This is a genomic window from Solirubrum puertoriconensis, assembly GCF_001483135.1.
Taxonomy (GTDB): Bacteria; Bacteroidota; Bacteroidia; order Cytophagales; family Hymenobacteraceae; genus Solirubrum; species Solirubrum puertoriconensis.
In genome coordinates, this window is record NZ_LNAL01000005.1 from 115,108 (window position 1) to 172,778 (window position 57,671).

At 55.5% G+C, this 57,671-nt stretch carries 36 protein-coding genes (2 of these 36 only partly in view); 24 read left to right on the top strand and 12 right to left on the bottom strand.

The annotated features are described in order from the left end of the window. The 5 genes from ASU33_RS04335 to ASU33_RS04355 all read left to right on the top strand — a co-directional run. A protein-coding gene (locus tag ASU33_RS04335; RefSeq protein WP_059068581.1) for an aspartate carbamoyltransferase catalytic subunit crosses the window boundary here: on the top strand, positions 1–615 show its 3' portion. 366 nt of this gene lie to the left of the window's left edge; only the last 615 of its 981 coding nucleotides appear in the window; its start codon lies beyond the left edge, outside the window; it ends in the stop codon at positions 613–615. A 122-nt stretch (positions 616–737) separates the two neighbouring features. Beyond that, positions 738–2,060 carry a dihydroorotase gene (locus ASU33_RS04340; protein ID WP_059068585.1) on the top strand — a complete coding sequence of 441 codons (1,323 nt, stop codon included), beginning with the start codon at positions 738–740 and terminating at the stop codon, positions 2,058–2,060. A gap of 112 nt (positions 2,061–2,172) precedes the next feature. Then, on the top strand, positions 2,173–2,706 hold the full coding sequence (purE, locus tag ASU33_RS04345; RefSeq protein WP_059068588.1) for a 5-(carboxyamino)imidazole ribonucleotide mutase: 534 nt from the start codon (positions 2,173–2,175) through the stop codon (positions 2,704–2,706). A 23-nt stretch (positions 2,707–2,729) separates the two neighbouring features. After that, positions 2,730–3,953, top strand: a complete 1,224-nt coding sequence (locus ASU33_RS04350) for a 5-(carboxyamino)imidazole ribonucleotide synthase (protein ID WP_059068590.1) — start codon at positions 2,730–2,732, stop codon at positions 3,951–3,953. A 511-nt stretch (positions 3,954–4,464) separates the two neighbouring features. Then, positions 4,465–7,350 carry a hypothetical protein gene (locus tag ASU33_RS04355; protein ID WP_149867044.1) on the top strand — a complete coding sequence of 962 codons (2,886 nt, stop codon included), beginning with the start codon at positions 4,465–4,467 and terminating at the stop codon, positions 7,348–7,350. A 182-nt stretch (positions 7,351–7,532) separates the two neighbouring features. Here the strand turns inward: ASU33_RS04355 and ASU33_RS04360 are convergent, their stop codons facing one another. Then, positions 7,533–11,888, bottom strand: a complete 4,356-nt coding sequence (locus ASU33_RS04360) for an Ig-like domain-containing protein (protein ID WP_059068594.1) — start codon at positions 11,886–11,888, stop codon at positions 7,533–7,535. Positions 11,889–12,266: 378 nt separating this feature from the next. Here ASU33_RS04360 and ASU33_RS04365 point away from each other — a divergent pair, with 378 nt between their 5' ends. The 8 genes from ASU33_RS04365 (at position 12,267) to ASU33_RS04410 (ending at position 24,137) form a co-directional block, all read left to right on the top strand. Beyond that, on the top strand, positions 12,267–13,691 hold the full coding sequence (locus ASU33_RS04365) for an amidohydrolase family protein (RefSeq protein WP_059068597.1): 1,425 nt from the start codon (positions 12,267–12,269) through the stop codon (positions 13,689–13,691). A 32-nt stretch (positions 13,692–13,723) separates the two neighbouring features. Then, positions 13,724–14,401 carry a glycoside hydrolase family protein gene (locus ASU33_RS04370; protein ID WP_059068598.1) on the top strand — a complete coding sequence of 226 codons (678 nt, stop codon included), beginning with the start codon at positions 13,724–13,726 and terminating at the stop codon, positions 14,399–14,401. A 247-nt stretch (positions 14,402–14,648) separates the two neighbouring features. Beyond that, positions 14,649–14,975: a TfoX/Sxy family protein gene (locus ASU33_RS04375; protein WP_059068599.1), complete on the top strand. Its 327-nt coding sequence runs from the start codon at positions 14,649–14,651 to the stop codon at positions 14,973–14,975. 640 nt (positions 14,976–15,615) lie between these two features. Next, entirely contained in the window at positions 15,616–16,377 is a 762-nt protein-coding gene (locus ASU33_RS04380; protein WP_078062873.1) for an IS5 family transposase, read from the top strand. Positions 16,378–19,087: 2,710 nt separating this feature from the next. Continuing rightward, the gene (locus ASU33_RS04395) at positions 19,088–20,260 is read left to right on the top strand and encodes a 3'-5' exonuclease (protein WP_059068604.1); all 1,173 of its coding nucleotides are present in this window, start codon (positions 19,088–19,090) and stop codon (positions 20,258–20,260) included. 12 nt (positions 20,261–20,272) lie between these two features. After that, positions 20,273–22,015 carry a hypothetical protein gene (locus ASU33_RS21180; RefSeq protein ID WP_149867045.1) on the top strand — a complete coding sequence of 581 codons (1,743 nt, stop codon included), beginning with the start codon at positions 20,273–20,275 and terminating at the stop codon, positions 22,013–22,015. A gap of 3 nt (positions 22,016–22,018) precedes the next feature. Further along, entirely contained in the window at positions 22,019–23,533 is a 1,515-nt protein-coding gene (locus tag ASU33_RS21185) for a class I SAM-dependent methyltransferase (protein WP_149867046.1), read from the top strand. Continuing rightward, positions 23,523–24,137, top strand: coding sequence for an alpha-ketoglutarate-dependent dioxygenase AlkB (locus ASU33_RS04410; RefSeq protein WP_286130410.1), 615 nt, complete (start codon positions 23,523–23,525; stop codon positions 24,135–24,137). The genes ASU33_RS21185 and ASU33_RS04410 overlap by 11 nt, the downstream gene beginning before the upstream one ends. 832 nt (positions 24,138–24,969) lie before the next feature. On the opposite strand, the gene ASU33_RS21410 is transcribed toward ASU33_RS04410, so the two are convergent. Together ASU33_RS21410 and ASU33_RS21905 are read right to left on the bottom strand one after the other, a co-directional pair. Further along, the gene (locus tag ASU33_RS21410; RefSeq protein WP_160328129.1) at positions 24,970–25,128 is read right to left on the bottom strand and encodes a hypothetical protein; all 159 of its coding nucleotides are present in this window, start codon (positions 25,126–25,128) and stop codon (positions 24,970–24,972) included. Positions 25,129–25,296: 168 nt separating this feature from the next. Next, complete coding sequence (locus ASU33_RS21905) at positions 25,297–25,473, bottom strand: Y-family DNA polymerase (protein ID WP_078062874.1); 177 nt, start codon at positions 25,471–25,473, stop codon at positions 25,297–25,299. A gap of 235 nt (positions 25,474–25,708) precedes the next feature. Between ASU33_RS21905 and ASU33_RS04420 the strand changes: the two genes are divergently transcribed. Genes ASU33_RS04420 through ASU33_RS04430 form a run of 3 tightly spaced genes read left to right on the top strand, consistent with a single transcriptional unit; the run spans position 25,709 to position 30,194 of the window. Beyond that, the gene (locus ASU33_RS04420) at positions 25,709–26,101 is read left to right on the top strand and encodes a (deoxy)nucleoside triphosphate pyrophosphohydrolase (protein ID WP_059068612.1); all 393 of its coding nucleotides are present in this window, start codon (positions 25,709–25,711) and stop codon (positions 26,099–26,101) included. A gap of 11 nt (positions 26,102–26,112) precedes the next feature. Further along, on the top strand, positions 26,113–29,010 hold the full coding sequence (locus ASU33_RS04425) for a DEAD/DEAH box helicase (protein ID WP_059068613.1): 2,898 nt from the start codon (positions 26,113–26,115) through the stop codon (positions 29,008–29,010). A gap of 11 nt (positions 29,011–29,021) precedes the next feature. Next, positions 29,022–30,194: a DUF8808 domain-containing protein gene (locus ASU33_RS04430; protein ID WP_059068615.1), complete on the top strand. Its 1,173-nt coding sequence runs from the start codon at positions 29,022–29,024 to the stop codon at positions 30,192–30,194. A gap of 325 nt (positions 30,195–30,519) precedes the next feature. Here the strand turns inward: ASU33_RS04430 and ASU33_RS04435 are convergent, their stop codons facing one another. Together ASU33_RS04435 and ASU33_RS04440 are read right to left on the bottom strand one after the other, a co-directional pair. Next, a complete protein-coding gene (locus tag ASU33_RS04435; protein WP_059068617.1) occupies positions 30,520–32,427 on the bottom strand; it encodes a DUF2075 domain-containing protein in 1,908 nt (635 codons plus the stop codon). A 2-nt stretch (positions 32,428–32,429) separates the two neighbouring features. Continuing rightward, complete coding sequence (locus tag ASU33_RS04440) at positions 32,430–32,762, bottom strand: nucleotide pyrophosphohydrolase (RefSeq protein ID WP_059068619.1); 333 nt, start codon at positions 32,760–32,762, stop codon at positions 32,430–32,432. A gap of 368 nt (positions 32,763–33,130) precedes the next feature. Between ASU33_RS04440 and ASU33_RS21910 the strand changes: the two genes are divergently transcribed. Next, on the top strand, positions 33,131–33,661 hold the full coding sequence (locus ASU33_RS21910; RefSeq protein ID WP_078062875.1) for an SH3 domain-containing protein: 531 nt from the start codon (positions 33,131–33,133) through the stop codon (positions 33,659–33,661). Positions 33,662–33,703: 42 nt separating this feature from the next. On the opposite strand, the gene ASU33_RS04445 is transcribed toward ASU33_RS21910, so the two are convergent. Both ASU33_RS04445 and ASU33_RS04450 read right to left on the bottom strand, forming a co-directional pair. Further along, complete coding sequence (locus ASU33_RS04445; RefSeq protein WP_059068621.1) at positions 33,704–34,858, bottom strand: PDDEXK-like family protein; 1,155 nt, start codon at positions 34,856–34,858, stop codon at positions 33,704–33,706. 5 nt (positions 34,859–34,863) lie between these two features. After that, positions 34,864–35,790: a toxin-antitoxin system YwqK family antitoxin gene (locus tag ASU33_RS04450; RefSeq protein ID WP_059068623.1), complete on the bottom strand. Its 927-nt coding sequence runs from the start codon at positions 35,788–35,790 to the stop codon at positions 34,864–34,866. An 834-nt stretch (positions 35,791–36,624) separates the two neighbouring features. Here ASU33_RS04450 and ASU33_RS04455 point away from each other — a divergent pair. From ASU33_RS04455 to ASU33_RS04465, 3 genes are read left to right on the top strand one after another with little or no spacing between them, the layout of a single operon-like run. Continuing rightward, positions 36,625–39,420, top strand: coding sequence for a leucine-rich repeat domain-containing protein (locus tag ASU33_RS04455; RefSeq protein ID WP_059068624.1), 2,796 nt, complete (start codon positions 36,625–36,627; stop codon positions 39,418–39,420). Then, positions 39,417–40,652 (top strand): coiled-coil domain-containing protein, encoded by a 1,236-nt coding sequence (locus ASU33_RS04460; protein WP_059068626.1) that lies wholly within the window; start codon positions 39,417–39,419, stop codon positions 40,650–40,652. Before ASU33_RS04455 ends, ASU33_RS04460 begins: the two co-directional genes overlap by 4 nt. Then, complete coding sequence (locus tag ASU33_RS04465) at positions 40,645–41,475, top strand: hypothetical protein (protein ID WP_059068628.1); 831 nt, start codon at positions 40,645–40,647, stop codon at positions 41,473–41,475. The genes ASU33_RS04460 and ASU33_RS04465 overlap by 8 nt, the downstream gene beginning before the upstream one ends. 217 nt (positions 41,476–41,692) lie before the next feature. On the opposite strand, the gene ASU33_RS04470 is transcribed toward ASU33_RS04465, so the two are convergent. Then, the gene (locus ASU33_RS04470; RefSeq protein ID WP_059068631.1) at positions 41,693–42,655 is read right to left on the bottom strand and encodes a tyrosine-type recombinase/integrase; all 963 of its coding nucleotides are present in this window, start codon (positions 42,653–42,655) and stop codon (positions 41,693–41,695) included. Positions 42,656–43,670: 1,015 nt separating this feature from the next. On the opposite strand from ASU33_RS04470, the gene ASU33_RS04475 reads away from it, so the two are divergent. Both ASU33_RS04475 and ASU33_RS04480 read left to right on the top strand, forming a co-directional pair. After that, a complete protein-coding gene (locus ASU33_RS04475) occupies positions 43,671–46,250 on the top strand; it encodes a hypothetical protein (RefSeq protein ID WP_059068633.1) in 2,580 nt (859 codons plus the stop codon). 33 nt (positions 46,251–46,283) lie between these two features. Further along, the gene (locus ASU33_RS04480) at positions 46,284–46,685 is read left to right on the top strand and encodes a hypothetical protein (RefSeq protein ID WP_059068635.1); all 402 of its coding nucleotides are present in this window, start codon (positions 46,284–46,286) and stop codon (positions 46,683–46,685) included. A gap of 195 nt (positions 46,686–46,880) precedes the next feature. Here the strand turns inward: ASU33_RS04480 and ASU33_RS04485 are convergent, their stop codons facing one another. Continuing rightward, a complete protein-coding gene (locus ASU33_RS04485; protein ID WP_059068637.1) occupies positions 46,881–47,954 on the bottom strand; it encodes a 3-oxoacyl-ACP synthase III family protein in 1,074 nt (357 codons plus the stop codon). Positions 47,955–48,227: 273 nt separating this feature from the next. After that, positions 48,228–50,060, bottom strand: coding sequence for a serine hydrolase domain-containing protein (locus tag ASU33_RS04490; RefSeq protein WP_059068639.1), 1,833 nt, complete (start codon positions 50,058–50,060; stop codon positions 48,228–48,230). A 424-nt stretch (positions 50,061–50,484) separates the two neighbouring features. Between ASU33_RS04490 and ASU33_RS04495 the strand changes: the two genes are divergently transcribed. Together ASU33_RS04495 and ASU33_RS04500 are read left to right on the top strand one after the other, a co-directional pair. Beyond that, a complete protein-coding gene (locus ASU33_RS04495; RefSeq protein WP_173664826.1) occupies positions 50,485–51,771 on the top strand; it encodes a PQQ-dependent sugar dehydrogenase in 1,287 nt (428 codons plus the stop codon). A gap of 191 nt (positions 51,772–51,962) precedes the next feature. After that, complete coding sequence (locus ASU33_RS04500; RefSeq protein ID WP_059068643.1) at positions 51,963–54,830, top strand: glycoside hydrolase family 2 protein; 2,868 nt, start codon at positions 51,963–51,965, stop codon at positions 54,828–54,830. A 1-nt stretch (position 54,831) separates the two neighbouring features. Here ASU33_RS04500 and ASU33_RS04505 read toward each other — a convergent pair whose 3' ends face one another. Both ASU33_RS04505 and ASU33_RS04510 read right to left on the bottom strand, forming a co-directional pair. Next, positions 54,832–56,037, bottom strand: coding sequence for a glycoside hydrolase family 88/105 protein (locus ASU33_RS04505; protein ID WP_059068644.1), 1,206 nt, complete (start codon positions 56,035–56,037; stop codon positions 54,832–54,834). Between the two features lie 230 nt (positions 56,038–56,267). After that, positions 56,268–57,671, bottom strand: the 3' portion of a protein-coding gene (locus ASU33_RS04510) for a glycoside hydrolase family 28 protein (protein WP_059068646.1). Its footprint extends 258 nt past the window's final position; the window shows 1,404 of its 1,662 coding nt (coding positions 259–1,662); its start codon lies off the right edge, out of view; it ends in the stop codon at positions 56,268–56,270.

Consider the following 57,671-nt stretch of genomic DNA (forward strand, 5'->3'; position numbering starts at 1 on the left):
TCGGTTATCAACGCCGGCGACGGGGCGCACGCCCATCCCACCCAAGCCCTGCTGGATGCTTTCACCATCAAGGAGAAGTTTCCCGACCCCACAGGCAAGAAAGTCCTCATCATCGGGGATATTCTTCATTCCCGGGTGGCCCGCTCCACCAGCACCCTGCTTCAAAAGCTGGGCGTCCAAGTCGCGTACCTCGGACCGGGCTCCTTGGTACCCAAGTATGGGCCGGCATCCATCCGCCGCTTCACGGACTACGATGCGGCCATGGCCTGGGCGCCGGATTTTGTGTACCTGCTCCGCGTGCAGATGGAACGCCAGGACGTGCAGTTTTTCCCCAGCCTGCGTGAATACCACCGCCTCTATGGCATTACCAACACCCGGCTCGAGGAAATACGTCAGCGCGGGCTTTACCTTATGCACCCCGGCCCAGTGAACCGGGGAGTTGAACTGTGCGACGCCGTAATGGACTATGAGCGATGCCTGATCAATAACCAGGTTGAAAACGGCATTGCCGTGCGTATGGCCGTACTCGACTGGCTTACGCCGGGTGGGGAAGCACCAAGACCGGAACCTACTTTCGGGCGTTCCGCTGCCGAGCTTTCGCACTTGATTGTCTAACAGCGAGCTAGCACCCCAATGCCGTGCGCGCCCAAAGCGACGGCGGAATCCATTGTTTATTTACAACTCCAATCGTCCGGAACACCCAATTTTGGTTTCCGGATTGAAATAATCATCAACCCATGTTTCTCCTTCAAAACGCCCGCATCGCCTCCGAACATTCACCCGTGCTGCTCGAGGGCGATGTCCTGATTGCCGAAGGAAAAATTCAGGCCATCGGTACCAACCTAGCCGTTCCCGAGGGGGCCCGGGTTATCGAGGCGCGCGGCCGGATTCTGATGCCGGCCATGTTTGATGCCCACGTTCATTTCCGCGCCCCGGGCTTTGAGAACAAAGAGACTATTACCACCGGCAGCGAAGCAGCCATCAACGGTGGCGTTACCGGCGTGGTGATGATGCCCAACACGCGCCCGGCCATCGACTCGGCGGCGGTAGTGGCGACCGTGCTGGACAGTGCCGCGCGCAAGGCCCGCATTCCGGTGTACACCTCGGGCTGCGTGACCAAGAACCGCGAGGGCAAGGAGCTGGCCGAAATCGACGGCATGCGCCTGCACGGGGTGAAAATGCTGACCGACGACGGCGACACCACCAACGACCCGGCCGTGCTGCTGCGGGCCATGCAGTACGCTACGGAGTTCGGAATGTTTTTCGCCAGCCACTGCGAGGTGCCGGAACTTGCCGGGCCGCGGGCGCTCAACGAGGGCGTGATGAGCTACCGGCTCGGCATCAAAGGCTCGCCGGCCTGCGCCGAGGAAATTATCATCGACCGCGACATCCGCCTGGCGCGGGCCGCGGGCGCGCACATTCACATCCAACACGTGTCGAGCAAGATGGGCATGGAGACCATCCGCTGGTGGAAATCCCGCGGCGACGTGAAAGTGACCGCAGAAGTGGCTCCGCACCACTTGTTGTTCACCGACGAGCACATCGGCGACTACGACACGAACTACAAGATGAACCCGCCGCTGCGCACGCAGCAGGATTGTGACGCGCTGCTCGAAGGGCTCAAGGAAGGCGTATTTGACATCATCGCCACGGACCACGCGCCGCATACGCCGTTTGAAAAAGCCCAGGATTTTATCAGCGCGCCCAATGGCATCACCGGCCTGGAGACGGCGCTGGTTTCGCTCTATCACTACTTCGTGCGGGCCGGGAAATTTGGTTGGGACCTAGTAGTGAAGCGCTACTCGGCGGAACCCCGCCGCCTGATGGGCCTGCCGGTACCCACCATCGAAGTTGGTCAGGCAGCCGATTGCCTTTTGTTTGATACGGAGGCGGAGACGACGTTCACGAAAGAGTTCATGAAGTCCAAGTCCCAGAACACGCCCTTTATCAACCAAACGCTGCAGGGTCGGGTCGACATGGTGATCTTGGGTTCGGAAATCCTGCTGGAGCGCGAAGCGCAAGTGGAGCCGAAGCCGGGATTAGCCGGGATCACCCTATAATTCTAGGCTTCGCTTTAGCAGTATTTAATTTGTTTTCAGGCTAAAGGGTGTCCAACCGGATATCTATTCCCAGGTGACCCCCGGGATACCCAGTCCCCGATTCTACGCATAAATGAGTACCCATATCGCATCCAACCCCTCCAATCCTGATTCTACCTCGGACAAGCCACTAGTGGGCGTGGTCATGGGCTCCAGCAGCGACTGGAACACCATGCAGCACGCCGTGCAGATTCTTACCCGTTTTGGCGTGGCTCATGAAGCGCGTGTGGTATCGGCCCACCGCATGCCCGACGACTTGTTTGCCTACGCCGAACAAGCCGGTCCGCGCGGCCTGCAGGCCATTATCGCCGGCGCGGGTGGGGCTGCCCACCTGCCGGGCATGATGGCTGCCAAAACCACGGTGCCCGTGCTGGGGGTGCCGGTAGCCAGCCGTCATCTGCAAGGGGTGGATTCGTTGCACAGCATTGTGCAGATGCCCAAAGGGGTGCCCGTGGCCACGTTTGCCATCGGCGATGCCGGAGCGGCTAATGCGGCGCTGTTCGCCGTTAGCATGCTGGCCCTGCACGATGCGGACCTGGCGGCCAAGCTACAGGCGTTTCGCGCCGAACAAACCGAGGCCGCTCGCGCTATGGAGCTGCCCGTATGAGCCCAAGTACTGACGTCGCGACGATGAATCCTGTTTTCCCCGGTAGCGTGAACGCCGCCGGACAGATGGCTACCCTAGGAGTGATGGGCGGTGGCCAATTGGGCCGAATGTTTGTGCATGCTGCCCAGCGCCTAGGTTATCTCACCGCCGTGCTGGACCCCGACGCGCAAAGCCCCGCCGGCTTGGTGAGCCACCACCACATTCAGACCGACTATAACGACCCGGCCGGCCTGTCGCAGCTATCCGACCTTTGCCAGGCCATTACCACCGAGTTTGAAAACGTGCCCGCCCAGGCCCTGCAAACGCTGGCGCAAGCCCGGCCTGTGGCACCGGGCGCGGCCGTGGTGGGCATTGCCCAAAACCGCATCGAGGAAAAAGCGCACTTCGCTGCTTGCGCCGACGTGTCAGGAGTTACCTGCGCGCCCTACGCGGTGATTGAAACCCAGGCCCAGCTACAGGCCGTGCAGGACGAGCGGCCTGATTTGCTGCCCGGCATTCTGAAAACTGCCCGCCTGGGTTACGACGGCAAGGGCCAGGTCCGCGTAAAGAACGCCGCGGAGCTGGCGGCCGCCTGGGCAGAGTTGGGCGGCGTTGCCTGCGTACTGGAAAAGATGCTGCCGCTTACGGCTGAGTGTTCGGTGCTGGTGGCGCGCGGCTGGGACGGGCAAGTCGTCAGCTTCGCCCCGCAGCGCAACGTGCACGTCGATGGTATTCTGGCCGTGACCCACGCTTACGAAGGCAATATGCCGACTGCTCTGGCAACTAGGGCCTGCGACGCGGCCGTTGCCATTGCGCATCATCTCGGTTACGTTGGGATGCTGTGCGTAGAGTTCTTTGTGGTGGACGACGGCAGCGAGCATGGCGGCTTGGTAGTCAACGAAATGGCTCCGCGCCCGCACAACAGCGGCCACTACACCCTCAACGCCTGCGACGTGTCGCAGTTTGACCTGCAGGTCCATGCCATGGCGGGCTTGCCTTTACCGCAGCCACGTCAGCATTCTCCGGCTATTATGCTCAACTTGCTAGGCGACGTGTGGTTTGACGCCAACGGCCAGCCGCGGGAACCGGATTGGCAGGCCGTGCTGCGCCTGCCAGGAACGCACCTGCATCTGTACGGCAAGGTGCAGGCACGCACCGGCCGCAAGATGGGCCACCTGACCATCACCGGCCCGGATGTAGCCAGCGTCAAAACTGTAGCGCGCCGCACCGCTGATTTGCTCCATCTGCCCGGGCTGGAAGCCATCTAGTTGATCGTGGCTGAACTTCACCAGGGAAGAGCACAGCCACCGGCACTCTGCCAAGAGCCGCAAAAACTTGCTGGCTGAGTCTATGATCTGCGGCAGCTACGACGTGGACACGCGCATGCTCACCAAGAAGCTGCGCAAATGAAAAGGGCACTTCCTGCTCGACAAACTCATGGCTGAGCAGGAAGTGCCCTTTTACGAATCCAACCAGGACAAGCTGGTGGCGCAGCTGAGCCCCGCCGGCGGGCAGCGCTACGGCCTGAGCAAACCTAAACCGTGCTGGTGGACTGCGGCACCAAGACCAACATCCTGCGTCGCTTTCTTGAGCGTGACGTGGAGCTCATCCGCGTGCCCCGGGATAACGACATCACCCGGCTCGAGTAAGACGGTTTGTTCCGCTCGAACAGCCCTACTTTTACATAGGCTGCGAAGGTTAGGTAGCCGGATAGTGATTTTTATGGTTTTTTTCCCAATAGGCCGCCTGGTACAAACCGGGCTAATTGCTTGGCTATTCTTGGCCGCTGCCGGTACGCAGGCGCAGGCCCCCCGCTGGGACTGGGTACGTCCCTGGCAAACGCCGGGACACGACGGCTTGATCAGGGGCGAAGTGCTTGCCCGGGACCGGGAGGGCAACCTGTATCTGAGCGGGCAGTGCCAGGGAACCGTGGCTCTCGGCGATCACTGGTTAAAAGCCGAAGAGCCACAAGCCTACGTAGCTAAAATAAGCCCCACGGGAAAATGCCGCTGGGCGCGCCTGCTCCCCGGGGGCGATACCGTGCGCAGCCGGGGCGAAAGCTTAGCGGTAGACGCGCAGGGCAATGTCTGGTTTAGCGCGCGAAAGCGGGCCGTTGCACCGCTAGTTTTCGACGGGGAAAGTCAAGCCAGCCTTCAACCAAATTTCCGATCTGCGCCCCGGCCGCGGCACTTGATAGCTCGCCTGGACTCGGCTGGCAACTGGCAATGGCAGCGGGAGCTGCGCTTGCTGCCCGGGCAAGAAAGCCGGGTGGCAGTGGACAAGCAAGGCTACGCCTACGTCAATGGCAGCGTTGAAGCGGAGCGTTCCGGTCTGCTGGCAACCAAGTTGGATGCGGCCGGCAAGCCGCTGTGGCGGCTCGCGCAACAAGCCGGTCGGCAAGAGCGCGTACACGCCCTGGCTGTAACGACAGAGGGTCAGCTTTACTTAGCCGGCAGCCAGCAGCCCGAGCTGAGAGTTGCGGGTAAGCAGACAGCCCGCTTGGACACTGCCCGAAAGGGGATGGTACTCCAGCTGCACCCCGACGGCCGGCGGTCCTGGGTAAGCATTTCGCCCGCCCTTTCCGCTTACCGGTTTCTGCTGCTTGCCTCGGATAATTCCCTTTTCACCCTGGGGCAAAAGGAACACCCCCTGATCCACCGCGGTCAAACCCGGAATTTTGATAGACTGGGTACGCGCGGTAGCCTGCTGGTAGCAGAGAGGCTGACACCGCAAGGAAAGCGTCGTTGGACGGCCCAGGCCCAGGCCCAGGGCAGGTACTTTCCCGGACCCGGCTTGGAAAGCGAATCCAACCTGCTGGTGCTGGGTTGCTCACTGGGCGCCGGCGACGAGCTGCTGCTAACCCTGGCACTTACCGGCCGGGCCGTTTTCGGCGCTGCCCCCCGCCCCCTTGAAGTGAAAACCCGGGGCGAAGATCCGGAACTGACGCGTCCCGTCATCGCCCGCTTAAGCAGTGCAGGCCGCTGGCGGAGCGCGGCGCTGGCGAAGCTGCCAATGCTTCTTGCCAGGGAAGGAACCGGCTCAGCCGCGCTGGCTTCCGTCGGTTCCCTGAATTACCTGCTGCACCTCACGCCAGCTATAACGCAATCCGAGAACACCTTTACCAGCGATGATCCTGAGTTGGGGGTGATGCAGCTGACCCGCCTGGGCGATATCGAAACCGGGCAATACACACCGCTGCTGACGCCTGACCTTGGCGGCAGCTCGCATCCCGGGCTTTCCTTTCATCACCAGGACAGCAGCCTGCTGGTAACCGGTATGTTTGAAGGAGTTTTGCCCCCGCCCGGGCCCGTGCTGCACACTCCCTTGGGCGAAAAGCACCACCTGGTCGGGGTGTTAAGTACCGCCGGAAGCTGGCGCTGGCGCCGCGCCTTACCGAACTTTCCAGCCATTGCAATCCGTAAATCCCTGGCCACGCCCGCTGGTGCCACCCTGCAATTGGGCTACCAGCGCGACGGTGCCATGCAGCTGCTGCAGTTCAGCCCGGAGGGAACCCTGCGCTGGCTGCAAGCTCCTGGGTTTACGGTACCCCGGGAATCGGACTTTGGGTACGATGGCTTCAACGCCGTGCTAGCCTTGGCGGGTAATGGTGAGAGCTGGCTGGCAGGCTCACCGGCAGCTGGTCAAAGCGGCGCGCAGCTGCAGCACCGCGACGAAGCGGGCCGACTGCGCTGGCAGCGGGAACTGGCCCGCGGAAAGCTAACCCACGGGAGGCTAGTTCTGGTGGGCGAGGCGGTGCGGTACTACCTGGGGTATTTTGCCGAGCCGGTCACCTTTTTAACCCGCACTGGATCGGTTGACTTGGCCCCAGCTCAGCTGGGCAGTACGGAAGCCGCGCTGGCGCAGCTAAACGCGGATGGTACCGTGGAATCGGTCCGCTCCTTGGGAGCTTTGTCGCTGATCGACGTGCTGCCCGCCCCCGACGGGGGACTGTGGGTTAGCTGCGCGCTTAGCTCGGACTCCATTCGCCTGCCGACCCTCAAGGGAGATGTCCGCTTCCGCACCGGTGATGGTAAGCCAAACACGCTGCTCGCGCGCCTGCATGCGGATGGCAGCTGGGCATGGGGCAAACGCGTGGGGGAGTTCATCGATGATCCGTTGCTGTCGTCGGAGCCGGGTGGGCGGGTGCTGCTGCACGGGCGAATACTGCCGGAGAGTTACGTAAGCCCAGCGACCGACTCCATGGGCTTCCTGCCCACTCCCCAGGTGGTCCACTTCAGCCGGCTGGGAAGTGGGGGCGAGCTGCTGGAGGAGCTAGCGGCTCCGCGGCTGTGGCCGGACCAGTCGGTGGAAACCGCAGTATCCGGAAAAGACGGGAGCATCTATCTGGCGGGCAGCTTTGGAATCAACCAGCGCAAAGGATCGGCGTTCACCGCCCGCCTGGTGCCCGCAGCTGGGCGCCCCCCAGAGCTGCGGCGCTTAACAAGCGGCCGGGTCCGGGCAGGCAGCTGGCTGCCCCTCGAAGGGCAGCACCTGGGCCGGGTTAGCGAGGTGCAGATTGACGGCCAACCCACCGCATTTGAGGTAATTTCCTCCACCCGCCTGCTGGTTCAGATTCCCGCCCGGGTTTCCGGTAAAAAAGTCCTGCTGCGTTTGCTTTCTCAGGACGGATCGGTGAGTGCTTCGCGCCCCTTACGCATCAGGTAGCCCGGATGGCTTGGCGGTAGGCCCGTAGGCCAAAAGGTCAATGGATATTTACGTGAGCGGCTGACGGCCGAGCGGAGCTGAAAAGCCACCCAAATCGTGCCCGCTTAGCTTTAGAAACCCGCTTAAAACCAGCAAGCCCCAGCGCGAAACGCCGGGGCTTGCTGGTTCAGTGGCTCAGGTGCTTACTCGAGAATGTATCGGTTAACCTGCGCACCGCTACGTACGAGGTATACGCCCGCGGGCCGCCCACCGGAAAATTGAAGCTGAGCAGTGCCGGATTCGTCGGCCGTAGTGGTCAGCACCAGGCGTCCCGTAGCGTCATAGACCTGCACCGGTGCTCCGGGCGCCGCCCCGGTCAGGGTAGCCCGGCTGCGGGCCGGATTCGGCAGTACTTGCAGCTTTGCCCGGGTTGAGGCGCTGAGCCGCACCGCTTGCACCGGAGAATAGGCCGTGCGGCTGTCCTGGTCTACTTGGCGCAGGCGGTAGTACAGCAGACCGGCAATGGGCAGCTGATCATCCACGTAGGCGTATGCGAGCAGGCCGGTGCTGCTGCCCGCGGCGGGCACAGTGCCCACGGAAGCAAAGGAACGACCATCCAGGCTGCGCTCTACGGCAAAAAAAGCGCTGTTTTTTTCCTGAGCCGTGCTCCAGCGCAGGCGCACCGCGCCTGCGGATTCGGCTACCGCTGTGAAGGTGGCAAGCTCCACCGGCAATGGGGTTGCGGCGACAGCCGTGGCGGAATACCCGCCCTGATCGGGGGTTGGCAAGCCGGCGTTCAGGGCGCGCACCCGGTAGTAGTAGGTACGGCCGTTGGTCAGCCCCGACACGGCAGCGCTCGTGGCGCTGGCGCTAAGCGCAAACGGGGAGTTGCTTACCGGCGCGGTAAAGGCCTGGTCGGTGGCCACGTCCAAAAGGTAGCCGGTGACGCGCCCTTCCACCGGGGCCGTCCAGGTGGCGGTAAAGGAATTGGGTTGCCGGTCCGCGGCGGCTCCGCTTTCGGGCACGGCCAGGGCGTAGCTTTCCACCCAGTTGGACGTGGTGTTGCCGCTGCTCAGGGCGAAGTTGCTGAGGGTAACGGCCGTGCCGCTTACCACCTCCCGCATGGAGGTCACGCCGGTATTGCTGCCGGTGCTGGCCGTAGCGGGCACGCCCACGTCGAAGTTGTAGTAGGCTTGCAGGCCGGTTTGCGGCAGGGCCGGCAGCTGGCGGTAGGAAGCCTGGATGTCGGTTAGCGAGCGCACCGTCGACCAGATACGCAGCTCGTCCAGGCGGCCGGCAAAGTACGACACGCCCGTTTGCATGGCCCCGAGCGCGAGCTGGGTTGGGCTGCGGTTAGCCGTGCCCGCGCCGGTGCCGGTAGCTTCCAGGCGACCGTCGATGTACAGCCGAAAGATGCCCGTGGCCGCTTCACGCGTGGCCGCGACGTGGTGCCAGCGGCCGTCGTTGATGGACGTAGTCGAGTGAATGGTTCGGTCCGGGTTGCCCATTCCAAAAGCCAGCTTGCCCGCCATCAGGGCCGTGCCGAAATCATTCTGAACATTGGGCTGCTCCCCGTCCACAATGCCGGTGCCCAAGTACCAGGGGCCCCCCGCGCTGCCCTGGCCGGCCTGGGTAGTATTAACCCAGTACTCCAGGGTAAAGTCTCCGCTGATGGGGCTGGGAATCCGCACCACGTCGTTGGTGCCGTCAAAAGCCAAGGCATTGCCCGGCCCGCTCATCAGCGTAAAGTTCGTAACCGTGGCCGTTCCACCCGCCGTGGTGATGCTCACGCTGCCGCTGGCGGCCGCCGTAGCCGGAACGCGCACCAGCAGGCTGGTGCCGGAGTTGCTCACGATGTGATTCAAGGCACTGGCGCCGTTAATGGTCAGGGCGGTGGGGGAGCCGAGGTTAGTGCCCGTCAAGGTTAGGCTCTGGCCCCGCCCGCCGGGGTTGGGCGCTACGCTCGTGAGGGTTGGTGCCGGCAGCTGGTAGGTAATGGTGAAAGGGGCGGCGGCGCTGTTTCCGTTGCCGGCGGCGTCCACTGCGGCGTTGGCGGCGATGTTTACCGTCACGGCACCGGGAGCCGTGGGCGTAAGGCTAACGCTATAGGTAGCGCCCGCCCCGGATACGGCACCGGGGGTAGCGTTGGTAACGGTTAGGTCGGCCGTTGAAAAGCCTGATACGCTTTCCGAGAACGTGATGAAAACCGGAATGGGCGTGGTGCTGGTCGGGTTGCTTGCAGTCGAGCTCATGCTTACCGTTGGCGCGGTGGTGTCCAGCGTAAACGAATTGGTGTTGCTGTTGGCGCTCTGGCTCGCGCCGCTGCTTTGCGCCCGGGCGTAAACCGCGTGCGGGCCGCTGCTTAGGGGAGCAGACTGCGTTAAACTCCAGGTGCCGGCCACTGTTGCCGTGGTCGTGCCGATGCTTGCCCCGTCCACGTACACGGTGACGGTGCTATTCGCCGCGGCGGAGCCCTGGTACGTGGGGGTGTTGTCGTTGATGCTCGCGTTGTTGGCCGGGCTCGTGACAACCGGCGTCGCCGTGGCCGGCTGGTTGTAGGTGATGCGGAACTGCGCGGCGGCGGTGTTGCCGTTGCCGGCCGCATCCGCCGCCACGTTAGCGGCGATGTTTACTGTGACGTTCCCGTTGGCAGTGGGAACGATGCTCAGGGAGTAGGTGGTCCCCGAGCCCGACAGCGACGCGACTGAACCGTTGCCTACCGTGACGTCAGCAATGCTAAAGCCGGTGACCGCCTCCGAGAAAGTGGCCGTAACCGGAATGGGGGAAGTGCTGGTGGGGTTGGCAGCGGTGGAGCTTAACACCACCGACGGGGCCGTGTCGTCCACGTCGGTTACGGTGATGGTGAACACCTTCTCAAACGTCAACCCCGGCGTGCCGCTGTCGGTGGTGCGCACGCGGATGCTGTAGCTGCTTTTAGCTTCGTAATCAAACGCGGCGGAAGCGCGCAGGCTGCTGCCCGCGATGTTAAAGGCGGCGTTGTCCGTGCTGCCCGCGCCCGTAACCAGGGCGTAGGTGAACGTGTTGCCGGCATCCGGATCGGTTGAGCTTAGGGTGCCCACCACGGTGTTGACGGGCTGGTTTTCGGCCACGGCCGCCGCGCTCAGCGCAATGTTGGTGGGGGGGCTGTTGGGGGGCGGTACAACGCCGGCTTTGGCCACGTACATCATCCCGACCGGGGAAGCGGTGCGGTTAAGGCTGCCAAAGTTGACGGAACCACTAGAATAGGTGCCCGCCACGTAAGCCGAGCCGTTGTCGTCGGCGGCAATGCTCAAGCCTTCCTCGAAGTCGCTTCCCCCGGCTTGCAGGGCCCAGAGCCATTCGCCCTGGTCGTTGAGCTTGGCCACGAAGATATCGTTGCTGCCGGTGTGGCTCAGGCCGTGAGTGCCGAAGGTGGCGCTGCCCGCAATGGCGCCCGTCACGTACACGTTGCCGCTCGCGTCGGCATCAATGTCAAAACCCGTGTCGTCGTTAGTCCCCGTCGAGCCCCCGCGCACGGCCCAGCGCCAAACCCCGGCGCCGCTGGCCTTGGCTACGAATACGTCTCCGGTCGTAGTCGAAGTGTTGTTAATGGCGATACCCGGCCCGCCAAAGGTAACCGTGGCCATGCTGGTACCGGTTACGTACACGTCGCCCGAGGAACTTGCCGCTACGCCCTGGGCCACGTCACTGCCCGGGCCGTCGCCCTTGATGGCCCACAGCCAGTTGCCGTTGTTGTCCAGCTTGGCTAGTAAAATATCGTTGGTGCCGCCGTTGCTGGTCAGCGTTGTGCCGCCGAAGGTGGCGTTACCGGCATTGCGGAAGTTGCCGACCAGATAGATGTTGCCGGCCGCGTCCACGTCCAGTCCACGGCAGTAGTCCTGCCCATCGGCACCCCCGCCCCGCACTGACCAGACCCAGGTGCCGGCGCTGCTGAGCTTGGCCACGAAGATGTCGTTGCCCGTGCTGCCGGCCCGCGTTAAGCCCAGCGTACCCGCGTTGCCGAACGTCAGGTTGCCCTGGAAGTAGCCGCCCACAATCAAATCGTTGTTGGCATCCACGGCCAGGCCGGTGGCAAACTCGGTGCTGGCGCTGCCGGCCTTGGTAGACCACTGCAGCACGCCGCTGGTGTTGTACTTAGCAATAAAGATGTCCGCCGAGCCCGAGCTGGTGTGAGTCGTCGAGCCAATGGTGATGGAGCCCTGGTCGTAGGTGCCCGAAACGTACACGTCACCGTTTGGCGCTACGGCCAGACCGCGGGGAGAGTCGCTGGTGCCCGAAGGGATGGAGACGGCCCACAGCCAGGCGCCGCTGGACGTAAACTTGGAAAGCGTCACGTCGGAAGTGGAACTGCTAAGCGAGGTGGTGCCGAAGGTGTGCGAGCCGTTCATGCCTCCGAGCACGTACACGTTGCCAGCCGCGTCGGTGCGCACGGCTTGTCCCGAGGTCACGGTGGTGTTAACCGTGTTGTTTTTAGTGGGCTGCACGGCCCACTGCCAGGTTTGGGCGTGGGTGGTAAGCGCGAAGAAAAGGAAAAGAACGAGTAGAGGTGTGTGCCTCATAGAAAGGAAGTAAGCAGGCTAGGGTGTAGGGGTAAATCGGGGGATTAAGCCTGATTTACAAGGTGGTGGCGAGTAAGAAATTACCCTGCAAAAGTAGCGGCAATAGTCGAGCTTATCTTTCTGCTTTCATAAAACATCGGGTTATTTATATTTAACTGAACGCTTGGGGATAGCAGCAGCAGTTGACCGCGACGGGAAGAGGTGGTTGACTTGCTTATGAACCTGAATGTGAGCGGCTCACCAGCTCTGTACGCCTGGATTAGAACCCACTACACTAAGCCAACGGCGGGGTTGCGCTAACAACCCGTTTTGCCTACCTTAAGAACTCAGCCATCGTGCCTGGTGCGGTCGCACCGGCAAAGTGCTGCTCGGCCTGCTATGCTTCGTCTGCTCGCTTTCCTTTTGCTGCTGGTTTCCTTCCCGGGCCGGGCCCAGCAGCCCGCCACGGTTATCCAGCAGGTCAACGTTGTGGATGTGCGGTCGGGGCGCATCATGAAGGAGCAGACGGTTGTGCTGCAAGGACGCTACATCACCCGTATCGGGCGCCGCGTAAGCCCGCCTGCGGGCGCGGTGGTGATCGACGGCCGCGGCAAGTACCTGATGCCCGGGCTCTGGGACATGCACTTTCACATGCGCGACAACATTGACCGCGGCTGGGAAATAAACGAAACCGTCTCCCTGCCGCTGATGCTGGCCAACGGCGTGACCGGGGTGCGGTACATGGCCGGCAATGCGGGCTTGCTGGACCTGCGCCGAAAAGTGGAGAGCGGGCAGGTATTGGGGCCGCGCCTGGTGGTGTCTACCCCCATTCTGCAGGGGCGCCCCACCAAGCAAAAGCACCACTACTACCTGAGCAGCCCAGCCCGCGCCCGCCGGGCAATCGACTCCCTGGCCTCTTTGGGCTACGACCTGGCCAAGGTATACACCTGCTGGCCCGACCCGGCGGTGCTGCAAGCCACCGCGCAGGCCTGCCGGCGCAACCGCTTGCCCATGGCGGGCCACGTGCCGGCCACCCTGACCGCGGCGCAGGCCGTTAAGCTGGGTTTCTCCAGCCTGGAGCACCTGCACGGGATACGCGAAGCCTATACCAGCACCGAAGCCGCGCTGGTAGCCTTTAACGCCGACGTGTGCATCACCCGCCGCTCCCTGTTCAAGGCCCTTGATTCCATTACGCACCAGCTCGTCACGCACTACGATGCCAAGGAGGGGGCCCGGTTGGCGCGGCTCATGAAGCGGCGCGGGGCCTACGCCACCCCGACGCAGGTCGTGGTCGACAACGTAGCCCTAAGCGACCAAGCCGACAGCCTGATCCAATTTCACCCGCATTACGCCCGCTATACCCCACCGGAGCTCCAAGCCCAGCTGCGCAAGGAGCAGGCGCCGGTTCTGGAAGCCCGAACGTTGGTGGGGGCAGTGAAAAGCGAAAATGCGTTCGCGGAGAAAGTGATCAGGGAGCTGCACCGGCAAGGCGTGCCCTTGTTGATTGGCACCGATGCCCCGATCGTGGCCTTGGTGCCGGGCTTTGCCGTGCACGATGAGATGGAGCGGCTGGCGCGCATCGGGGTTTCCAGCCGGGCGGTGTTGCAGGCCGCAACCCTGCATCCGGCCCGGCAACTGGGCCGCAGCCGGGAGCTCGGGCAGGTGGCCGTCGGCATGCTGGCTGATTTGCTGCTGCTAAACGCCAACCCGCTCGAAGACGTGAGCCATACCCGCCAGCTCGCCGCGGTTGTGGTCAACGGGCGGGTGCTACAACAAAACGAGTTGAACCGCTTACTTGAGGAAGTGCAGGCGCGGTCCCATTAACTCTCTCCTTTCTGCTGAGCGACTGACCCAGAATGGACAGGGCGCTTAATGTCTATAGTGCGCCCAAAATCAGGATCAGTAAACTTAGAAGCCACGCCGCGCGGGCAGTACCGCTGGGACTAAACGGGGGATTAGCGGCCGAGCTGCTGCTGCACCTGCTCCGGGACGGGGTAGCGGTTCCCGGTCTGGATCAGCACCTGCGGGTAAGCCTGCAACTGCTGTTAGGTGCCCGGCAGCCCGTTGATTTTCAGGCTGGCCTCTTCTCCGTGTTTCCTTACGAGCTGCGCGGATCGGCGGGTGAACCCGCCATTAGCGCCGAGCTAAGCTGGCACCGCGGCGACTTAGGCCTGGCGCTGTTATTTTATGAAGCTGGCGCTGCGCTTGACGACCAGGAGTTGTTCAAAACCGCGGAGCTCGTAGGGGTTAATACTCTGCTGCGCACCTCACCGACGGATACCTTGGTAACAACCGCCGGGTGGCAGCAAGGAGCCGCCGGGCTGGTCAACCTGTACCAGCTGAGTGGCCAGCCCGCTTACCGGGCTGGCTACGACCACTGCCTGCGCCAGACGCAACTATGGCTGCCCGCGGCGTTACAATCGGATCAGCAAGTGACTACCGGGGTCATATCCGATTCAATCCGGCTCGGCCTGGTGCTGATATCAGCCATGACCGGCAAAGAGCTGTCGTGGGAAAGCGCTCTGTTCTACTAATCAACGCTGCCGTTGTTGGGCGTGAAGTAGCCATCAAACGCTCAACAATTGCCGATGTAGCCTCCGTCCGCGTTTTGCTGCACTTTCATGAGGTACTCACCTGTAGGGTTACCTGCTATGCATGCCCCCAGGGGTTGGCCGTCGACGTGCGCGGAGCTCTGCTGCGCGGCGGATTTGCCCTAGCGCGGGGTTCGGCCAAGTGGCAGACGCCGTTAACTTGCGCCGCAATTCTTCCTCCCCGTTTTCGATGGCCTCCACGCCGAGCTTCGTTGATTTTGTTACCGGGCAACTGGCTAGCGCCTTGGAGGTGTCGGCCAAAAAGATGTTCGGCGAATACGGCTTGTACGCCGGCGGCAAGCTGTTTGGCTTGGTGTGCGACAACAAGCTGTTCATTAAGCCTACCAATGCCGGCCGGGCCTTTCTGGGCGAAGTAGTCGAACAAGCGCCCTACGAGGGCGCGAAACCGGCTTTCCTGATCGAAGAAAAACTCGAGGACAGCCGCTGGCTCAGCGAACTGGTGCGGGTATCCTTGGCCGAACTGCCGGCGCCTAAAGCCAAGCCCGCGAAAGGCTGATCGGGGCCCGACCCGCAGCGCCTCGGCGCGTTGCCGCGTGCGAAAAGCAGTCCCACCGCTGGCGGGTATGGGCACCGACAGGCAGGTGCCGGGTTACCGAACCCAGCTGGGCGCTCGTCTTGCCAAAGCAAAAAGGCGCGGGCGGCAAATAAGCCAGCTCGCTCCTGATTGATGGTTCGCAAAGGCCTAGCCAGCCAAAGCATTTGCCTTGAGGGCTCACAACTTAGTACCGATAATACTTACTTATCGGTACTAACCATAAGAACATAAATAGTGACTAGCTTTAAAGCACACATAAATAATTTCGAGTCCTGTCCTCGTTACTTATAACAGAGAAAAGCCTCAGTAAGACAATGACTTACTCTAGCTTTTTCCATTCTGGGGAACGTATGGAGGAACTAAACCCAGCACTTATGAAGGTTTGGCCTCTCTTGCCCTGGGACCATGCATTGGGGTGGCGTTAGTATACCATCATCCCTAATGCCAGCTCAATAAGAGACTTATTAAAATAACCTTTATTTCTCAGCCCATGAGTGCTGCAGATTGCTAGAGTCTTAGAGGCTGTTGGGGAATTGGTATTGAGGCAAAAGAAAACGAGCCAGTAAGTTGCGGCGGGAGTTCCTAGGCTCCCGGTCGCATTATGGTTGACGGCTATCAACCCCTCACTGACTCGCAGTGGCAAGGTATGTCCCGGCTGCTACCGTTGCAACGCAAACGGCGCCTGTGCTTGCGGCGCGTGGTGGACGCGCTACGCTACGTGTGTCGTTCAGGCTGTCAGTGGCGGTGCCTGCCGGCGGCCTTTCCGAAATGGACCGCTGTGTATTACTACTTCCGGCGCTGGCATCAGGACGGCACGCTGCAGCACTTGAACCGGGGCCTGAACGAATTGGACCGCCAAGCGCAGGGGCAGGCGGCCACGCCGGCGGTGCTGTGCCTGGACAGCCAAAGCGTCAAACTCGCCCCGCGTATTGCCGAGCACCGCGGCACCGACGGCGGCAAGTGCGCGGGCGGGCGCAAGCGGCAGCTGCTAGTGGACCGGCAAGGCCGGGTGTGGGCCTGCTGCGCGCACGCGGCCAACCAGCACGACAGCCGCGGCGCCGCGCCACTATTGCTGCAGCGGTGCCAGTGGGGGCCGCGCCTGACCACCGTCGTCACGGACCGCGCCTACCGCGGCCACTTTGCTGAAGGGCTCGTGGCCCGTGGCCTGCGCCACGAGGTGAGCAGCCGCCCGCCATCGACGCGCGGCTTTGTCCCGGTGGGCTGCCGCTGGGTAGTCGAACGTACCTTCGCGTGGCTCAACTTCTTCCGTCGGCTCGTCATGGACTATGAGTATACGCCCGAAAGCCACGCCGCGTGGATCTTGTGGGCCAACGTTACCCTGTGCCTCAATCGGCTACTGTAATTCTTCAAAAGAGGCCCTTAGCTTTACTGACGTAGTCACTTATCGTAAACTAGTATGGCGCTTTGGTGTGTGCATTCTAAGGGAATAAATCTGCGCCTGTGGCGTACGGGCTCCTACAAGTTTCGAGTCGTTGAGGCCAGCAACAGAGAACCCGGGGACCTACTGACGAACTATGATTATATCCTCTTCCCCCGGAAGTACGAAGGAGCCCTGCGGACTACCGGAGCGCAACTACAACTTACGCCTGTGACCGTGACGGATGAAGTACGAAAACTTGTGTGGCACCATTACCTCGAAGCAACCATCAAGCACGATATCACTTCGGAGGAAATCAGTCGTGGCTCTCAAGTAGGTCCTGCCATTTTCCGTTATGGAGACCAGGACCCCAGCGTGTTTGTGTCTGATGCACTGAGAGCCACCCTCCAGCAAGTGCAAGGACAATCCCTACTGTTCAGCGCCGGCTTGTCTTTGTTCGGTGGCTAGGAGATGCGTGCGGGCGTAGTACGGCGAAAAACAAATTCCCCAACAGGCTCTTAGAGCAAGAAGTGCTGCACTACGTATCTTCTTATTTACACAGTAGACTTATTATTGCTTAGAACCTGTTTGGGAATTTAGGAAAGCGAATCAAGCAGAGCGTGACGTTGTCCCAAAGCGTCCAAGCGGCCCAGCTCTCGAGCGTGTACTCGTAGTTCATGACGAGACGGCGGAAGTAGTCGAGCCAGATGAAGCCGCGCTCTACCACCCAGCGGCAGCCCGCCGAAACGAAGCCGTTGGCTGAAGGCGGCCGACTACCGATTTCGTGCCGCAGGCCTCGTTAAAGTGGTCCTTCAGTGAAATGGCCATGTTATGCGTGGAAGGTGGTAATGGTTGTCACGCGCGGGCCCCAGGGTTGACGTTCTAATAGTATGCTTGCTGCCCCACGACTGTGGTGCTGGTTAGCCGCGTGTGAGCGTCAGGCCCCAATACGCCCATTCTTATCGACAAGCAGCTACCTTTTTCGCCCATTGACACGCATGTCACCGTCGGTGCCGGGGTCTTCGGTAACACGTGGACCTAGCTTGACGCTTTGACTGTCCAAGCACAGCATGGCCGGGGTGGCTTCTTGAGCGTGAGCTTGCCTGTCGGCCTCTTTCAGTGCTGGGTTCAGGCGCTGCAGTGTTCAGTCTTGTTGCCAGCGACGAAAGTAGTAGTCTACTTCTGTCCATTTTGGGAAAGCGTTAGGGAAGCAGCACCTTTGTCAGTCGGTGCGACACACGTAGAGTAAGACGTCAACAATTGCATGTAAGCACTACTACTGGCGCTTACTGTGTACCCGTAACCTCGCGTGCATTGCTTGCCACTGCGAGTCTGTGAGCTGTTAACAGACGTTAACCTTACATATAGAACTTACTACCACATAAATCATTTTGCGCATACATCCTAACAGACACATCGCAGCTGTGAATCATTAAGTAGGCCTAGTACATGGGTGAATCATCTCGTGCGCACGTTACAGCCAGACGCCCAATGGTGTTGACAGAGAGGCGAGACTAAAAACGCAGCGACAGCGAATGGATAGCTTGGGAAGAGCCTCTATATACATCCTTTGTACGCACTCTTGTCTTACAACCGCACTATCAAGCGTGTGCCTTGTTTCATTGGAATGAACTTTTTAGTGAGCCAAGGAGGGCGTCGCCAGGACCTTCAACTAGTGAGTGGGAATGCCTTTTTCACTCACTATGCTTAGCGCAGATTCACTTCCTTTAGACCCAGAATATGCCTGGAAGGCAATTTCCGTGCTAAAGCTGGTGGCTAGTGGGCTGATGCATGGCGGCGAGGTAGCGTTCGGCTCCATCCACAACTTAGTAAGCGACAGCGGTAAGATTATAAAGCCCAGCTTGACGACTATCACCCCCCCCTCTAACATAGGCATACGCTACTATGATCTGATCCGTGATGAGAACGTCACTAAGCTTGTCTAGCAGACAGAATGGTGAAGCCTTATTTATAAAACTTACCAGCCCACATTATGGGGTGATCAAGTTATGCTGATATTTTACACCATGGAATGAGATTAAGATCAGGTGTTAAGCTCAAATTCTCAGCACTCCTTGATATCCGCCGGTTCCGGTAACAATAGATATCCCAATTGGCTCTCAATGGCTTATTTATGTTTACCCCCACTTTAATTCCTAAACGCACTCTTAACCTTTTGGCAATTATTAATCCAGTATGTTCTCACTAGGTAACACAGTATGTTATCAAAAGCGCATAGGGCGGCTATAATAGTACTTGCAGGAAACATTACGCAAGCTATTTGCAATGCTGATAAGGCTTTCTCAATATATCATGAGCTTAACCTTGATGGGGCAATGGCGCAAATCGTATAAAGCTTCATCTGTATTCAGGAAATATTGATTATTAGAATACTGCAAATGCCATACAAGGCTTTTTGCGATTTTGCTTTGAATTTCCAAGAATCTTAAGCGTATACTTTCTATGCCCACGAAGTGCTTAACTTCACAAGTTTTGCTGCTACCTCACCCTTACGCAAGCTGTGTTTATTACAAATAATACGCTTACTTTATTAAACATTTGGCATTGCTAGAGCTTTGCCTGAACTAATAACCTAATCAAAAGGACTGAGGGAATGAGGTTTATTAGATACATTGAAAACATAAGTTTCTCCTAGTCAGCTCTTTAACAGAACTCTTTACACATCACACGTTGCATGCGCTTTCAATTCGCCATTATATCCGAGCAAGATATCCTCAATTCCGCGGGTGGAATCGAGATGCTTGACGCTATCAGCTACGACGGTCCCCTCGACCAGTTGGTTACTGGCCGTCCAGGTTCAGGTAAAACAACTGTTTCGATAATGCGGGCTCGTCGCTTATTTGTAGAAAAAAAGCCTATCTTATTTTTAACCAAACACAAGCTCTTAGTCTATAGCTTACAGAATGCCTACCCAGGAGTTAATATCTATGGTCTTTATCGTTGGTTTAAAGATAAAACTGGTGATAATTTGTCGGCATATCAAAACGGTTCAAAACTGCGGGAGAAGATTACAGATGACAAATATATATATGACGAAGTCTTAGTTGATGAAGGGCAAGATTTACCAGCGTACATTTTCGAAGCCTTGCCTCACAAGGGCAGACGCTTTTTAGTGGGCGCCGATACAGCTCAACGCATTGTTGAGAACGGTGCGACAGCCGCAGTTATCGAAAGGACCCTCGAAGAACAAGGAAGAAGTATTAGGCCAGTTGAACTACAATTCAATTATCGAAACTTTGTTGAAGTTTATGATTTTGCACGCCAATTCGTTCCAGAAATGGATGTCGCTCAGTCCGAAGTCATATTACAGAACACCACTAAAGGTAGGGGCGGGGCTGAGCGGCTACCGCGCATCATTCAAGTGTCCGATAAATTTGCTCAGTTGAGCAATATTCTTGAAGATAATAATGCTGTAAATATTGCAATAGTCCTTCCTAAGCAATCCGATGTTATAATTTATTACAATGAACTAAGCCATCGTGGTTTCGAATGCTCAGCTTACTACAATGGTATGCCTTCCCATCAGGAGCAAGCAGTTATGCGCAATATGCAAAGTATATTGATAACTACTTATGTATCAGTTAAAGGGCTTGAATTTCCTGTTGTTATTATGCCTGAAATGGAGCGTGCTCGATCCGACTCAGACTGGCAGAAAGGAAGCCACTATTACGTTGGCTGCACGCGTGCTACAGAACGACTATATTTACTATACCAAGGTAATAATCTTCCCTCCTGTATTGCTGCCTTCCGGAAAGAATCCTATCGGCATCAACTTGTAGCTGAGACCAAGAATCAACCTCGTCTGCCGCAACCCCAACCGGCAACAACAGAGGACTTACCCTTCTAACGAACAGCCACAATGGCTAAATACACCAGACGTCCTGCACTCGCGCCACTCGAATCAGAGTTGTTCCACCTCCAGCAACACGAAGCAGCCTCGACTCCGTCTGCTGGTGACGAACGCGCATCGAAATATACCCGTTCAAATCAATACGAAAGAAAGACGACACCTAAAAATAAAATTAGGTATAATGTTTTTGATAAAAATAATACGTCTTTATATCTGCAAGTGCATATTGAAAATATTAGTAAATATCTCAATACAGGCCTGTTCTATCCTGTTAACTGGGAATTTGATTCCGTTTACAAAGAAAACAGAGAAAGTAGGCCTGACTTGCTCACTCGCTTTCCTTATGCTCTTCCCTTATCTCCTGGCATTGTTAACAATTTCAGAGATTATGAGGTCTTAATTGAGTTAGCCTTAGTCGAAAATGAGAAAAATTCACTTGAGCCCGTTGATGAAATTTTTTTATATCATGATGCCTTACCAGTATCTCGTATCCGTCAAATTATTTTCTCTAGAATAGAGGTAGCAAAAAAGTATATTGCTACTAGGGAGATTTATGATGATTTCTTCTTCCCTGATAGGTTAGTGTCTGTGCAATATGAGAACCTAGTGAAGGTTAGTTTATCTGGCAAGAGAGAGGAAAAAGGTGGAATATTTAATCACAATAATTATACTTTATTTATTGAAAAGTTTAATCAATATGATAGGATCTTAGGAATGTTAGCATTTATGAAAAACACTTCTCTTCTGCGAGCCAACCATACCGGATACTTAACGGATTGGGACGTTAGATTTACTTCTACCTTGGCTTTGATTAACGATGTTGGTCAAACCAGTTCGGTTGGTATTAACTCTATAACAAAACTGTTTTTATCTAAGGATCCTGAGATAGTTAATCCTGCTCATACTGCACGGCAATACTTGTTAACTGAAATAATCAAACATATTTATGCTGGTGGTACATTTAGTTACAGTTGGGCACGTAGTAAGATTGCTGCTATAAGTGAGTTAGTCACAGTTGCGGAGATATTTGAATTATTAGAGCAAGAAGGTGAAATGAATTACAGAAGGGCCATTGAGTTTATACGCTCATCAGCTCCTGTATCTCGTCCTGATTACAACTTGCCAATAATACTATTGATCTTGTTATGTAAGTTCAATAACAAGGCTCGAACTCACACAGATAAGCAAGCAGTTAGGATATATTTTAGTTCAGAGTTAAATGTTAGTGAAAATGAAATTGCTGCGTCAGCAGCTATTTTAGGGCTATACTATGGATATCAAAACTTAATTCGAGATGATAAAAATATTGATTTGAAAGATGTTGTTTTTGGAGCTGTTTCAATTCATATAAATAGGATAAAGCTTCAGCTAGAAAGGTTTTTGGATCGTTTCGTGGCAGAGAGCGTATTTCAATACACATTTAATGATAAAAAGACTTTGCCTAACGATTTCAAGTATTTGAGGACGAAGCACGACTATATTCCAAGATATCCTAATGTTCCTGTTGGTTATATCGATAATAAATATTCAGTACTAGCTGATCCAATAATCAGTGTATCTATTTCCCATTGGACGCCCTTTGTCAAATCATTGCCGCCGTCGGTACCCTTAGCTCATCCGGTGATACAAATGTTGTCAATAATGGGTTTATCCATACCTAAAGAACTTATAGCTTCCCTATTAGATGCAATACCAAAAGAAAAACAAGAGCACGCGTTAAAATTACTAAATGCTCCGGTTAACAAATTTTAAATCATGGATTTACTTGCATTGCAAGAACTCTTGTCATCTGCCTCTTCGCTGGTAGAACTAGATGAGTTGGTAGAAGAATACGAATCGAAAATCATTCTTGCTTTACTCAATGCAGAAGTAACAACTCCAGAAGGGCTAAAATTGTTGGAAGCTACATATGGTGCATTCACAACTTCAGGTGCAGGTAGGTATTGGCTAAGGAACAACACGGTATCCAATGGTGTAGGTTTGCTGTTGCAAATGTTCGCCTTAGCCTATGAAAAAAGCAACGCTTATGCGAAAATTCGCACTATCGCGGCGCACCTTCCCCCTTCGTCCGTTCAAATCAGACTTAAAGCCTTATCAAAGATTTATACAGAAATTGGATTTGATAAAAAAGATTACCTCAATTACTTCGGAATTATCCTTGACTTGCTTTCATCAGCTCAATATGATGAGAATGAACCAGACGCTGACTATACTGGGTATGTTTTGCGGATACTGCATATTTATAAAAGTAGAGGTGAAGAATCTTTGTCTACTATATCTAGCTACTTGTTAGAGTTTCAACAACTGTTTACGCACGAAACAAATATTGAAAAGTGGCCCTTACTTAAAAGGTATTCACCTCCAAGCGGCGGTATATTAGATATTACTCATGGATTTGATAGTGCACAAGCTGAGCCACAGCCATTGTCACCCAGTGTTGTGTTCGAGTCACTATTCGATTCAAAAGTGTCTCAATTGCTACGTAAAGATTCAAGAACACCTGGAGGAAATCTAAGTAGTCCCTTGGGTCTTACCTCTAGCTATGCAAGACAGTATCTTCTTGAATTTGGGACAGCCGACTTTCGAAAATCATTCAGTGAATATTCTCCTGCCGATCGTGTGTTGATTTATTGTCATTTCAACATGCGTAAGCACTATTTTACAACTTACTATATATATTCAGTTTTTGTGAGTAAACTAGCTCCGTTAATATATGAAAATAACAAATTAGTATTTCTAGATTTAGGATGTGGCCCTTTAACTTCTGGTTTGGCAATTGCTGATCTATTTGTGAATAGGTTTGGTAAACCTATTCCAATGCAGTATATTGGAGTCGATATTGCGCCTGCAATGCTTGATAAAGCGAGGGATTTCGCTACCGATAGCACATTGTTCTCAGCAAGTGAATTTTTTTTCCTTGTTGATTTCCAAGAGGTGCTGTCACTAATAACCGAGAGAATAGTGCGGAGCAACGAGGCAATCCTCATCAATGCTTCCTATCTCTTCGCCAGTTCATCCTTAATTGTAGATGATCTAGCAGCGTTCGTTATTCAATTGCATACTAGATGCCCGACCTCCCCGATTTACTTCGTTTATCAAAACCCTGTTCACGAAGATAAGAATGCGAAGTACCAGGAGTGGAAAACGCACTTGCCAGGTCTCAAAGTTGTTCATCATGCAAAGGAGCCCGTACAATACAGAACCAGAAGGTTTGGCGGCACTTCTGAACCTGAAACGGTACGATATGAACTTCTCACCTATGGAAGCTAGTTTGATGTCCCCTTCGCTCGTCCACGAATCGGACGAGCCACTGAGCACCGAACTGCCTCAAGGGGCACGGTATATGGCGGACTATTTGACTGTAAAGGAAGAACTTAAACTCCTTTCGTTGATTGACGCAGCTCCATGGCTCAATGACCTGAAACGGCGTGTTCAGCACTATGGCTACCGCTACGATTACCGTAGCCGCAACATCGACTATTCCATGTTCTTGGGCCCCTTGCCAGCATGGGCAGCCTATTTTGCTGTTGAGCTCTGCAAAGATGGACTAATGCCCACAATTGCTGATCAAGTAATTGTTAACGAATACTTGCCTGGCCAAGGCATTGCGCCGCACATCGACTGTACTCCGTGCTTCGAGGACGCTATTGTGTCAATCAGCTTAGGTTCCAGCTGCATTATGAACCTCATTAACGCTGCTGGCACTGAGCAAATTGACGTACCGTTAGCACCCAGGAGCGTCATTTCATTGACGGAAGATTCCAGATACAAGTGGAAGCATGGAATCAAATCAGTGAAGAGTGACCTGATTGATAATGTCCGAGTGGAACGTGGCAGACGAGTTTCTCTTACTTTCCGCAAGGTCAAACTTTAGGTTAAACCATTCCCTGAAAGGCTTCAAACCCAAAGCCCCGCGCAGCATTAGTGAAAAGCATTCAGCTACTCGGGCTTACTACCTAACCTGACATAATTTCTTCCAACGAGTTGAAAGTGCCGGACTGCTTCACGCTCCTTTCGTCGTCATAGCACCGGCAGCTTGCTTGCGTCGCGGCTGTATGGCGGCAAAACTCACAGTACCTAACTGTGCAGTTTATTAAGCGCATCGATTTCGGCCAGAAAGCTCGACCCGCCGTACAGCAAGCGCTGCGTTGGTAAAAATGCTCAGCTGTTGTCCCTATAGCTCCTAGACGCCTAATAGAACGCCCGCTTTCATTTACTCGGTGCCCAGCTGACACAGCCGATACAGTGCGGCCCGACCATAACGTAATAGCTCGCTGGTAGCGGGTGGTAGAGTGAGTACCGTCGAGTGCGTGTGGGGGGGTGGATACGAACTGATTCGGTTCTGGCTGAACACCTTGAGCAAGTGTGCGGCCGAGTGCCGCCGCAGATTCTCAGCTGCACGTTGAGAAAACGCGCCCACAGCTCAAAGCACGTCCTAGTACTCTGTTAGTGGCTGCTCAAAGGTGCGAGTGCAAGCAATATTCTGCCGGATCAATGAGCCATCTTCGCTTGCCGCTAGTTCGTAGCACGCATACACCTTCAGCTCGCACACGAGACGTACGCCCACCACGCCTCCCATACACTGGCCAACTGTGCGGCCGTACGTATCTGGTGTGTGGAGCTTCTGGGCATAGCGGTAGCCAATGCTCCACACGTCCCTTTATGGCGACCTGCTCCAGGGCCCAGCGTCTCGCTACCTTGTCTGGTCAGTAAAGCATGCCGCTTAACACTGACTGCTTCTTCGCTACGCGGTTGATCAGCTTGGCTAGGGCCTTAAACGGAACCACGCCTACGTGGGATGGAATGTGCGTGGGCTGCCGCACCAGCTGTGCGTAAACACCCAAATCGCCGTGCCACTGCACCATACCTTCTCACCCAAGTAATGCCTCGTCAATGGAGCAGAATTCCAGCTCAGGCGCCAGTTGGGCGAGTTGCCCCATCACGCGGCGTGCCAAATCGCCACAGAGGCTATAGTTCGAGGAAAGTACTCATATCAGGTGGCGGCGCAGCAGGTCTTTAACATGGAAGTATGGTTACCCCATCTTCAGCATTAAGGCTTTTGCTTCGGCCGAGCGAGAAATGATGCACCCTTCGTTGTTGCTGAGTACCACGACGGGTAAATCTTCCAAAGCCGGGTTAATAGCCTGATCGCAAGAAACGCAGAAGTTATTGCAGTCTACGAGCGCGAACATGCTCGTGAAGCTTTCCATTCAAGGGCGCGAAGGCCGTCAAGTGGCAGGGGGGCCGTGGTATCAGGCCACAGCAGGCTCCAATGGATAAGGGTCATAAACCCCCAAGCTATGGCAATCCATGGCTGGTAGGTATTCCCCTTTCTATTTAGCTGTCCGGCAGCAAAAAAATAGCGATACCCTAGAGATGCTGCGCCAGGAATGCCACCTTTACTGTTCAATGCCGTCCCCAAAGGACTTACTTGTCTTAGCTTACATGAAACACCACGAGGTGGTCGCTGCCGTCATTCAGAACGGCGATCAAATTCTTTGCCTGCAGCGCGGGCCCAGCAAGTACCATTACATCGCCCACAAGTGGGAGTTTCCAGGGGGTAAAGTTGAGCCCGGCGAAACCCAAGAGCAGGCAATCATCCGGGAAATTCACGAAGAATTGGGTTTGCAGGTTGACGTACGCGCTGCTTTTTTAACCGTCGAGCACGAATACCCCGACTTTAAAATTACCATGCACAGCTTGTTATGTACCCCCGCCGGCGGAGAGCTCGTGCTTACCGAACACGTGGGCTATCAATGGCTACCCGCCTCAGGCTTGCTTAGCTTGGACTGGGCTGCCGCTGACCTGCCCATAGTTGATAAGCTGATGGCCCAGTAAGCGGGATTGGAATGACAGCTGTTCTTTCCGGGGAATTATTGGCCGGTCTGCAACGGGGCTTTATGGATGCGGGGCTGCCAGCCTCCGAAGCGTTCCTGCCCCAGCTTTTGATAAACCACCAGGCCCACGGCAAGACGGTGCTCGCGGCTTTGCACAAGCACTTAGCTGAGTGCGAGGAGTTCTGGTTTTCGGTGGCCTTTGCTACTAAAGGCGGAGTGGCAACCCTACTGCACCTGCTGCAAGAACTCGAGCGCCGCCGAATCAAGGGCCGGGTGTTGGTCTCGCAGTACCAGAATTTCACCCAGCCGGAGGCGCTGCGCGCGCTGTTGCAGTTTAGCAACCTCGAGCTGCGCATCGCCACCCAGGGCAACTTCCACGCGAAAGGGTACTTGTTTAAAAAGCGCGGCACTTATGATGTCTGTATTGGCAGCAGCAACCTCACCGATAGCGCCCTTAGGTCTAATAAAGAATGGAACCTGCAAGTCTCGGCTACGCCCGCCAGTGAGCTCTTGCAAACGGTACTGGCTACATTCGAGGACGAATTTACCCAAGCGGTTCCCGTCACCGAGGACTTCTTAACGGCTTACGAGCAGATCTATCACGCGCAGTTCAAACTCGCCGCTCGTTTAAGGGCTCAGGTGAGTTTAGAAACTACGGCTGCGGTGAAACCTAACGCTATGCAGCGCGAGGCGCTGCACAACCTCGCGGCGCTACGAGTGAAGGGAGAACAGCGAGCCTTGTTGATCTCCGCGACGGCGACTGGCAAAACGTACCTGTCGGCTTTTGATGCGCAAGCGTGCGGGGCTAAACGCGTGTTGTTTGTGGTACACCGCAATAACATCGCCCAAACGGCCAGACGCACGTTTCAGCAAGTGTTTGGGCATAGCCGGAGCACGGGTATGTACTCGGGTAATCGGCGCGAGGCAGAAGCGGACTTTGTGTTTAGCACAGTCCAAACAGTAGCGCAGGAAAACCACTTGCGTCAGTTTGCCCCGAACCACTTCGACTATATCGTCATCGACGAAACGCACCGCTCAGGAGCGGAGTCCTACCGACGCTTGCTCGACTATTTTCGCCCTAAGTTTTTGCTCGGGATGACAGCCACTCCTGAGCGTACGGATGGCTACGACGTATTTCAGCATTTCGACCACAACATAGCCTACGAGATTCGCTTGCAGCGGGCTTTGGCGGAGGACATGCTCGCTCCCTTCCACTACTTTGGCGTTACGGACGTGACAGTGGATGGGGAAGTGGTAAACGAGGCCGCTGCTTTCAATCAACTCGTGGCGGTGGAGCGCGTGGAGCACATCTTAACAAAGGCTCGATTCTACGGCTGCGACGATGGCCAAGTGCGAGGGCTGGTGTTTTGCCGGAACGTGGAAGAAAGCCGCGCTATCTCGGCCGCTTTCAACGCCCGGGGCTTGCGCAGCGTAGCGCTAGACGGTAGCAGCAGCGAAACCCTACGTGCAGAGGCGATCTCACGCCTTGAAAGCGACGTCTTGGCGGAGCGCATTGACTACATTTTCACGGTCGACATCTTCAACGAAGGCATCGACATACCGCGGGTTAACCAGGTGATCATGCTGCGGCCCACCCAGTCCGCCATTGTCTTCGTGCAGCAGTTGGGCAGGGGGTTGCGCAAGGCTGAAGGCAAAGAACACCTCACAGTTATTGATTTCATCGGCAACTACCAAAACAACTACTTGGTGCCAATCGCCCTATTTGGGGACACCACTTACAACAAGGACACGTTGCGCAAGCTCATGGTGGGTGGTAGCAGCATGCTGCCGGGTGCCTCTACTATCAATTTCGACCAAATCGCTCAACAACGCATTTTCGCAGCTATTGATCGGGCAACCTTGGATGGTAAGAAAGAGCTGGTGCAGGACTACAAGCTGCTCAGGTTTAAGCTAGGCCGCATTCCCACCATGGTGGACTTTCTCGAGCACGGTGCCCGAGATCCTTTCATGTATGTCACGAGAGCGGGCTCGTACTTTAACTTTGTGGCGGGACTCGAGCCGAGTATGCAGGGGCAGTTAAGCCCCACGGAATGCCGTCTGCTTGAGCTGATTTCCACATTTATTGCGAATGCCAAGCGCATCGAAGAAGTGCTCCTGCTTGAGTTACTACTGCCGGGCAACCCGGTAAAGCTAGAGGACCTCAACTTAGCCTTATCCCTGCAGTTTAATCGGCAAGCCAGCGTAGCCACGCTAACTTCTTGCCTGCGCAACCTCAATTTCGCCTTTATCCGGCAAACCACGCCCGTTGTGGAAGAAGCGGATGGGGTTATTTCGCTGGTCCCCTCGTTTGCCGCCATGGTTTCCAAAGCCATTTTCGGGGAGTACTTGCGCGATGTGCTCGCTTTTGCGCGCGCCCGCTACTCGGGCTACGCCGCGCAAAGCCCTTATGTTGACGGCTTTTTTCTCTACCAGAAATATTCGCGTCAGGACGTATGCCGCATCCTAAACTGGGACCAGGACGAAAGCTCCACCGTGTATGGGTACAAAGTAAAACACGGCTCCTGTCCCATTTTCGTGAACTACCACAAGGAGGAGGACATCACGGACAGTACCAAATACGAGGAGGGCTTCGCGGATCACCGGGAGTTTCACTGGATGTCCAAGTCCAACCGCAAACTGACCAGTCCGGAGATTGTCGCGATGCAAAACCACGCTGCGACGAACTTGCGCCTGCCTTTATTCATCAAGAAGAGCAACGGCGAGGGCGCCGATTTCTACTACATGGGCGAGGTGAGCCCTGTCTCCTTTGAGCAAAGTTCATTGGCCAAAGGCAACGGTGAGACCGTTCCAGTAGTCAAAGTTGTGTTTTACTTGGCACAGCCAGTGGCCGACGCGATGTTCACGTATCTGACCTCATCCGAGCATAGCTTAGGCCTAGCGAATGCTTAATTCGGCAACGTATGGTGTTTGATACTACCGACGGGGAGCGCGCCATCGCCACCATACTGAAGCACGACAACAAAACCACGAGTTATAAGATTGCCTTACTGCGGGCCATCAACGACTTGGTGTTGGCTTACCCAGATTTAAGCGCGGTACCCCACGGCGTAGCGATACCCTTACGGCGTATTGCCGAGCTGTGGATAGCGTATTATTGGCCCTTTACCGATGAAATTCAGCCCATCTACCAAGGTGCGCGTTCAGAACGGCAGGGCGTTATTCGCAACGACCTAAGCTTTAGGCCAGCCCTGAACCGGTTGCGGGCCGAGTGGCAGAAAGTCATTAAGCTCAGCGTGCTCCCTTCCGATGGGTTTTTCCTGGTCTCGGATATGCGCACCCCGCGCCGGCGTGCGACTTATGATCCTACCCTGCAAAAAGCCTACGACGCGGCAGTTACTAGCATCGCCACTGCGGTACAGATGCCTATTCGGTATGCTGGTCCCGAGCAATGGAGCGTCTTTGCCAAACCTGCTCGCCTCTTTAGCCTGCCTGCTTCTGTCACCCCTTTGCCCGGCACGGCCTCCCAGGAGGTTTGCGTGGTGGTGGCGGCGAATCTGTGGGCAGGGTTTCACCGCTTGTCTCTCTACATTGAAGCCTTGAGCATTCACGAGTGGTGTCTGTTCACCGAAGGCGTAGCGCAAAGGGATGAATACTCGCCTTCCCGCGGCGATATCTATAGCTTGCTGACGGCTCGCCCAGATAACCGACGTCCCTTAAGCTGGGAGCGTAATGAAGTCGACATTCTCTTGCATGAACAGGTGCCGTTTACCTGTCCCTGGACGCGCAAGCCGATTCGCACCTCCCGGGATTACGATTTAGATCATCTGCTGCCCTTAGCTGTGTACCCGGTAAATGAGCTGTGGAATCTGTTGCCAGTAGATAAGGAGTTCAATCAGCATCTCAAACGCGACCGCGTGCCGTCCAGCCAACGCCTCCAGGAAGCTGTTCCCTGGCTTGCATCCGCCTACCACAACTATCAACAATCCGCCAAGTTAGGTCGCGCGGTACAAGAAGATGCGGCCTTGCGGTTTACCGCAGTCGGAGCAAATTCAAGCTTTGCCGTAGATCTAGCGTACCGTGCTGTAAATTTTATCGATCGGGTGGCAGTAGCACGGTACGTGCAGCGTTTTTAACTAGTTCATAAAGTATATCCAGCGCAAGCAGCTCAAATACAAGATTTGAAACTGCGGCGAAGGGCAGTTGCTGCAATCTGAATGCTTTGGCTGAACCACCTCATGATGCTAGTTTCATCCAGAACATATCCGTCATAGCTAACGGTAGGCAAGTTTTATGCAAAAGCGATTTGGGTGGCACTGCTAGATGAGTAAAACAAAGACTACCAATTACTATTATTAGAAAAGCTCTACATAGGAATCAAGCATAGTTAAGGCTAAGCTACTCGTACATTTTCCGACTCTTTTAGCTTTGCGAAGTATCTGGTTGGAGTTCATGCTAGCATTATACCGCTACCATCAGATTCTGTGCTTTTTCCTGAGCCGAGACCAGGGCGAGTTGGCTTCTGAAATACTCCTCGGTCTCCTGGTCAGTGAAGTACACGTAGCATCCCAGCATACCGCGCGTCATAAGCGTGCGATAGGTATTCTTGATGATGCTGTCAAGTTGAACAGCCGTTTCCTCAGGGCGCAGTTGGCTTAGTTGTTTATAGCCTTTCACGGTCATATCGGATTTCGCGCGCTTACTGGCATCGGTAACCACTTGCCCGTTTCGCACCACCAAGTCGGGACCGACGATTACCCCTACATAGTCCACTTCCAGGCCTTGGCAGGTATGGATGCAGCCGATTTCCCGTACCGAATCCGGGTTCATGATCCACAGGCCGCCGTCTTGCGTCAAGTTCCAGCGGATGGCGAAGTCATGCTCGGGCAGCACCACGTCGTACACACCCTCCAACACTTTTTTCTTGTTGGGCCAGGTCCAGCAATAGCCCGCCACGAGGCGGGCCTTGTTGCGTTCCCGGTTTTTGGCTTCGATGATATCCCGCAGCTCATGCGGACTGCTGACCACTTGAAACTCAAACCCCAAAGTCTCCGGCTGGTACGCTTCCGTATTCGGAATCTGCAGTACCTGGTCCAACCAATTCAGATAAGCCACCGAGCCGTTGCAGCGAAATTGGGAGGCCAGCTGTAGCTCGTGCACTTCCGCACCTTCCGCTTTTGCCCACGCTTTGATTTCTTCCCGGCTGCCAATATCCTTTAAGTGGACGCGCTGTTTTTCGTCAATGAAGAAGACGGTAACCCTTGCAGCGTGGATGAGTTCCTTGATTTGGTTTTCCCCAAGGTTGCCGTACAAGCCCGACTTCTCGTTTAGCCGGTGGCTTTCGTCGACAATCAAGGACTCGAAAGTGTTCGCTTCCGTATTGGTAAAGGCCCCTGAACCCACAAACAAGTTGGAGATCCGACCTTTGGTTAGCGAGCCGCTGAGCTTGTTGGAATAAACGTCTCGGGGGGCGGCATTTTTGGTGACGTATTGGACCGGTTTCTGCTGGTTGGTTATCGCCACCAGCAGGTTGATCGCTACTACCGATTTTCCGGTGCCAGGCCCCCCTTCAACAATCAGGACCTTCTTGCCCCCATTGGGGTTTGAGTTAATAAGTTGCAGGGCTGTTTCGTGAACCACCTTCTGGTCGTCCACCAACACAAATTCGCGGTTGCCGCCCAGCATGGCGACGAGGCTATCCGCCAAGCTCTTGCTGGGCCGCAGCTTTCCCGCGTCAATGCGTTCCATTATGCCCGTCGCATCCCCGCGCTGGATGCGCTCCTTGATATAGGCTCGGAACTTCAGCGCATCACCTTGGAAGAAAATGGGCGCTAATGCCACGTGGTGGGCGTACGCCTCGCCGGCAAGCACCTCATCTTGGGCATAGTTATGTAAGTAGGCGCAGGGGTGCAGTTCAATATTTTCTTCTTGAACCGTCAAATTGAAATCCTGCAAAAGGGCGGCGTAAGACCAAGCTTGGTACGAAGGGTGGGTAACCTCGCGCTGGCTACCGTTTAAAAAAGTGCGCACCACGGCGTCTTTGCCCGTTGCCGATGCCTGTTGCCATTGCTTCAACTCCACAATGATGACTTGGTCCACGCCAGCCGAGTTTTGGCCGGTCAATACAAAGTCGATCAACTTACCGGAATGCGGCAATTTGTACTCGATGCATACCCCGCAGTCGTTCGGGATTTCAGCGTCCTGCAAGAGCAAGGCCATGGCCTGTAGCGAGTGCTTCCACGCCGCCACCTGAGATTTTCCAGCACCATGTTTTAGCTTCTCCTGAACTAGCCCCAGGACAATTTCATCGATGGCGTTGGTAAGAATATCCTCGAGGAATTGGGATTTGCTTTTGTGATAAACAATCATAGTTATAGCTCGTCGTATTTGGTGGCCGTGCCTTTGGCTTTGCTAATGGGGTATTTTTCGGCGTTGCGGGCGATCTTTTCTTGCATGAGCTGCTCGATATCCCAGCCGTATTTGTCGGCGAGTTGCACGGCGTAGAGCAGCACATCGGCCAGCTCTTCCCGCACTTTGTTCGGGTTAGCGGCCTCGGGTAACTTCCACAAAAATTGCTCGTTGAGCTCGGCAGCTTCAATGCTTAGGGCCAAGGCGAGGTCCTTGGGATTGTGAAATTGGGCCCAATCTCGCTCGTCGCGAAATTGCCGTAGTTGTTGCAGGATGTGTTCTAAACCGGAGCTCATAGGTGGGAAAAGGTAGCGGCAGGGTAAGGTATTAAACCAAGCTTAGGTCCCGACTTAATAATGGTTGGCTAATAGAAAGCCGAGCAACAGTAGCCGTTCTACAAATCTGCACATTCGTTGGGCTCGTTGTAGCGCCTTCTGCGCTCCGCGCAAGAAGAATTTATGCTATGCTTCGGTTGAGGCGAGTGAAGATTTAAATAGCCATGTCCAGCTTGCCTTGCTGCCAAGATATCTGGGTTCAGGATGGCTAAGCAAGCACGTTTCGGGAACGCACGGAAGGCAAAAGATCAGTGCTGACCCGGATTGCACCTTTTAAAGGCTGCCAGTACTTTGCCAAGCTTAATTACCCCAAAACCCTTAGAAGTTGAATGAAGCCACTTCTACTATTACTCCTCTCTTCTAATTTGCTCATTAGCGGGCCCGTAGATAACAATCCGACCCGAGCATCCAAGAAACCTGGTCTTGCTCACTTGGGTCGTTGTACGGGCAGTGCTTACTGCAGCGCTTGTAGTAATTGCAGTCGCTGCGCGCACTGTGTTAGCGGAGGTACCTGTGGGGTATGTGCAGCCCCGGTTTCGTATAAGCCCACCAGAAGGGCCACTACTCCTTCCCGTAGCAGCCGCAGCCGCTCCAGCAGCGGCAACCCGTACTCCGCTCCAGCTCGCACTTACAATTCGCTTGCCGAAGGGAACGTGTACTTTGTCGCAGCTAGCACCCTTAACCTTCGGGCGAAGCCTGCCGCAGATGCAAAAATCCTGGCAGTTCTAAATCGTAACGATGTAATTACCATTCTTGAACTGACCAATGACAAGTGGGTTCAGGTACGTTTTGGCGCGGGTAGTAACGAGGTGATTGGCTATTTATCCCGCGTTTACCTGTCCTCTAACATGACCTACTGAGTAGCATCCGCAGCTTAGCAGACCTCAATTTCCGCTTCCGCGCTAGCAAACCACTTCCGCAAGTCTCGAAAGCAGTTTATGCCGATCGACCGCGGCCTCGGCAATCATGGCTTCAACCAAGGCACTTATATTATTAGCATGCTGGAATTGTACTTCTACTGGCAGGCGTTCGAAGTGGCCTAATCCAGAAGCGTGGAACAATCGCCAGCCAAAGTTGTAATTGTTGCTTTTGAAACCGTGATTGATGCTTTTGATTAGGGCTACAAGCTGGGTAACTACTTCGGTAGGCGCATCGTCCCCTTCCAAAGTAGTCACCCGAAAGCTGTAGTGAAAACCATCCCTATCACAGCCCACTCCTAAGCGGATGCGGTATTTTAACGCTAAGATGATTGGATTGGGAAAGCTTGTCTCCCAGGCAGCGAATAGTGCTTCTTTTAGCCTTGCGGTCGTTTCCTGCTGAATGTGTTCGAAGACGTTGCGACAATGCGCGGCGCTCTCGAAACTAGCGAGGTCGGAAAGTAAGAGCTGTTTGGTTTCTGCGTGCATGAAGTTCTGCGGAGTATTGCCCGTCAGGTAATTGATCAAGTTCAGATACTGGCGTAGGGTTTCCCGTACCAGTGGATAGGCTGAGGCCGCCAGGCAGCAACCTTCTAACCATTTAGCAATATCCTTTCCGTACGAACACAATTGGTAGTCAGCCGGAGATAGCCTTCCCGTAGCCTCTTCACTGGGAGCGCTACCATCCAAGGTTAGGTACAGCAGCTTAGCGGTTGGCTTATAGGCGCAGTAGCGGGCGAGTTGATTGGGTTGATCGCCGGCGTAGATCTTGTTTTCGATCATTATGCACTGATCGCCAGCCGCGGACTCTAGATATAAGTCAACGCGTCCACCCAGGTCGTAGCCGTCATTGATACGCCCAACGGGGTACTCGATCCGCAGTTTCGCTCCCTTAGGCTCAAACTCAGGAACGTTCACGGTCTTGATAAACAACCGTAGAAAAGCATCCCCCAATCCATGGCTCCCAGCGGGGTTCAGCAGCTCCCCTAAAAAAGCCGAGTGCGTGCGTACTTCATTACTCTCGAGCTTAAGAATCCGAAAGACATTAAAGTTTTCGCCGCTAAGGAGGTTTACTTTTCGTTGGGTTCGGGCCAGGGCGCTTACTTGATTAAGCAAACGGGCTACTTCGGGAACACGCATAGCTTTTATTTACAAGCCTGCGTTAGGGCTGACACCGAGACGGTGGCTGTAGCCGAAGTCATCGAATTATCGTTATTCACACAGATGTACAAACGCTCGGTGCCGGGTTGCACCGTCATTTGACGCGTTTCCTGGCAAATGTTAGCCGCCACTCGGTAGCACCGATTGGTGTCTTTGATGTAGCCTTTCGTTTCGACAAATTGAAGCGCGTCGTTAGGATTATCCGTGATATACCAATGGCATTTAGTGCTTTTGGTCGGGGCAGTTGACTGTCCTTGGGCAGCCATAACCTTGGAGCCGGCCATCAGTGCCGTAGCCGTGGACATGGTAGGATCAATCACTATTGATGATAAAGCCAAAGCAGTGCTCCAACTTACGGGGGGCTCGCCTTCATCCCGAATATCAAGCTTGTACACGAAGCCAGCCGTATTGGCTGGCAGTATAACCTCAAACACCTTGCGGCTGCTACCCTCGTTATAATAAGAATGCAACTTGCCGGTACTGGTTTCTAAAGCTGGCTGGTAGACGTACCGGCATTTGACCGGCTTTCCATCTTCGCGCCACTCTTGAAAGTCGCGCTGCTTTTGCCCTTGCACGTAAGTGCCCCGCGATTGCAGCCGCCCATTTTGGTACCAAGAGGTACACAATCCAGTAGCCACATCGGGATTCTCCCCGGCCAGCTTTCCTTCCCACTGTTTCTTCCAGGAAGGCAAATAATAATCTCGAACTGTACCGATTGTGTTACCCGCAGCGTCGTGACGAGCTATTCGGGCGTACACGCGGTCTTCAGGGATATTAGTACGCTCCCAATCTTGATCAAAATAAGCAGTGTCAACTGGGGCTAAATTAGCTGTGGTTGACGCGGTGGTCTGACCATAACCTGCAATGGATGCTAAACAGAGAAAGGTGGGTAAGTAGAAGTTTCGAATCATCTAGGAGAGCAAAAGGTGGAGGCAAAAACTTAGTCAGCGCAAGCAAACCTGTGGAAGGGAATTTGAGCCTGGATGCTTTGTATCTATCTGTTCAGCCGTCGTGATCAACTCCAAGGGGCAGCAGTGCTTCGGCGATTGGTTTAGCTTAGCAATTAAAGCTCGGCCCAATTGCCGGTGCCGGTATTGGGATCGCTAGTCAGTAGCTAAAGAAATTGCGCAAATCTATTGAGGGGCTCTAAAGCTTGGCAATAAGGAATTCACGCGCGTGTTGAGGGCATTGCGTATAGCAGAAGTATGCGGAGTAAGTCCGGTCAGGCCGATCCTGGTAGGCCGAAGCAGTCACGGCAGGTGAAGCAAAATCTAAATAGAAACCGCGAGCGCTTTGAGCTCAACACTTCACCTTGGCAAGTTTAATCGAAAGGACGGTTTCCTACCAAGGTTATAAATAGATCAAGCTTAAAAGCTCATTTGATAATGATCATTTAATACCCTAGCACAGAGATGACTTAGGCACCACCCCAGGATGCTTTTAAGGTAAACAGGTAGTAATTTGCACCTGAAAAGACTGAGAAGGCGATATACCACGGGAAACTGATTGCAGAGTTAGCTAATGTATAATTTTAACCAGGTGTCGCAACAGTAAACTCAACAATTCACAACAAAAATAGAGACAAATAAAAACCTCTACAATATAACTAATGCAGTAATTTATATATCTTATCAAAGACATGACCGGAGCAGTAGTTGAGATGGTAAGCCTACTGTCGAGCTGAATAATAACCTTCAGCCTAACCATGAAGAGGTAGCTAGTTCGAGAAGCATTTTCAAAATGCCATGGAACGCAATTTTTACTTAAGCTCAGCACGAAAATCCATTTTCGTGTTAACGTTTTTATTGATAAAAGTAGGCAGCAGTCTAGCCCAGGATACTATTTACAAAGTTGATGGAGATTCCATTGAGGGAACAATAAAGTCGGCTTCAAAAGCAGGAGTAATTTATACCAGCCAGACCCAGGCAAAAGATAGTACGAACAGAACCATAGCTAGCAAAGACATACGTAAAATCATGTACGCTCACGGAAGGATTGAATACTTCCAATCCGCCACTGCAGCCAGTGATAGTACAAGGAGAACGTCGCTTCAGCGATCAGTCCCTAGGTATGATGTCATACATACAACTTACGGAAGCCATTTTGAGGCGCTTATCCATAAGGTTGACGATCAGACCATAACCTATTCTTGCCCGGCAAACAAAGAGCTTACTACCATCAAATTAGCCGACGTATCAGCCGTACATTTTAAACGAGCGGACAGCCTGCGCTCCACGCTTGGCACCCTCACTACCATTGCAAAAAACTCCCTTAAACGGGATACAACTCAAGCCCGCCTTCCGGCAACCACCAGCGGGGTTCTGATCGAAAAAGGAATAGCTGATGGGGACTCAACTAACCTTGCTGCCGACATTACCCCCTCTGATAGTGCGCAATGGACGAAGATCGAGGTGGAGAATGTAGAACCAATAAAGGTCAAACTTGCTTTGCTTGCGCCCGCGTCCCATAAAGCAAACCTTGTTGCTTTTAAAGGATCTGCAGCTTCATCCTTAGCTGCAAAAACAGAAGATAAGAAGTACTCTCAGCCGAGCCCTGCGTTGAGGTCAGGTAGCAGGAACCCGGATGCAGAAGGCAGCTCGCCGAGCATACCAAGGACTGGCTACGCGGATCCAGATTCCGTTTACGTAGCTGTTATCCGGGGACCCCATCTGTTTAGCTCCCAACAGAAAGTGGATCCTCAAACAGTTGAGTTATTGAATTTGCATAATTCAGGATTGGATGCCTTACCCGCATCGGTAAAAGCAATGCCGAAACTCAAGGCGATAAACTTGAGCAACAATCATTTCAAAGCATTTCCTACTGAATTGTTTGATTTGCCTAATTTAGAATATGTATGGTTGGATAATGTCGGTCTACAAAGTTTAATCCTGAGCCCTGATCTTATCACGAAGCTTTTAAAGTCAAGAATTGCATTCATCTCAGTATGCAACAACACTAAACTAAGCAAAGTAAATTCATTAATATTTACTTTGCCGGAGCTACAAGAAATAAGGTTAAAGGATAATAAGATATCTCAGATTTCATTAACCAAGAAAGCTGACCTGTCAAAGTCAAAGATTCACAAAATTGACCTTAGTGGCAACAAGCTTACTGCCGCACCTGTCTTATTAACCAAGCTACCAACCCTTAGGGATATAAATCTAAGCAATAACACTATTGTCACACTGGACGACAAATTTATGGAGACTAAAACCTTAAGAAAGGTTTCCATTGCAAGTAATCCTTTAGCCGGGTTGCCAGCAAGCATTGTTAAGCTTAAGGACTTGAATGAGCTAGACCTGGCCAATACAATGCTAATAGGCTTGCCGGATTCAATAGGCACCTTGAACAATTTAACGAAATTAACACTGCCTAGTTCAGTGCTATATTTCCCAAAAAGTTTTAGCAAGCTTAAAAAACTAACTGATTTGACGTTAAAGCCAAGCTTATCTAATTCAAAACTTGCTGGTTTTCCAACTGAAATAACTCAGTGCACAAGGTTAAAACGGCTTGATGTATCAGGTATTTCAATTAGCGCTTTCCCTAAAGAGATTGGTAATTTACAACGTTTGGAATACCTGTATGCTCAGAGATGTGAGCTAAATAGCTTGCCAGAGGAACTGTTTAAGCTTCCTCGCTTGAAGGTGCTTGACGTAAGCCGCAACTATTTAAAGGTGCTCCCAGCAAACTTTGGGGATCTAAAAAGCTTACGGGAGATCAGCTTGGAAGCACAACCAATTGAAAGCAACTCGCTATTAGCGCTTCGCCGGGGGCTACCTAGAACCGCAATCCGGTATTTAGACGCGGATTTCGGCGCTCATTTTGAAAGCGCTGCAATACCAGAATCGCTTATCCCAGGGTTTCAGAAGCTATATGCGGCCTGTGATGCAGGGGAGCCGAACGCGTTCTTTGAACTAGGAAATTTCTTCGCAACAAACAGGGATTATGGCTATGCAGTAAAAGCCTATAAAGTAGTAGCCGAGAATGCAAGTTTACAAGGAACAGGTAAAGCCATGCTGTGCCAAATGAGCATTGCCAATATATACGACGATATCAATAATGTAAAGCCATACAGCTCCCCTTACAAACGTAAGCTATATATAGACTACGACGATTATTTAAAGAATTCTTCAAATAACCGCGCTTTCTTATCCTATTTACAAATAAGCCGCATAAGAGCGCTTGATGAAGTTGGTAAAGAAGTTAGAAAGCAGGCAATGCTAAAGGCTAGCGTAATCAGTAATGAAATTGCTGAGAATTTAGAAAAGATATACGAAGCCAACAACGAAGAAATCGAACGTTTAATAAGTACTGCGGGGGGGATGAAGAACCTATCCGCAACTGGTGAAAAGGTGATGAGTGATGGGTTAATCTCAAACAGTCAAGCTGGCGTGGCAATTGGGGGCGCAGCTAATTTGATCGGTGCCCTATCCGCTTCATCAAAAGACAACAAGGCGGAAAGGTATAAAGCCATGAATTTAAGACTGCAAAGTGAAATCATAAACCTCAAGCAGCAGGCTCACGACCTGTTACCCAAATGAGTTATGACTATAAAGGGATGATTGCGGTAACGTGCATGGCGCTTCTGTACCCTGTTACGGTAGTGGCCCAAATGCCAGACCGTGCGCAATACCAGAGTTCTTTTGATGACTGCAATGCGGAACGTAACAAAATGGTATCCGAGCTTACTAACATGCGAGCCGAGAAGGAAACCATCCTCCGTGAATACCGACAAGGTCAATTTTGCAGTGATTGTCGCCGAAGTAAAACGGAAGTCGAACGCCAAGACAAGATTTCGTTTGGCCAACACATCGCTTCCGCTAAAGGGCGCCACATAATCAGCGCGACACAGGAACAACTAAACGCCAAAGAACAGGAGCTTAATGACAAGATCCATCAAAAAGAAGTTGATGTAGATTCTAAGCGGCTCGATTGCGAAAAAATAGCGAGTAATTATCAACAAGCTCACAAGCAAGCAGTCGATGAAGAGCAGCGAAGGTTCCAAGAAGAGCAAGCAGCCGAACAAAACCGTCGGTTAGCCGAACAAGCGCGCCAACAAGCTCTAATGGATGCTAGTCTAGAGCGCTTGAACCAAAGGCTGGCCGAAAATTCCGCCGAAACTGATAGAAGGTTAGCCGAATTTAGGGCCACCAGCAGAATGGATAATCTCCCCGCTTACGATAAGGACTATGCCCAATCCTTACAAGTTAGCAACAAAAACGAACTGGCTGACAAAGCCTTTGATGGAGGGCAAAATCAATATTTAGTTAATTCTACCAAGGAGTATTTAATTGATAAACTAAATTCTTTAAAAGATGCATATTTAGACCAGTTTAAGGAACAGGCAAACATTCAACTCTTCGGCTCTGATTACAACGACAGACCAGAAAGCAATACCCAAGTTTGGTCGTTCGAAGATCAGGTCCGCTCCGATATTATCCATAACATTAAATCCCGAATCCTTCAATGGGATAAAGCGGGGAGCGGGGTACTAAGTAAAATTTACGAGCCATACCGTGCGGCGCAGGCAGAACTCAGCCTTTACGAAGAAAGGACTCTAGACCAGTTCAACGAGGAGAACACGAATTTTATGATGTCTGGGATTAATGGGGTGACTACCACAGAAGACGAGGTCGCATTTTCGCAAAACAGCGAAACCTTCATGGCAAATGTACCCAAGCGTTTTATTGGAGTGCTAAGAAAATGGTTGACTCGGGGCCGTTATAATCACGTAGATGAGTTAATACGTTCTAATTCGCCCAACAATGAGTAAAGCTTCGAAGCTCTGGGTGCTAGCCTTGGGAATAGGCCTCATCTTCCAACACGCTTGTTGGGCGCAAAACAAAGACATTGGACAACTAATAGCGAATAACAAAGGCTACGTATCAAACGCTTACCCTAAATCTAATTTAATTCAAAGTTTCTCTGTTATGGAGCCGGGAATCGTCTTAACTCCGGTTTTTGGCGGTATTTACATGGCAGGCTGGAACAAATGGTTGATCAAGCCATCTGTCAACAACAAAATTCAAAGTATAAACTACTGCCGAGCTGATTCAATTATTCAATTTATAGCGCTTGATAGCACCAAAGCTTCGCTATACTTCGTCGATAATGTAAATAATGAAACAGTTATCAAATCAGTTGCAACCCTTGAAAGAGGTATTTACGATTTGAAAGCGATTTCGTCAGGGCTGATTTGGATATGGGGTCAGAAGTCTGGCAAATGGACATTATGGAGATATGCCTCGAGTAAACTCCGGGAGATATACTCAACAAATCAAGTAATAGTTGATGTTGATATCATCAACTCAGATAACATCATTCTTGCAACTGCCAACAGTATCATTACGGTAGGAGTATATCGAAAGCCGGTTGAAATCATAAACACGACATCTCACATTGATGGGTTGGCCTTACACCACGACGGAACCCTGTTTGTGTCTACCCATCAGGGCGTAGTTCAATATCTATCCCCGGAGAGTGACTCAGATGCCGAAGTAATTACGTACGGAATACACGGCCGATTAAAACGGTTCAAAAACAAACTTTACATTTTGTGGAAAGAAAATAATACAGTATTAGAGCTGAATATATAATCCGCACTATTAAATGCTCGTTTCAATACTTTGCAACCAAGGCTAGTAGCAAAGGGTAATCAGACCTTTGAAAAAAACGGTATCGTTTGTCAAAGACTAACGCCCACCCTTAGCATGTAGGGTAATACTGTTGCGGCCGCCGCTCTTTGGGTCGAAAAGAAGAAGTATGACCTGTCTCGGATTAGATTTTGCCTGAGCAGGTAGTGAGCGGCATTGGTTACAAGCCCAACTTGCTAGCTGCATTGTGCTCGCGAATGTTGTCCAGTCGAGTATAGCGACGTACCATAGTCGAGGTTTTGTGCTTCGTCTGGTTCATCACGGCTGAGTCATCAGCGCCAGCCAGCTTGGCAATGGTGACAAACGAAGCCCGCAGCGAGTGCGCCGTAAACGAAGTTCCTAAATACCGCTGCACGATTAGGTTCACGTGCTTATCAGTTAACCGTCTTTCCGAAGGTTGGCCATTTCGCTTAATAGAAATCAATACCGGGCCGTTAACGCGGTCTAATTGCTTAACCCAAGCGCGTAATGTGCGGATAGGACAAATTGCCAGCTCCGGGGAATAAAAAATTGCCTTCTCCTCTGCTTCACCTAACTGATTAGTTTTGCTTTTAGCAAGTTCAATAATTAATCCTTCTTCTGAGAATAACAAATTTTCAATATTCAGGGCCGATAATTCTGAGCGGCGAAATGCACCACTGAAACCTAACAATAAAATTACTTTATCCCGTAAACCTGCTGGCGTCGACACGTCGATGTTTTTTACTACTCGCTTAAATACCGCAAGCGAAAATGCCGGCGCCTGCTTCTGCCTAATTCCCTTAACGCGAGCAATACCCTGCAGCAGTACCTTGAATTTCTTTTCATCCGTCGGCGAATCAAACCCGCCCAACGAATGTGCTTTGGCAATAGCCGCGCAATGCCGCTCGATGGTCGCGTATTTCTTTCCCGATTCGGCTAAATAAGTCACAAACCCCGCCAGCGTGTCCACCGATGCCGGCAGCGGCCCCAGCCCGTGCTCCGCGCACCAGGCGCCAAAGCGCTTCAAGTCTCCCGCATAAGCCTTGGCCGTATTGGCCGCGCCCGCTAAACCCGCCTCGACATACTTAGCCGTGTGTTCTGCCAGCTCAGCCAGGGCGGGCGAAGAAACAACAGTAGTGCTCAGTTCGGTGGACTGCGCCATAGTAGTCATATATAATTAAGGAGTGGTCGAGCCTAAATGCAGCTCGACAATGCAAGATACAATTAGGTCCGATAAGTAAACCTTATCGGACCTAATCTTTCGTCACCGGCCTAACTACTGGCTTACCCATGCTTCTTCCCGGGAATAGTCAGAAAGGCAGCTAAACACCGCATCTTAAAGCTTAGCCAAGAGCAAAAGGTGAAATAAGCCTTGTACAAGCCTTCTAAGCACGGCAGGCCATTAGTCGAACAAATCACTAGGCCGCCAATGAGATCGTCGATTCTAGCCGGGTTTCTGTCGATCTAATTTCATATTGAATAAACACAAAACTGATTTTGACTAAGTGAATGACGGGCGCAATTTACCCTGGTCATTATACCGAGCCGTGGAATGAGGCATTAGCAAGTGATAGCCTTTGCCCAGACCAAAGTTCAATCTATTTGGAAATATCCAATCAGTAAGTGAAGGTTGAAGTTGCTTGCGGGTGGGTAATCCGAATGGTACAATTTCTACGTTTTGCTCCAGCACATACTTGGCGGATAGCTTACAACGGGCTTGGAAAAAGCGTATTCACGGGTGTAGTTTTGCACTCCGCTTCAATTTACGTTCCTCCCTTGCTGCTTTGCTTTAGCCGCGTGCCCTTCTGCGCCCCGCTCCAGCAGCAAGCCCCTGCACCAATTGCATTTTACCTTCACCCGCACTGAATGACCAACCTTTACGCTAGAGCTTGACCCTCATTCAGATATTGCTGCTAAGCCCAGCCCCGCGCACGGCTGATAAGTAGCTTCTCCGCGGCCTACCCTGGTATAGGCAGGAGTTTTCCCGGAACCTGCCGCGCTGAGCGGCCCGGGTTTGCCGTGAAGTACCCTTTCCTGCAGCCGCCCACGTTTGTCGGTGCCGCTCGGTAATGCATGCCCCCGCTCTGAATGAGGGGCGGCTTACCTGGGTCAGCTGCCGGTCAGCTGACTTGCGTCCTCATTCTCGCCCAACAGTCCCTACCTACCCTTGCAACCTTATGAGGCAACTCATTACCCTATTGCTTTTGCTTTTTGTCTCCACCCTAACGCGGGGGCAATCCTACAAGGGCACTCAATCGCTTAGCTACGAAACGCCGTTTAGCAAAAACGGCCTCCGCTATACTCAGCTTGCCCTAAGCTGGGAAGTGCAGAAGCCCGGCTTCTTCGGCGATATCGTTGTCATCTTCGATGCTTCCGCTTCCCCGAACTACACCGAATACATTTACCAGGGCAAGCCTTACTACAGCCACGGCGAGGAAGAGTCCGTGTTCCGCAGAGTTCGCGTAACCTCCTTCCGGGTTCGGGCCCGCGTGGAAGGTCCCGGCTACAACGAAGAGGTCGTGCTCGACGGCGTGCTGGGTATGGGTGGCGGGGCCTTTTTCGGCAATTCCAAGTACTTGCTGGATGCCAAAACCAAGGAAGCCGCGGATGTTAAAAACTGGACGGTAACCCCCTTGTCGGTAATCGACGTAAGCTGGGACGGCGGCTGGGATCTGCAGCAACTCATTGATCGCAAGGCCTCGGAGCAGCGCAAGCAGGAAGCCTTTGCTCAGGCTCAGAACGCCGGCCAGGAGGCCGCCGGTCGGCAGGACTGGGTTGGAGCCATTCGGGAGTTCGAAAAAGCCAAGCGCATCGCCCCCGCTAATTCCGGCATCGACGAGCGCATTGCCCACGCAAAGGAGCAGCAGCAGAAAAAAGGCTTGAAAGAGCGCTACGAGGACTTACTGCAAGCCGCCCGGCAGGCGGAGGGCCGAAATGATAAAGCCGGCGCCAAGCGCCTGTACGATCAGGCCGCCGCTACCGGCCACGACGACCCGGCCGCAAGCCAGGCCAGCGAGCGAATTGCCCGCCAGCTTGCCGAGGATGACAAGCGCCGCCAGGAAGAGCTGGCTGCTAAGGAAGCCGAAGAGGAAGCCAACACCCGTCAGCTGGCCGAAACGAAAGAAAAGCAGCTGCAGGAACAAAAGGAAAAACTGGAAGCCCTAAAGCAGGCTCAGGCCGCGGCGGCGGCGGCGCGGCACGACTCCCTGCGCCTGGCCATGGCTGCGGATGAACAGCGCAAGTGGGATGAGGCCCGGCAGAAGCAGCTGGCAGAAGCCAAGGCCCAGGAGGAAGCAGAAGAGAAAAAGCGCGAGGAAGAACTGCAGGCCGATGCTGCCGAGCGCCGGGAAAATGATAAGGCCTACATCGCCTACGCGGAGCAGAACATGGCCTACGATCCCGAGAAATACGCTCAGGCGCGCCTCGAAGCGCGCCAAGCCTACGACGCTGCTAACGAGGTCAAGCCTTACGAAGCCTTGCAACTCCAACGGGAGTGGTGGGATAACAATGCCTACATCCAGGTCATTGCCGACGAGCTTTACGAAACCCAGCGCCAGGACAACCAGCAGCGGTATGTATCCCGACTCTACGAGGAACACGCCGCTTTCAACAAAGCCAAGTTCCTGTACATCGCCGCATTGGAATTTGTAGATCGCGGCAGCTCCCAGCACCAGCACCTGCTCAAGCAGATCGAGCAATGCAACAAGGAGATTGACTTCAACAAGGTGCAGCAAAAAGGCTCCTATCGCATGGAGGTAAACCGCCGCAAGTACCGCGAGCAGGCAAAGATGATGGCCATCGCGCAGCAGCGAGCGGTTAATCACGACCGGGCCGCCGCTGCATTCCTCATCTACGAAATGCAGACTCCCGAGGGAGGAAACCGCTCCGAGCATGTCCTGGATAAAATGGCCTTCGAGGAGAGGCTGAACAAAGCCGATGCCCAGTATAAGCAGGACGCTGCCATTACCGGGATGGGCCAGGCGGTCACGACGAATGTGCTTTTCGATGAAAACAAGGTGGCCGAGGTCGCGCAGGAAGGCGCATTTATGATCAATGCCCGCCTGGGTGGGTTGATCTCCATTGAGAACACGCCCATGCTGATGAACCACACCTCCGATGTCAGCATGCCGGAAACCAAAACGGATGATTTGATGACGATCCCCTTCTTTGGGGCGCTGGACATCTGGATCCGGCGTTCCCGGCTGGTCGACTTTGGCATCAGCGGGGGCGCCAGCATGGGAGTGTTTCCCATGAAGGGCATCGCGGCGTTTACTTTTTCCTGGCATGGCAAAGCCCGCCTGGACTTTGGCGGTAAGCGGTTCAAGCTAGCGCAAACCGTGGAACACATCTCCCGTTACGGCAGCCAAACGGTGGACTACGACGTGATCCATTCGGAAAACAACCCTTATTACCAGTTCCAGAACCACACCGCAACCGGGGAATTTGACTACACCGTGCTGCGCGTAGGCACCGGTATCAAGTTGGATTTGTCGGATAAGTACGACGACCAGTTTGTCCTTGTGCAGGTGTTTGCCGAGAATCCTTCGTTCTATCCGGGCTCCCTGCTGCAGGATCGCGTCTACTCTTACCGGGCCGAAGGTCAATTCGGTTCCGGGGTCGGCTTCACCTTGGCTTTTGCCCAGAACTACGTGGTAGCAGGCCAAAAGGAGTACCGGATCAACGAGCCTAAAAATCATCACTACTGGAATCTACAGCTGTCCAAAACCTGGACCCTGTTTAACAGCCACGCGCAGTAGCAATCATCCAATCGCCTTTCGCCTCAACCTGACATGAAATCGCTAGTACTATTCCTGCTAACCAGCCTGCTGCTGCTTGCTTCGGCCTGCAACGAGGACTCTTACCTGGAAGGCTTTGGCCCGGCCACCCCCACGGGGGGCACCGGTGGCCCCACCGGTCCGAGCGTGGGCCGGATTACCCTGTACTGCACGAACACCAAGCTGGATTACTGCGGAAACCTCACCGTGTACGTGGATAACAACTACAAGGGCGAGATTGCCGACCGGGCCACCAACACCCCCGCTTGCGGGGCCAATGGCAACCGGGTGCTTACCCTGGAGCTGCCCGTGGGTTCGCACAGCTTCTCTATCAGTAGCACCACGTCCAACTGCCTGCGGTATACTTTTACCGCATCGGTAAGCAAGAATTCCTGCTCCCTAAAGGAAATGCAGTAATCAGGCGGGGGCTCGCGTCCCTTACCTGCACCCCGCAAAACAACCGGCCCGGATTCAGCTGAATCCGGGCCGGTTGTTTTGCGGGGGGTGACCTCACGTTCCCGCCTGCGGGTTGTAAAGCGCAGTGGCAGCACCCGCACCTGCTCTGGGACAACTACGGTTTAAAGAACTGGTGTCCGGTCAGCGAGGAGCGGATTAGTACTGGTACACAATGGCGTTGATGTTCATGCCTGCCCCGACGGAAGCCAGCACCACCTTGTCGCCAGGCGCGACGGTGTGCTGGCCCAGCTCGCCGCGCTGCAGCAGGTCCAGCAGCGTGGGCACGGTCGCCACCGAGCTGTTGCCAAGCCAGGAAATCGTCATGGGCATCAGCTCGTCCAAGTCCGGCTTGGGCAAACCGTAGAGCTTGAACAGCCGCTCCATGATGGCGGCGTCCATTTTCTCGTTGGCCTGGTGAATAAACACCTTGCGAATTTCGGTTAGCGGCACCTCGGCCTTTTCCAACGCCCGGCGCACGACCAAGGGCACCTGCTGCAGGGCAAACTCGTAAAGCTTGCGGCCTTCCATTTTCAGGTAGCGGTCCGCCGCCATTTCCGGCTCGGGAGCAAAGGAGCGGTCCATCTTCAGCAGGGCGGCCATGTCCACCGCGTGGGTTTGGCTGTGGTGCGCCAGTATGCCCGCCGTGCCTTCCGTGCGGGCTTCCAGCACCACCGCCCCGGCCCCGTCGCTGAACAGCATGGAGTCCCGATCGGCCGAATCCACCACCCGCGAAAGGGTTTCGGTGCCGATTACCAGGCAGCGGCGGGCATCTCCGCTGCGCAGGTAGTAGCTGGCCTGAATCAGTCCTTCTACCCAGCCCGGGCAGCCAAATACCACGTCGTAGGCCACGCAGTCCGGGTTGGTAATGCCCAGCCGGGCTTTGATGCGGGTGGCCAGGGAAGGTACCATGTCCGTGCGGTTGCTGCCCGCTTGCACGTCCCCGAAATTGTGCGCTACGATAATGTAGTCCAATGTCTCGGGATCCAGCCCCCCGTTTAGGGTGGCAGCTTCCGCGGCGTGGAAACCCAGATCGGAGGCGTGCTGCTCGGGCAGGGCGTAGCGGCGGGCGGCAATGCCGGTAATGGCCTGAAAGCGCTCCATAGTCAGCGCGGGGTCCTGCTCGATTACCCGGCCGTCCTTGTTAAAGAAGCGGGTGGATAAAAACGCCTCGTTGGCGACAATGGTCGAAGGAATGTAGCTGCCGGTGGCAACGATAACGGGACGAATCATAGGTGAAGGGCCTCCGGCAGCAGCGCCCGGAGAAAGTAAGTGGAGAAGCAGCGTGGCTAGCAACCCTGGCGGCAATCCAGCCCGCGGTGAGCTAACTGCCCGGTTGCTAGCCCAACGCTAACAAGGTAAGGCCCGACTTTGCATTGTGAAACCGTAACCCGAATAATCATTTTTTCTCCAGCGCTCCCGGTAGCAGTTAAATGCACCCTCAACCCTTGGCCACCGTTGGGCTAACCAGCGCCGCAGTGGTCAGGCGGGGTTGTCAGGAAGTGGCTACTTACCGAGCTGCCGGAGTTTGTCGGCGCACTCCTTATCCTCGGGGTTAAGCCGAAGGACCGTTTGGTAGGCGGCGATGGCGCCGGCCTTATCGCCCCGGCGCAGCTGCAGGTCGCCCCAGCGGGCGTGGGCGACGGCGGACTGCGGGTATTGCTCCAGCGCCAACCTTAGCAGCCCTTCGGCGGCGTGCAGTTGGGCGGGGCGGCGGTTTAGCTGCTCGTAGGCCATGTAGGTGAGCTGGTACTCGCCGAGCTTCAAGGCCCGGTAGGCCGCCACCGCCTCCGGGATGCGGCCGGCGCGCAGCAGCTCGTTTGGCAGCAGGGAGTCGGGCGCGAGCCGCGGCATCACCTGCTCGCTGCCCACCATTTTAAAGCCGGTGATTTCCCCGGCAAAATTGCGGACAAAGGTTCCGCGCAGGGCGTAGTCGGTAAAGGCCAGCGTATCGCGCGCCACCGGTACGGCCAGGATGGGCGGGCCGGCGTTGATGGTTTCCTGCAGGTAGTCGCCCGCCGGGCTGAAAGCGATTACTTCGTCGGGACCACGCTGGAATCGGCCGGCGTAACCGGCTTGCGTGGCGGCGGGCAGCGTGACCGGTTGAATGGGCGCCGGCAGCAGGTCCGGCCAACCGTACACCCGGGCAACCGCCCGGCGCAGCTCCTTGCCCAGCTCCGCCGCTCCGCCGTCGTTGTTCATCATGATAACCACGCCGTGCCCACCTTCTACGCTGCCCAGAAAGTAGGTTAGAAAGCCGGCGTTCACCCCGGTGTGCTCGAAGTACAAGCTTTCCGGACCGCGGCGATCGGCACGCTGCAGCAGAAACAAGCCCAGGCCCATCTGCTCCCGGTACACACCGCCGGCCACGTCTACCTGCGGGGTCAGCATGGCCTGCGCCGTAGCCTGCCGCAGCACCTGGCCGCGGCCGCGGTAAGCCTGCTGAATCTCGATCATAAACCGGGCTAAGTCCGCCGGGGTGCTGTAGAGCCCGGCCGCGGCCTGTTGGGGGTAGACGTAGGGCATGCCCTTAAACCAGGCATTTTCCGAGTACGCCCACGCCGCGCGGGGCTGCAGCGCCGCGGGCAGCGGCTGCGCGAATGTGGTGCTGCGCATGCGCAGGGGGGCAAACAGCTGCGCCGCGGTAAAGTCCGCCAGGTCCTGGCCGGTTTGCTCCGCCAAAGCAAGCTGCGCGACCATGTAGCCGCCACCTGAATACTGGAAGCCGCTGCCCGGCAGCTGGTTTACTCCCACCGGGCGGCTTTCGGCCACTGGCTGCCCGCTGACAATGTCCAGAATGGTGGGCAAGGCTTGCTTGTCGGGCGTGAACCCCCAGTACGACGCCTGGGTAGTTCCCGCCTGGTGGCTGAGCAGCATACGCAGGGTCACGGCCCGCTGCCGGGTGAACTCATTCTCCGGCAACTGCCAGGACTTGAGGTAGGAGTTGATCGGCGCGTCCAGGTTCATGCGCCCTTCCTGCACCAGCAGCAGCGACGCCGCCGCGGCGAGCGGCTTGGAGACGGAGCCCGCGGAGAAGAGGGTCGTTGGCGTAACGGGCAAGCGCTTAGTGGTGTCGGCCCAGCCGTAGGCCTTCGTCCAATCAACGCGGAAGTTGTCGACCACGGCAATGCTCAGCCCGGGTACGCGGTGGTGCCGCATGCGCTCCTGCAGGTTCCAGCCCGGCAGGCCCTGCACCGGCACGTAGGGCAAGAGGCTGTTTTCAACCAGGCGAATGCGGGCGGCCTTATTTCGGGGCAATGCACCCTGCGCGCACGCCTCGCCGCGGATCAGGCCAGCGGCCAGTAGCAGGGGCCAGAAGCGAATCACTTTTCCAGGCATAGGTGTAGGAGGCAAACGGCAATTCCAGTTGGAGCGCACTAAAGGGGAAGCAGTTGACGGGGCGGGACCCTATGCCCCTGCTTTAGTAACCCGCTTGTTAACCGGTTTAACAGCCAGGTGTGCGGCTACCCCTGAATCTCACGGTAATTGCAGATAACCAGGTGCCTGGCAAATGGTTAAGCTGATGTGCCCCTTAAACAAAGGGTTCTAGCCGGTACAGCCCCGGAGCCTAAGTGATTGCTCCCCGCTTAGGCACTTGCGCGTTCATTTTGGTAGCCCGGAGTAGCCACGCCTAGGTAGCACCGGTAGTGGGAAAGGCTGACCGATTCCGGCTAACAGTCAGCATAACAGTACCAGGACAGCTGCGTATTCAGTGCTGGCTTTGTTCCGCAACTTCCACCACCAGCTTCTACCACCTCATCCCATGAATCAATGCCGCCTACTTAGCGCTTCCGTCCTTCTGCTGGTTGGTTTCAGCATGGCCTGCAACCGCTCCGGCCAGGAGCAGCGTGCTCAGCAGGTGGGTGCAGCACCGGAGCAGTCCACCACCGCTACCGGCCGCTCTCCCCTCGAAACCCGCGATGCCAACGTGCCCGAACAGCGTCCGACTTTCCCCGAACAAACCCGGGCCGCTGCACTGCCGGCAAGTCCGGCTGTAGCGGTAACGGTGCTGGCCAAGGGGCTTTCGCACCCCTGGGCCGTAGAACCGCTACCCAACGGCGATTTGCTGATTACGGAGAAGCCGGGCAGGCTGCGCATTGTCTCGGCCACGGGCCAGCTTGGGGCGCCCATCCAGGGGCTCCCCGCGGTCTATGCCACCGGACAGGGCGGGCTGCTTGACGTAGCGCTAAGCCCCAACTTCTCGGCCGACCAGACGATTTACTGGTCGTTTTCCGAGCCCCGGGGCGCTAAAGGCAACGCTACCAGCGTGGCCAAGGGCGTGCTTTCCGCCGACCGGCAGCGCCTGGAGCGGGTGCGGGTCATCTTCCGCGCCCTGCCCGCCTACGACGGCGACAAGCACTACGGCTCCCGTCTCGCCTTCGGGCCCGATGGCCTGCTGTACGTCAGCCTGGGGGAACGCTCGGACCTCGGAATCCGGCCCCAGGCCCAGCAGTTAAACAGCCACATGGGCAAGACTCTCCGGCTCACTTCCGAAGGCCAGCCGGCGCCGGGCAATCCGTTTATCGGGCAAGCCGGCGCGCTGCCCGAAATCTGGACGGTTGGGCAGCGCAACGTGCAATCCCTGGCCTTTGACGCGAGTGGACAGCTGTGGTCCGTGGACATGGGCCCGCAGGGGGGCGACGAGCTAAACCGCCTCGAGGGGGGCAAGAACTACGGTTGGCCCCTGGTGACCTTCGGGGAGGAGTACTCCGGCGAGCCCGTCCCCAATGCCGTGACCACCAAGGCCGGCTTCGTGGACCCGGTGTATTATTGGGACCCGGTCATCGCGCCCTCGGGGGCGCAGTTCTACTCAGGCGAAGCGTTTCCGGCCTGGCGCGGCAACCTGTTTGTCGGCGCCCTCAAGGACCGGGAGTTGGTACGCCTGCAGCTTGAAAAGGGCCGCGTGACGGGCGAGGAGCGCCTGCTTTCAGACCGCAAGCAGCGCATTCGGGATGTGCGCCAGGGACCCGATGGTGCCTTGTACGTGGTCACGGATGAGTCCGACGGAGAACTATGGAGAATTGCTCCTTCGGCCGGGCCTAAGAAATAATAATGGCGCTAGTCAGGAAAATAGCTCCGGGCCCTTCTTGCTTGCCTGATGCCCCGGCAGCGGGTCGCAGTGACCAGCCGCCCGCTGATGGCGCTAAAGCAGGCGGGCGGTAGCAGGACACTACAGAACGCCCGTTGCCGCGCAGTTGGGTAGGTTGGGCAGACCAACCACTTTCGGCTGCTCACTTTGCTATGGCTAACCGTACGCTGCGCTGGCTTTGCTGCTGGCTGCTGATGGGCTTGTCGCCTGCCCTATGGGCACAACCCGCCCCCACCAAACAGGTGCAATACCTTTCGGGCACCGACAACACCCACACCAAAACCTGGGATTTTTACTGCACCGGCGGGCGGCAAAGCGGCTATTGGACGAGCATTCAGGTGCCTTCGTGCTGGGAGCAGCAGGGCTTCGGCGCCTACAACTACGGCCGCGACTACAAAACCTACGGCAAGAATTTCCGCTTCGCTGACGAGCAGGGCCGCTACCGCCACCCGTTCAGCGTGCCGGCTGATTGGCGCCAGAAGCAAGTGTTCATTGTGTTCGAGGGCTCGATGACGGACACCGAAGTAAAAGTGAACGGGCAGTTGGCCGGGCCCATTCACCAGGGCGCGTTTTACCGCTTTCGCTACGACATTACCGATAAGCTCAAGCCCGGCCAGCCCAACTTGCTGGAAGTTACCGTAAGCAAGATGTCGGCCGACGCCTCCGTGAACAACGCCGAGCGCCTGGCCGACTACTGGGTGTTTGGCGGCATCTTCCGGCCGGTATACCTCGAGGCCTTTCCGCGGCAGTTTATCTCTCACACCGCCATTGATGCGCGCGCCGATGGGGTCTTCGCCCTGAACGCCTCCCTGCGCGGCCTGCAGCAGCCCGCCCAAGTACAGGCCGAAATCCTCGACGCGACGGGCAAAGTAATTAGCTCGGCCACCGCCCCGGTGCAGCCCGGCGATACGCTGGTTCACCTGGCCACCAAGATCAGCCAGCCCAAGCGCTGGACCTCGGAGACGCCCCACCTCTACCGCGTGCGCCTCACGCTACGCGCCGGCGAGCGGGTGCTGTACCAAACAGCCGAGCGGTTTGGCTTCCGCACCATCGAAATCAGGCGCGGCAGGGGCATTTCCGTGAACGGCACGCAGGTGAAGCTCAAGGGCATCAACCGCCACAGTTGGTGGCCCGAAACCGGCCGCACCCTCAACAACGAAATTCACTTGCTTGATGTGAAGCTCATCAAGGAGATGAACATGAACGCGGTGCGCATGGCGCATTACCCGCCCGATAAGCACTTCCTGGAGCTGTGCGACTCCCTGGGTCTGTACGTGCTCGATGAGCTGGCCGGCTGGCAAAAGGCCTACAGCACCAAAGCCGGCGCGCCCTTGGTGCGCGAAATGGTGCAGCGCGATGCCAACCACCCCAGCATCCTGTTCTGGAGCAACGGCAACGAAGGCGGCACCAACAAGCAGCTCGACGACCACTTTGCCCGCTACGACCTCTCGCGCCGGCCCGTAATCCATGCTCACCACCGCCCCGGCAACCAGCACAACGGCATTGACTGCAACCACTACGAAAACTACTACAGCACCCAGAAGATCCTCGCCGATTCGCTTATCTACCTGCCCACCGAGTTCCTGCACGCCCAGGACGACGGCGGCGCTGCCGTGGGCCTGCAGGAGATGTGGGAGCTGCACTGGCAGGCGCCGCGCTCGGGCGGCGGCTTTCTGTGGGCCCTGGTGGATGAAGGCCTGGTGCGTACCGACCTGCGCAACATCATCGACGTAAACGGCGTGAACGCGCCCGACGGCGTGGTGGGCCCGCACCGCGAAAAAGAAGGCAGCTTCTTTGCCATTCGCGAAATCTTCTCCCCTATTCGCATCACGCTGGCGCAGCTGCCCGCCAAGTTCAAGGGCGTGATCGAGGTCGAGAACCGCTACCACTTTACCAACCTAGGGCAATGCCACTTTCAGTGGGAGCTGCTGAACTACCGCAGGCCCGGCGAAGCCTTGGCCGGCTCGGTGGCGGGCCCACGGGGCAAAGTGACCAGCCCCAACGTAGCGCCGCTGGCGAAGGGCAAACTAAAGCTGGAGCTGCCCAACAACTGGCAGCAGTACGACGCCCTGCAGCTCTCGGCCTACGACCCGCAGCAGAACCTGGTGTACAAATGGGTGTGGCCAACCGGTGCCCCCGCTAAGGTGCTGGAGGGCGTGGTGGCGTTGCCCGCCCAGCAGGTCGTAGAGAAAGCCGAAACCGACTCTACCCTTACGCTTAAAGCCGCTAACATCACGGTTACCTTCAGCAAGCTCAACGGCCGCATTACCGGCCTGCGCGGCAACAACGGCGACAAACTATCCTTCGGCAACGGCCCCGTGATGGCGGCCGGTACGGCCCGCTTCGTGGGCCTGCAGCACCGCACCGAGGCGGGCGGCGAAGTAATTGAAGCGCGCTACGAGGGCGACCTGAAAGCGCTGCGCTGGAAGATGTACGGCTCGGGCTGGCTACAGCTCGATTACGAGTACGCGCTGCAGGGCGACTTTCCGTTTGCCGGCCTCAGCTTCAGCTACCCCGAAAACTACGTGCTCGGGGCCAAGTGGCTGGGCAAAGGCCCGTACCGCGTCTGGAAAAACCGTCTGCAGGGCGTAACAACCAACGTGTGGGAAAACGCCTACAACAACACCCAAACTGGTGCCGCGCCGTGGCTGTACCCCGAGTTCAAGGGCTACTTTGCCGACATCAGCTGGCTTGAAATGAACACCGTGGAAGGCAAGTTTCTGGTGGCTACGCCCGACCCCGGTTTGTACGTGCGGCTCTTCGAGTTCTACGGCCTGTCGGGCGTGAAGCCGTTTCCGCCGCTGCCCACCGGTAACTTGTCGTTCCTCGATGCCATCCCGCCCCTCGGCACCAAGCTTGCCCTCAACATCGATGCCGACACCAGAAACCTAGGGCCGCAAAGCGAGCTGAACCACCTGAGCGGCCGCCGCAAGCGCACCTTGTACTTCTTCTTCGGGCTGCCCAAACCCACCGCCAAGCCCCAGCCCTACACCGCTCCGGCCAAAGACGACCTGTTCTGACCTAGGGCAGTGGCTTCGTGGCCTGCTCCATTTCGAGGCTGGCCATGATGAACGGCCCCACGCCCTTGAAGTCGTTTTGCTGCAGGGGCTCGGAGAGGTAGTACTCGTAGCTGCCGTCGCGGTAGGGCGTGCCGCCCAGGCCGCCCACGCTCACAGTGCCGTTCAGGGTCAGGGTTCCGTCGGCTTCTTCCTGCACAAATTGCTTCAGGATGCCCTGGTAGCCTTTGCGGGCCGCGTTGGCATATTTTTTATCGAGGTAGCCGAGGCGCACGCCCTTTTGCAACGCGTACACGAACATGCACGAAGCCGAGGCTTCCACGTAGTTGCCCGGCCGCCCGCCCTGGTCGGACACCTGCCACCAGCAGCCGGTTTTGGGGTCCTGGTACTTCACGAGCACGGGCGCAAGGCGCTGCAGGTAGCGCACCAGGTTTTGGCGCTCGGGATGATTCGGGGGAAAATAGTCGAGTACATCCACCAAAGCCATGGCGTACCAGCCCATGCCGCGCCCCCAAAAGTTGGGCGAGAGGCCGGTTTGCTTGTTGGCCCACCTCTGCTCCCGGCTTTCGTCCCAGCCATGGTAGAGCAAGCCGGTTTTGGCGTCTACCAGGTGTTTTTCCACCAAGGCAAACTGCTTGGCTACGTGGCTATAGCCTTCGGGCTGCTTGAACACCCGGCTGTACTCGGCCGCGAACGGCTCGGCCATGTACAGCCCATCGAGCCACATTTGGTGCGGGTAGCGCTTTTTGTGCCAGTAGCCGCCTTCCTTGGTGCTGGGCTGCGCCTCTAGCTGCTGCTGCAAGGTTTGCGCAGCCTGCTTGTACTGCTCGCGGCGGGGCAAATTTGGTTGCTGCATCAGCGTGAGCAGCACCCGCCCCGCGTTGATGTTGTCGAGGTTGTAATCCTCGCGCTTGTAGCGCTGAATGCTGCCGTCGGGGTTGATGGCCTGATCCATGGTGCGCACCACGTAGTTGAGGTAGCGGGGCTGGCCGGTGCGCTGCCACACGCGCTCTACGGCCTTGAGCATAAGGCCATGCTCGTAGCCCCAGCGGGCGGCTTTGTTGCGCACGGCCGGCACGCTATCGGGGTACCACCGCATAAACGAATCGGCCATGCGTACGGACCACGGTTTGGCAGCCGGAGCCTGGGCCGCAGCCAACTGATTTACGAGCAGCAGTAAGGCTAATAGCACAATTTGGTAGCGCGTCATACTTAAGCAAATGCCCGCACGGAGCATGGTTGATGGTTGTGAAAAACCCAAGCCCTGATTACCAACCGACCTTCAAAGACCCTATCCAGCGTCCTGAAGCCGCATAGTCAGGCAAAAGGTAAATCCGTTTAGGATAAATCTTTGCCTTTTGCAAGCGCAGTTGGTAGGGCTTCGGATGGTAACCGGGTTTGCTGGGAGTCGCTAAGCGGCAGGTCGCAATGCCTAAGCGGCTATTGCCGGGCCAGCGTCAACACTTTCTTCTTCACGCCGGCGCCGTATTCAACCGCCTGCCTAGACTTGCTGGCATCGGTGTTGCGCAGTTGGACGTTCCGGGCTTTTTCGGCGCCCGACACGCGCAGCAGTACGGCGGCATCGGGTGCGTACCGGATACCATCCAGCTCAACGTTTTGGCTGTTGTGCACTTCCATCACCGGATCCGTGTCGCGGCTGAGGAAGGTCACGTTCCTAAGCCGAATCTTCTCGGCCTCGATGCACACCAGGCCTTTGTTGCTTTGCAGCACGGCGTTGTCCAGGATGATTTCCTGAATGGCGCGCTCGGGCAGCCCGCGCACCATCAGGCCGGTGCGGGCGCCGTTGCAGGTAATGTTGCGCATCGCGATTTTGCGGAACAGCGGTGTTCCCTCCCCCACGGGCAGGGCGGGCGAAACGGGTCGCTCCTTGGAGCCGGCCACCTGCGGCGTGGGGTCTTTGATCATGTAGTACATGTCGAACAGAATGGCCTCGTTCAGAATGTCCTTCATGTCCACGTTCTCGATGAAGATGTTCTCGACCACGCCGCCGCGGCCGCGCGTGGTTTTAAAGCGCAGGCCAATATCGGTGCCAATGCAGGTGAGGTTCTGCACGTGGATGTTGCGCGCCCCGCCCGACATTTCGGAGCCGATTACGAAGCCGCCGTGGGCGCGGTACACCGTGCAGTTGCGCACCAGAATGTTCTCGGTGGGCATGGCGCGCTGCCGTCCCTGCTCGTTGCGGCCCGACTTGATGCAGATGGCATCGTCGCCCACGTCGAAAATGCAGTTCTCCACCAGCGCCCGGTTGATCGACTCCAGGTCGAGGGCGTCGGTGTTGGGCGTGTAGGGGCCGTTGCGCACGGTTACGTTGCGCACTACCACGTCCTGGCTCATCATGGGGTGCAGCGTCCAGGCCGGAGAGTTCTGAAACGTAACCCCCTCAAGGAGAATGCGCTGGCACCGGTCGAGTGCCAAAAAATCGGGCCGCAGGTGGTCCTTTATTTCCTCGAAGTCCTGGATGTTCTGCTTTTCGGGGGTAAGCACGCCGGCTTCCTTGGTGGTGGCGCCTTGCAGACCCTGCGCCGAGGGGTACCAGCGGTCCTGCTTTTCGTTTAGCACGCCGCCCGAGGCCACCAGCTGCTTCCACTCGCTTTCGGTGCTGCGGCCTTTCTGCACCATCCACCAGGCCTCGCCCGCGCCATCGATGATGCCGTGCCCCGTAACGGCTACGTTTTGCAGATTCTGGCCGTAGATGAGGGCCTGGTTGCGCACGGCAGCCAATCCTTCCCAGTTGGTTTTAATCAGCTTGTAATCGGAGCGCTGATCGGAAAACTGCAGCAAAGCGCCGCGGGCCACGTGCAGGTTCACGTTGGAACGCAACTC

Excerpts from the sequence above, each read along its gene's own strand:
- ASU33_RS04375 (WP_059068599.1), top strand. The coding sequence starts at position 14,649 with ATGGCCTCCACGCCGAGCTTCGTTGATTTTGTTACCGGGCAACTGGCT.
- ASU33_RS21185 (WP_149867046.1), top strand. The coding sequence starts at position 22,019 with ATGGATTTACTTGCATTGCAAGAACTCTTGTCATCTGCCTCTTCGCTG.
- ASU33_RS04435 (WP_059068617.1), bottom strand. The coding sequence starts at position 32,427 with ATGATTGTTTATCACAAAAGCAAATCCCAATTCCTCGAGGATATTCTT.
- ASU33_RS21905 (WP_078062874.1), bottom strand. The coding sequence starts at position 25,473 with ATGGAAAGCTTCACGAGCATGTTCGCGCTCGTAGACTGCAATAACTTC.
- ASU33_RS04420 (WP_059068612.1), top strand. The coding sequence starts at position 25,709 with ATGAAACACCACGAGGTGGTCGCTGCCGTCATTCAGAACGGCGATCAA.
- ASU33_RS21180 (WP_149867045.1), top strand. The coding sequence starts at position 20,273 with ATGGCTAAATACACCAGACGTCCTGCACTCGCGCCACTCGAATCAGAG.
- ASU33_RS04475 (WP_059068633.1), top strand. The coding sequence starts at position 43,671 with ATGAGGCAACTCATTACCCTATTGCTTTTGCTTTTTGTCTCCACCCTA.
- ASU33_RS04395 (WP_059068604.1), top strand. The coding sequence starts at position 19,088 with ATGCGCTTTCAATTCGCCATTATATCCGAGCAAGATATCCTCAATTCC.
- ASU33_RS04455 (WP_059068624.1), top strand. The coding sequence starts at position 36,625 with ATGGAACGCAATTTTTACTTAAGCTCAGCACGAAAATCCATTTTCGTG.
- ASU33_RS04445 (WP_059068621.1), bottom strand. The coding sequence starts at position 34,858 with ATGCGTGTTCCCGAAGTAGCCCGTTTGCTTAATCAAGTAAGCGCCCTG.
- ASU33_RS04490 (WP_059068639.1), bottom strand. The coding sequence starts at position 50,060 with ATGCCTGGAAAAGTGATTCGCTTCTGGCCCCTGCTACTGGCCGCTGGC.
- ASU33_RS04495 (WP_173664826.1), top strand. The coding sequence starts at position 50,485 with ATGAATCAATGCCGCCTACTTAGCGCTTCCGTCCTTCTGCTGGTTGGT.
- ASU33_RS04500 (WP_059068643.1), top strand. The coding sequence starts at position 51,963 with ATGGCTAACCGTACGCTGCGCTGGCTTTGCTGCTGGCTGCTGATGGGC.
- ASU33_RS04450 (WP_059068623.1), bottom strand. The coding sequence starts at position 35,790 with ATGATTCGAAACTTCTACTTACCCACCTTTCTCTGTTTAGCATCCATT.
- ASU33_RS04350 (WP_059068590.1), top strand. The coding sequence starts at position 2,730 with ATGAATCCTGTTTTCCCCGGTAGCGTGAACGCCGCCGGACAGATGGCT.
- ASU33_RS04505 (WP_059068644.1), bottom strand. The coding sequence starts at position 56,037 with ATGACGCGCTACCAAATTGTGCTATTAGCCTTACTGCTGCTCGTAAAT.
- ASU33_RS04430 (WP_059068615.1), top strand. The coding sequence starts at position 29,022 with ATGGTGTTTGATACTACCGACGGGGAGCGCGCCATCGCCACCATACTG.
- ASU33_RS04440 (WP_059068619.1), bottom strand. The coding sequence starts at position 32,762 with ATGAGCTCCGGTTTAGAACACATCCTGCAACAACTACGGCAATTTCGC.
- ASU33_RS04470 (WP_059068631.1), bottom strand. The coding sequence starts at position 42,655 with ATGGCGCAGTCCACCGAACTGAGCACTACTGTTGTTTCTTCGCCCGCC.
- ASU33_RS21410 (WP_160328129.1), bottom strand. The coding sequence starts at position 25,128 with ATGGTGCAGTGGCACGGCGATTTGGGTGTTTACGCACAGCTGGTGCGG.
- ASU33_RS04410 (WP_286130410.1), top strand. The coding sequence starts at position 23,523 with ATGGAAGCTAGTTTGATGTCCCCTTCGCTCGTCCACGAATCGGACGAG.
- ASU33_RS04425 (WP_059068613.1), top strand. The coding sequence starts at position 26,113 with ATGACAGCTGTTCTTTCCGGGGAATTATTGGCCGGTCTGCAACGGGGC.
- ASU33_RS04360 (WP_059068594.1), bottom strand. The coding sequence starts at position 11,888 with ATGAGGCACACACCTCTACTCGTTCTTTTCCTTTTCTTCGCGCTTACC.
- ASU33_RS04480 (WP_059068635.1), top strand. The coding sequence starts at position 46,284 with ATGAAATCGCTAGTACTATTCCTGCTAACCAGCCTGCTGCTGCTTGCT.
- ASU33_RS04465 (WP_059068628.1), top strand. The coding sequence starts at position 40,645 with ATGAGTAAAGCTTCGAAGCTCTGGGTGCTAGCCTTGGGAATAGGCCTC.
- ASU33_RS04365 (WP_059068597.1), top strand. The coding sequence starts at position 12,267 with ATGCTTCGTCTGCTCGCTTTCCTTTTGCTGCTGGTTTCCTTCCCGGGC.
- purE (WP_059068588.1), top strand. The coding sequence starts at position 2,173 with ATGAGTACCCATATCGCATCCAACCCCTCCAATCCTGATTCTACCTCG.
- ASU33_RS04340 (WP_059068585.1), top strand. The coding sequence starts at position 738 with ATGTTTCTCCTTCAAAACGCCCGCATCGCCTCCGAACATTCACCCGTG.
- ASU33_RS21910 (WP_078062875.1), top strand. The coding sequence starts at position 33,131 with ATGAAGCCACTTCTACTATTACTCCTCTCTTCTAATTTGCTCATTAGC.
- ASU33_RS04485 (WP_059068637.1), bottom strand. The coding sequence starts at position 47,954 with ATGATTCGTCCCGTTATCGTTGCCACCGGCAGCTACATTCCTTCGACC.
- ASU33_RS04380 (WP_078062873.1), top strand. The coding sequence starts at position 15,616 with ATGGTTGACGGCTATCAACCCCTCACTGACTCGCAGTGGCAAGGTATG.
- ASU33_RS04370 (WP_059068598.1), top strand. The coding sequence starts at position 13,724 with ATGGACAGGGCGCTTAATGTCTATAGTGCGCCCAAAATCAGGATCAGT.
- ASU33_RS04460 (WP_059068626.1), top strand. The coding sequence starts at position 39,417 with ATGAGTTATGACTATAAAGGGATGATTGCGGTAACGTGCATGGCGCTT.